We start from the raw sequence: 55596 nt of genomic DNA, 5'->3' as shown, positions 1-55596 counted from the left end.
TGAGGGCCTTGTCCAGGGTGGCCCGCAGGTCGAAATCCACCTTGGCCAGTTCCATCTTGCGGGCTTCGATTTTGGAAAAATCCAGGATATCGTTGATGATGCGCAGCAGGGTTTCCGCCGAGTCGCGCACGGTTTCCAGGAAGTCGCGCTGTTCGTCGGTGAGGTCCGTGTCCAGGGCCAGTTCGGTCATGCCGATGATGCCGTTCATGGGCGAGCGGATTTCGTGGCTCATGTTGGCCAGAAAGGCGCTTTTGTGCTGGCTGGCGCGTTCGGCGGTCTGCTTGGCCGAGCGCAGTTGCCGCTCGGCGCGGACCTTGAACAGGGCGATTTCGATGTTGGAATGCAGCTCGCGTTCTTCAAAGGGCTTGATGAGGTAGCCGAAGGGCTCCGAGAGCTTGGCGCGTTCCAGCGTTTTTTCGTCGGAATAGGCGGTGAGGAAGATGATGGGCGTCCCCTGCCGCGTGTGGATGAGCTCCGCTGCCTGCACCCCGTCCATCTCGCCCCTGAGCTTGATGTCCATGAGGATGAGGTCTGGCGTCAGCTCTGCCGCCTTTTCCACGGCTTCCTCGCCGGTGGAGCAGATGGCCGGAACCTTGTAGCCCAGGCGTTCCAGGGTATTCTTGATGTCCAGGGCGACGATGCGTTCGTCGTCCACAATCATGATTTCCACTTCTGCCATGCCCATTGTCCTCGGTATCCTGTGAAGGTGCCTGAAACGCCGAGATGCATCAAGAGGGCGGCACAACATTGTGGCAGGGGCGCTGCCGTGGCCGCAATGGGTGTGTGGGAAGATATGTCATTGTCATGTCGAAAAAATCTGCTAGAGTTCCCGGCACGCCGTCAGCTCTAAGGGAGCATCTTGTGAAGAAAATGTGCGTCGGTGATCTCAAGGTGGGCATGTTCATTGCCGATTCCGGCCTGTCCTGGCTGGAACACCCGAATTTATACGCCCAGGAAGGCCTGGTGACAAGCCAGGAGCTCGTGGATTCGCTGGTGAAGGAAGGCTATACGGATGTCTTCGTGGATCCGGCCCGCGGCACCTACGTGTTCGAGGACGACGGCCGCACCCCGGAACAGCACATGGCCGACGGCGTGCTGGCCGCCCCGGAACGAGGCGATTGGTCGGAAGCCAAGATCATGCTTGACCGGCACGACGCCTTGCGCGGGGAGATGAACACCGCCAGGCGGCTGTATGCCGAGGCCATGCAGAATGTCCGCATGTTTCTCGACGCTGCCCGTGACGGCTCCATGCCGGAGATCGCCGCCTGCGAAGTCCTGGTGGAGCAGGTGATCGAGTCCCTGTTGCGCAGCGACGATGCCCTCATCTCCCTCACCAAGCTGAAGACCTTCGACGAATACACGTACACGCACAGCATCAATGTCTCGGTGCTCAGCGTGTCCTTCGGCAAGTCCCTGCAATTGCCGAAATCCACGCTGCGGCTCCTTGGGCTGGCCGGCCTGTTTCACGACCTGGGCAAGCAGCGCGTTCCACAGCACGTGCTCAACAAGCCCGGCAAACTGAGTCCGGAAGAGTTCGAGGTCATCAAGTCGCACCCGGAGCGCGGGTACGCATTATGCGCCTCCAGCGGCATCAAGGACGCCGCCGTACTGCGCGGCATCCTCGAACATCACGAAAAATGCAATGGCTGCGGCTATCCGGCCAAGCTGACCGGCGAGGCCGTGCACCTCTTCGGGCGCATCATCAGCGTGGCGGACGTCTATGACGCCCTGACCAGCCGCCGGGTGTACAAAGGCGGCATGCTGCCCAACAAGGCCCTGTCCATCATGTACAACATGCGCGGGGAGGATTTCTTCCCCGGCATGGTGGAGCGGTTCATCAAAACCGTGGGCATTTATCCCGTGGGCAGTCTGGTGCGGCTTTCGGATTTTTCCCACGGCGTGGTGGTGGCGGCCAACCCGTCCCTGCCCCTGCTGCCCCTGGTGAAGGTGGCCTTTGACGAACGCATGCGGCCGCGATCGCAGGTGCTGGTGGATCTGGCGCAGGAAAAGACCCTGCAAGGCCCCCGCGCCCGCAAGATCGTGGATTGCCTGGACCCGCGGGACTACAAACTGGACGTCACCCCCCTGGTGGGGTGAGGACGCGACGCTCGCTAGAGCACGTTGTTTTTGAAAAGAACTCTCGGGGGAACCCTTGTCTGAAGAAATGTTCTTCCGCCCTTCAAAAGCTGGCCCCCTTCCCAAAGACTTTTTNAAAAGGTTTCCTCTCTCGCAATGTTCTTTTTCAAGAGTAAAATGCTCTACGGCGCGCTGCCGGCCTCCTTGGGTTCCACGGGCAGGCCGGCGTCCACCCAGGCGTCCCAGCCGCCCACCAGGGCGTAGACGTGCGGCACGCCGTTTTCCAGCAGCTTCAGGCCCACACGCAGGCTGGTGGATTCATCATAGCAGGTGCAGTACAGGACATAATGCCTGGACTTGTCCAGCGTCTTGGCCCATTCCCCGGCCTGGCGCGGCTCGTGGCGCACCGCTCCCTTGATCTTGGTCTTTTCATGCTCCCAGGACGAGCCGGTGCGGGCATCCAGGATGACGATGGCCGGATCGTCCAGCCGCCCGGCCAGCTCCTCGATGGTCATGCGGCCGATCATTTCCTTGGTGGGCGCCGGCGCGTCCTTGGACGCGGCCAGGGCCGGCACGACCTGGGCCAGCATCAGGGCCAGGGCCAGGGTCAGCCACAGCAGGGTGCGGGGGGAGAGGGATACGCGGTGCAGTGTCATGGCGGCGGTGCTCCTTGGGAAGGCGTGACATCGCGTCGTGCGATGCGCGACCACGGTATACGGAATAATAGTCGTGATTCCAATCCAAATTCGACGGCAGGCGACGATCAATCCACCCCATACCCCTGCAGTTTCTTGTGCAGGGTGACGCGGGAGATGCCCAGCAGCCGGGCAGCCTCGCTTTTGTTGCCGCCGGTCTGGGCCAGGGTCTGCAGGATGGCGGCCTTTTCCACGTCTTCCAGGGGGCGGCCGGCCAGGGACGGCGCCGTGGCGGGCGTGGGCGGCTCGCTGCCCCCCACGCTCGCGCTCGCCTTCGTTGCCATCTGGCGCAGGGCCAGGGGCAGCTCGCGGTCGCTCACGTAGTCCCCGGCCGCCAGCAACACCGCGCGTTCGATGGCATTTTCCAGCTCCCGCACATTGCCGGGCCAGGGATGGCGCACCAGGGCGTCCATGGCCTGGGGGGTGAAGCGCTTCAGCGCCTTGCCGTACTTGGCGGAAAACTTTCCAAGAAAGTGCTGCGACAACAGCGGGATGTCCTCCTGTCGTTCGCGCAGGGGCGGGACGTGGATGTGCAACACATTGAGACGATAGAATAAATCCTGGCGGAACCGCCCGGCGGCCACTTCGGCCTCCAGATTCCGATTCGTGGCGGCGATGATGCGCACATCCGCGGTAATCACGTCGTCGCTGCCCAGGCGCTGCAGTTCTCCCTGCTGGAGGACGCGCAGTAATTTCGCCTGGATGAGTGCGTCCAGCTCGCCGATTTCATCCAGAAACAGCGTGCCGCCGTCGGCCTGGAGGATGCGGCCTTCCCGGCGCTTGTCTGCCCCGGTGAAGGCGCCCTTCTCATGGCCGAAGAGTTCGGATTCCAGCAGCGACGTGGTGAGGGCCGCGCAGTTGAGGGTGGCCAGCGGCCGCCGGGCGCGGGCGGAATTGGCATGCACGGCCCGGGCGATAAGCTCCTTGCCTGTGCCGGATTCGCCAGTCACCAGGGTGGCGGCCTCGCTGCGGGCGGCCACGGCGGCCATGGTCAGGGCTTCCTGCAACGCCGGACTGACGCCGATGAGCTGACCGGGATCGAAGGCATCCGGCAACAAGGCGCGCAGGCTGGCGTTTTCCTCCTTCAGGCGGGTGTGGTCCAGGGCTCGATCCAGGGCCAGGCGCACCAGCTCGAAATCCAGCGGCTTGGTCAGGTAGTCATAGGCGCCGGCCTTGAGGGCCTCCACCGCGGCATCCACGGAGGAATACGCCGTCATGATGAGCACCGGCACGGCCGGGTTGCGCTGCTTGATGCGCGTCAGGGCCTCCACGCCAGACATGCCGGGCATGCGCACATCCATGAGCACGGCGTCAAAGGGGCCTTGCTCCACCAGAGAGACGGCCTCCTCCCCCCGCGTGGCCGGCGTGACGGCATAGCCCCAGCCCTTGAGCAGCAGGCTCAGGGATTCGAGGTGGCCGGGATCGTCATCCACCACCAGAATGCGTGACATGCTCATGCGTACTCCTTTGCAACGCCGGGAAAGCGCAAGGCGGCCACCGCACCCGGACCGGGCACGGCATTGGCCAGCCGGACTTCGCCGTGATGCGCTTCCATGATCTGCTGCACCACCGCCAGCCCCAGCCCGGCGCCCTGGGGCCGGGTGGTGACGTAGGGGGTGAACAGCGTGGGCAGCAAGTCGTCGGGAATGCCGGGGCCGGTATCCCGAACCTCCAGGACCACGGTGTGCGCTGCGCCGGCGGGCTCCAGCCGGGCGGCAAGGGTGAGCACGCGGGGCCGGTCCTCCACGCGGTGCATGGCCTCCATGGCGTTGAGCATGAGATTGAGCAGCGCTTGCAGGAGCTTGTCGGCATCGCCATGGATCGCAGGCAAGTCTGGAGGAATCGCATTGTTGATTGCGATGTGCTGTTGCTCCAAGTCGAATCGTAGCAGGGAGATGCAACGATCGACCACGTCGCCAATCGCAACCTCGCGCAGGGAGGCACCCGAGGGACGGCCCAGCTCCAGGAGTTCGCCCACCACCCGGTTGAGACGATCCACCTCCCGCAGCATGAGGGCGGCCATGCGGTCGCCGTCGCTGTGGGCGGGGAACTGGCCGCTGAAAAAGGTGGCCGCGGCCTTGATGGCCCCCAGGGGATTGCGAATCTCGTGCGCCACGCCGGCGGCCAGGGAACCCACGGCGGCCAGCTTGTCGCGGCGGCGCACGGCGTCCTGCAGGCGTTTCATGTCTGTCAGATCACGCAGGATCACCAAGGCCCCGCCCGGTGCGTCCTGTTCCGGTGTTCCCGGGCCTGGCGGCATGGCCGAGACGGTGAGTTGCACGGGCCTGGGCTCGGCGTCGGGGCGTGTGAGGAGCAGTTCGCGATCCACGGCAAGTCCCTCCTGCAGCACCGGGCGGATGGCCTCAGCCAGTTCAGAGGGCAGGTGGTCGATGGCGGTTCGGGCTCCGGCTTCGGCCCCGGTCTGATCGCAGGCCAGGCCCAGCATGGCGGCAGCGGTGGCGTTGCAGCGGTCGATGCGGCCGGAGGGGTCCACCACCAGGCAGCCGGCAGGCATCTGGGTCAGGGCCTCGGCGGCCAGGGTCTGGGATCGGGCCAGCAGCAGGCGGGATTGCCGGGCATCCCTCGCCCAGAACAGGCTGGCCACCCCGCCGCCTCCCAGCACCAGGAGGGCCAGGGAAAGCAGGGCGGTGTTGCGAAGGTCGTCGCGGCGGGCGGCGTCAAAGGGGGTGATGTCCAGCCCGACGAACAGGGCGTGCCCGGTCGAGGGGTCCGGGCAGGTGCCGTTGTCCACGCTGCACCAGCCGAGGCGGGCACCGGGCGGATGGTCCGCAAGCTGGGCGCGCATGGCCGGGGAGCAGTGGGGAGCCAGGGGGGAATAGGCCCGATAGACGAGAAAGGCCTGCTTGCCGTCCGGCGCTTCCACAATGCGCCATTGTGGCGCGCAGCCGGGAGCCAGGGCGGCCATGTCGGCTTCGTTCCACAATTGTCCGCCGATTTCCTGACTGCCGGAATGCAGCTGCAGCCTGCCGCGGGCGTCGGTGAGGGCCAGAAACAGGACGTTGGGCTGGGCGGCCATCTCTTCCAGGAGGATTTGCAGCCGTTCTTCGGCCGGCATGCCCCGGCGGTGTCCGCGCAGGCCGGTGCGCGCGCCGGCCTCCACGGCCGTGATGATGGCCTCCCCCTTTTCCAGCAACAGGGAAGACATGGCCTGCTTGGCCCGATGGGCGCTCATCCAGGCCATGATGCCCACCACCAGCGCCAGGATGAGCGCCGCCCCGGCCACGGCCCAGGCGGTGGCCGGCAGGCCGGCGGCAAAAGGGGAAGGCGTGGGGGAACGCATGCATGCTCCTGCGAAGAAACGCGACAGTTGTACAGTTACTTATCATGTTCGGACGCAGGTTGCATAGTTACTTTACAGTGGAACCTGTCCCTGGCCGACGTGCCAGGGGTACAGCGAAAAACATGCCAATCATTTCAATGTGCTGCTGCTTTCGGTGCAGGTTGGCCCGGCCTTTGCTGTAGCTTCTGCACGCACCAACGCTCCTCGACAACCGCACACCTCCAAGGAGATTCTCCATGAAATCCCGTCTTTCCATCTTCGCCATGCTCCTGCTGTTGGGTCTGGCCTTTGCCATGCCGGCCCTGGCCATGCAACATCGCGGCGGCCATGGCCAGGGATCTGGCTGCGGCATGATGGCCGGCAACGCCACGGATCCGGAAGCCCTGGCCAAGTTCAAGCAGTTCCAGGATGAGACCACTGCCCTGCGCCGTTCCCTGGCAGCGGACGCCACGGAACTGGAAGCCGTGCTCAGCGCCCAGAATCCCGATACCGCCAAGGCCCGGCTGCTGCGCGAAAAGATTTTCGACACCCACCAGAAGCTCCGTGACGCCGCCGAAAAGGCCGGCATTGCCGGCGGCATGGGCGGCTGCGGCGGCATGATGGGCGGCGGCTGCGGTGGTGGCGGCTGCGGCGGCATGGGCAAAGGCTGTATGTAACGAATCCCACATTTCCCTTCCCCTCCCTCCATACCTGCCACCCTTAGCAAAACGCCCCGTTTGGGGCGTTTTCTTTTTGGGGAAAATCTGTCACCTGAACAAAAAGGATGGGGGAATGTTGCAGCAAAGGAAGGGCAGGATGCGGTGGCTGTGTGTGGTTGGGATATGGTGCATGCTGCTGGCGACGGTGCTGCCGTGCCGGGCGGAGCAGACATTGCTTGTGCGCGCGGACATGTGGATGCCATATAACGGCGAGCCGGACGATGCCCGGCCCGGCTACATGGTGGAGCTCATCCGGGAGATTTTCGAGCCCCAGGGCTACCATATCGACTATGCGCTGACGTCCTGGAGCAGGGCGCTGGAAGAGTGCAAGGGCGGGCGCATCCACGCCATCATCGGCGCGGGCGAGGACCGCAAGCCGGATTTCGTCTTCCCGGACGAGGCCATCGGCTGGTCCGGCTATGCGTGGTTTGTCCGCAGGGGGTTTGCCTGGACCTTCACGGGGGTAGACTCCCTGCGCGGCGTGCGCCTGGGCGTGTGCGACACCTGCACCTATGACGAGGAGCTGGACGCCTACATCGCGGCCCATCGCGGCACCGAGGCCGTGCAGCCTCTGGCCGGGGAGGACATGGTGCAGAAGAACATCGCCAAGCTCCTTGGGGACCGCATCGACGTATTTTATGAAGACCCGCTGGTTGTCCGCTGGGAGTTGCTGCGCCGCGAAGCCATCCACATGGTGCAGCTGGCGACCCTGGCCCCCGAGGACAGGTTCGAGCGCATCTTCATGGGCTTTTCAAAGGCCCTGCCGGAATCCGAGCAGCTGGCCCGTCTGTTTGACGAAGGCCTCCGCCGCCTGCGGACTTCGGGCCGGCTGGCGGCCATCCTGGCGCAGTACAACCTGGAAGACTGGGAGCCGACGCCGCCGCCCGGCGAGGCGTCGGAGTAGCAGCGGCTAGGGCAAGTTATCTTTGAAAGGAGTTCTCGGGGGAAACCCTTTNAACCTTTTGCAAAAAGGTTTCCCCTCTCGCAATGTCCTTTTTCAAACGTAAAATGCCCTACACACCCAGGGCGGCGCGGATCTCAACGTCCTTGTTGCCCAGAATCACCGTGTCCCCGATGCGGATGGTGGGGAAGGACAGGGTGGGGTTGAGGAGCCGCAGTTCACGCATGCGGTCGTTGCGGTCGTCCCCGGTCAGGCGGTCCACATAATGGCAGGTGTAGTCGCCGTCGATGAGTTCGTCCAGCAGTTCCCTGGCCTTGGTGCAGTGTACGCAGGTGGAGAGGGCGTAGATGATGACTGGCGGGTGCATGGGAGCTCCTTGGTGATGGCTGACGGAAGGCTTATGCGGATGCTTCCACGTAATGGCAGCCTTTGCTTTCCTTGTTGCGCAGGGCGCTCATGGCCACGATGGAGGCGGCACAGCTGCCGTGCCAGAGGTCGATGAGGGGTTTGGAGAGCGGGGTGCGCTTGTAGAATTCCACCAGATGCAGCACCAGGGAATTCAGGTCGTCCGCGGCGCGCTTGAGCCGCATTTCCGTGCGCATCAGCCCGGCATAGTTCCACATGGTGTTACGGATGGTGGCCCAGTCCTGGGCGATGAGGGCGGGGTCTTCATCGTGGCGGCCGCCGGGGTGCTGCCAGTCCCGGATGGAGGCAAGCAGTAGTTTTTCCGCATGCTTGCGCCGGTGCAGCTGCTGGGCGATGTGTTCTCCCGCGGTGTGGCCCCACAGCAGGCCTTCCAGCAGGGAGGTGCTGGCCAGACGGTTGGCCCCGTGCACGCCGGTGCAGCTGCATTCGCCCACGGCATACAGCCGTTCCAGGCTGGTGCGGCCGGCCAGATCCACCAGCACACCGCCGCAGTGGTAATGCGCCGCCGGCACCACGGGGATGGGCTCCTTCATGATGGAGATGCCATGCTCCAGGCACTGCTTGTAGATGGTGGGGAAGCGGGTGGGCAGGTCGTGCGGCACGGTGCGGCAGTCCAAAAACACGCATTCCTCATCCGAGCGGTGCAGCTCTTCCACGATGGCGCGGGAGACGATATCGCGCGGGGCCAGCTCCAGGCGCTTGTCGTAGCGGGTCATGAACCGTTCGCCGGCGCTGTTGACCAGGATGGCGCCCTCGCCGCGCATGGCCTCGGTGATGAGGAACCGCCGCTTGCTGCGGTGGTAGAGCGCCGTGGGGTGGAATTGCATGTATTCCACGTTCATCAGGCTGGCGCCGGCCCGTGAGGCCATGGTGATGGCCGAGCCCACGCAGCAATCCGCATTGGTGGTGTGCTGGAAGATGCGCCCGATACCGCCCGTGGCCAGCACGGTGAAGTCTGCCAGGATGGTTTCCACCACGCCGGTGGCGTTGTTGTAGACGTAGGCTCCCAGGCACTCGTTGACGCGCTGGTAGCGGAACTGCAGGGCGCAGGTGTGGTGATGGCTGGTGATGAGGTCCACAGCCGTGCGGCCGCAGAGCAGGCGGATGGAGGTGGAGGCCTGCACGGTCTTGATCAGCCCGTCCATGATGGCCCGGCCGGTGTAGTCTGCGCAATGCAGGACGCGGAACACGGAGTGCCCGCCCTCGCGGGTGAGGTCGAATTCGGCCTCGCCGTCCTGCAGCTCGGGGCCGCCGGTTTTGCGGGCAAAGGGGATGCCGACGCGGTCGATGAGGATGTCTTTCACCGCGGCAGGTCCCTGGCGGGCCAGGAAGCGCACGGCCTTGATGTAGTTGTGGTCCCAGCCGGCCTTGCGGATGTCTTTTTCCAGCAGGGAGGGGGAGTCGTTGGGGCTGGTGTAGACAATGCCGCCCTGGGCATAGGCGGTGTTGCCGTCGTCGGGTTCTTCGCCGGCGGTGAGGACGACGACGTCAAAGCCGGCGTCGGCCAGTTCCAGGGCGCAGGTGAGGCCGGCAATGCCGGAACCGATAACCAGCGCCTGGCAGGAAAGACGGGCAGTTGGCATGAAAGCCCCGCTCAGACGGCGGCCTGCTGCAAGAAGCCGCAGGCGTTGATGGTTTGATGACGCTGCCCGCAGATGACCACGCGGGGGGCCGGGCCGTCCAGGGCCAGTTCATGGCCGGCGATGCAGTCTGCGGCGCGCAGGCGTTCCAGGGCCCGGGTCAGGTCGTCCAGGAAGGCCTTGAGGGAGCGGCGTTCCAGGCCCACCAGTTGCTGCAGGCGGGAGACGTCGGCTTCAAAGCCGGCGGCAAAGATGCCCATGGCGCCATACAGCCATTTGTCCAGGCCCTCGCGGCCCAGGGCATAGCGATCCTGGCGGCGGGCGCCATGTTGGGGGCTGCGGCCCAGGGTCTGCAAAATTTCGTCGTTCACTTCCACCAGACAGCTGGTGGCGTCTTCGTCCAGGAGCAGGCGGTTGAGCAGGCGCGTCATGTAGCGGTAGCCGCCCTTGCGGAATTCCAGGCAGCAGCCGTGCAGGCGGGCCAGGCTTTCGAAGATGCGGGAGCGGTTGCGCTCGTCGTGACGCAGGTGCAGTTCCTTGAGCAACTGCCCGGGGGCGACCATGCAGCCCGTGGCGGCGCGGGGTTGCTGGGCGCAGTAGATGAGGACATCCAGGTCGAACTGATCCAGAGTTTCGCCGGTGTACAGCAGCACCTTGGAGCGGGCCACCGTGGCCAGCGGCAGGGCGGACACCTGGGCGCGTTTGCCCAGGTAGTCCGCCCGGAAGAGGCTGGAGAGCAGAAACAGCGCCGGTTTCTGGAACCGCAGGCTGGGAGCGCTGGCGGCGGAGGTCATGAATTCCGAACCGGCCAGACCCAGAAGCCCATCGCCGGCCAGCGAGGCCAGGGAAGCCAGGGAAGCCAGGGAAGGCATGGGGGCCTGGGCATCATCGTGCGGGGCGATGGAGAACATGGGCGGCTCCAGTGCGTGCGCTGTGGAATGGAATCTACACCATAGATCACTCAGCGTTCAGGGGCAACCGTGCGTTTGACGAAAATCATCGGCGCATTGGGTGCAACGTTCCAGGGCCAGGGAATGGGATCCCGGTCCAGCAGCACCTGCTCCAGATCGGGGGTATGCCGGTCCACAAAATGCTGGAAGGCGTCGGTCTCAATGTAAAAACCGTTGTCCACAAACAGTCCTGCCAGTTCTTTGGCCAGGAAGTTGAACAGCCGCATGCGCACCAGACACTGCCTGCCCGGGGCATCTTCCTGCCGGGCATCATCCTTGAGGCTGATGGTGTCCCGCATTTGTTTGAAGGGGCTGTTGGTGCGCATCATGGCGCCCATGAGGCCGGGCATGGCGCTGGAGAGGGCCACGGTGTCGCCGGCGGTGATGCGGGCAGTGTCGATATCGTCCACGGGGTGGCCGTTGAGGAAGACGGTCTGGACGCGGCGCTGGGTGTAATCACCGCAGACATGCATTTGTTCGCAGAGGAACTCGCGGATGGTGCAGTTGTCCTCGCAGGCCACATAGAAGTGATCCTGGAACAGCTGCTGAAATTGTTCGGGCTGCGTGGTGTGGAAGGACAGGGCAGGCGGGTTGATCGGGATGACGCCAGGGGGGATGGCGGCTGCGCCATCGGACACGTCCTGTAAGGTGGGCAGCATGGGACCTTCCTGCAAAAAAGCCCTGCAGGAGAGGCCAAGCGGCCTCCCCTGCAGGTGGTGTGTAGGCCGGACGGACCTAGAATTCCATGACCTTGTCCAGTTCATCGGCGGGCACGTCGAACACCACGCCGTGAGGAGCCAGGGGCTCGCGGGAGAAGTACCTGGGCAGCCGGTCGTGGGCCTTGGTGAAGCCCGCGGCGGTGTTGAAGTCACGTTCCCAGGTGAGGATTTTCTTGCCAAGATCCACCACGTCGTTGCCGTCCATGCTCAGGCCGTACATGCCGTTGATGGTGTCCACCATGGCATTGAAGGTGTCGCCCTGATCCAGGATGGCGAAGGCCACGAAGAGGCAGAAGCCGGTAGCGTCCAGCGCGGCAGTGGCGATCTGGAGGTTGCGGGAGAGTTCAGCCTGGCCCACGGGGGTCAGGGGGTCAACCTTGCCGCCCACGCCCAGGATGTTGGTGGCCACGGCGTAGCCGGCGGTGTGGTCCGCGCCCTGGGTGGTGGTGGCGTAGGTGACGCCCACGCCCTTGACGGCGCGGGGGTCGTACGCGGGCATGGACTGGCCCTTGACCACGGGGGCGTGCTCAAGACCGTAGCAGCGGGCGGCAGTGGCGGTGCCGGCGCCCACAATGCGGCCCATGGGCGTGCCCTTGCCGGCTTCTTCCACCAGCTTGATGGCGCCTTCGGCATCGCCGAAGGGGATGACGCCAGCTTCCATGAGCACGCCGATGGTGGTGCCCATTTCGATGGTGTCGAAGCCGTAGTTGTCATCCATGAAGTCGAGCTTGGCGATGACGTCCAGGTCGTTGATGCCGCAGTTGCCGCCATGCGCCCAGACGGTTTCGTACTCGGGCTGCTTGGTCAGGTAGTTGCCGTCTTTGTCGTAGTAGGTGCCGGAGCACTGGATGCAGCAGCCGCGGTGGCAGCCGTGGGTGGCAGCGCCGGCGCCGCCGCGCTTTTCTTCAAGCTGGGCCTGGGCTTCGCCGGAGATGTCGGCGTGGTCCTTGTAGCGGCCCTGGGCAAAGTTGTAGGTGGGGTAGCCGCCGGCTTCGTTCAGGATGTTGGTGAGCACGTTGGTGCCGTAGGCAGGCAGGCCCTGGCCGGTAACGGCGTGGCGCTTGAGGCCTTCCAGGAACGCCTTGTTGGCGGTCTTGAACTGCTCGTCGTTGGCGGGCTTGCGCATGGAGGTGCCTTCGGGGTTGACCACGATGCACTTGATGCCCTTGGAGCCCATCACCGCGCCCACGCCGCCACGGCCGGCATGCCGGGTGGGACGGAATTCGGGGTCGGTCACGGCGATGGAGGAGTTGGACATCAGCATTTCACCGGCGGTGCCGATGGAGATGATGGCCACTTTTTCGCCGTACACGGGCTTGAGCTTGTCGCACAGGTCGTAGTTGGGCAGCATCTTGAGGGAGTTGTCTACCTCGATGGTCACGGCGTCCTTGGTGATGACCACCTTGTACACATCGTCGCCCTTGCGCTGGCCTTCGAGGATGATGGCCGCGTAGCCCAGGCGGGCAAGATACTGGGCAGCCTGGCCGCCGGCGTTGGATTCCTTGATGGTCCCGGTGAGGGGGGACTTGCAGCCGATGGAGAGGCGGCCGGAAATGACGGCGGCGCTGCCGCTCATGAGGCCGGGCGCGATGACCAGCTTGTTTTCAGGTCCCAGGGGGTGGCAGTCCGCGGGAACTTCCTTGCTCACCACGCAGGACGTCATGGCGCGGCCACCCAGGCCGGCATATTCGCCCACGGGAAGCGTGGTCAGTTTGGGACCGCCTTCAGCGCCGACATCGATACGAAGAATCTTGTCCATGGTGCCTCCTTTGAGACGCATTGCGAATGTCATGCACACCCAAGGTATGCAATAGGTGACAAATGAGCCTTGATCATAGAACTAGCCGGACAAAATGCAAGCAGTATTTGCGAAATTTCACTATGCTTTTTGAGGCATACATAGTGATGCTTCTCTGTAGTACATCAAACTTGCAGTTTGTCTGGCCTTCGTACCTGTCTTGCGATTCGGCGCCGAATCGAACAAGGTGGTGCAGGGGCGCTGCACCACCATTATCCCAGTCTTACAGCATGGCCTTGAGCTGCCGCAGGTGCAGTCGTTCTTCGTCGATACACTGCTGCACGAATTCCTGCTCCGAGGCAGGCACCAGCTCCCGCATTTCCATGAAGAACAGAAGGGTGTCCTTTTCGAAGGCCATGGCCATGCGGATGGCGGTTTTATCGTCCGTGGCTTCCGCCATGTATTTTTCCGCCAGTCCGCCGGTGAACAGCGCATGCGATTCGATGAGCGCGTTCACGTACATGGCGTATTCCTCAGCATTGCTCCAGGCCGGCAGTTCCACCGCGCCCAGCCGGGCCAGCAAGTCGGAGAAGATGCGCTCGTGCCGCATCTCTTCCTTGGCCAGATGCTCAAAGAGGGCCTTGAGCGTCTCCGTTTTGGCGTTGGAGGCCACGCGACGGTAGAATTCCTGGCCTTTCTTCTCTATTTCCACCGCCGCCTTGGCGATTTCAGATGCACTGAAAAACTGAGCCATGACAACTCCTTAAAGCTCGTTTGGCAGTTCTTTGAGCTGGGCGTAGGTGAACACCGGGCCGTCCACGCACACGTACTTGGTGCCGATGTTGCAACGTCCGCAGATGCCCACCCCGCACTTCATGCGCTTTTCCAGGGTGGTGATGATCTGGTCGTCCTCGAAGCCCAGTTTTTTCAAGGCTTGCAGGGTGAACTTGATCATGATGGGCGGGCCGCAGGTAATGGCCACGCAGTTTTTGGGCGAAGGCGCCATTTCTGTGAGCACGTTGGGGATGAGCCCCACGGTGTGTTCCCAGCCGGGCGCTTCGCGGTCGATGGTCAGCACGGTTTTCATGTCCGCGCGGGTGGTCCACTCGGGCAGTTCGTACTGGAAGGCCATGTCTTGCGGGGAGCGCGCGCCGTACAGCAGGCTGATGTCGCCATAGTCCTTGCGGTTGTCCAGCATGAACAGCATGAGCGTGCGCAGGGGGGCCATGCCGATGCCGCCGCCCACGAACACGATGTTCTTGCCTTTCATGGATTCGTAGGGGAACCAGTTGCCCAGGGGGGCGCGCACGCCGATCTGGTCCCCGGCGTTGATGGTGTGCAGTTTGGCCGTCACCTCACCGGCGCGCATGACGCTGAACTGCAGATAGTCCATGCGCGTGGGCGGCGAATTGATGACGAAGGTGGACTCGCCCACGCCGAAGACGGAGAGCTGCCCCACCTGGCCGGGCTGATACGTGAAGTTCTTCATGCGCTCTTCATTGTTCAGGCGCACGCGAAACGTCTTGATGTTGGGCGTCTCCTGGACGGTTTCGATGACCGTCGCAATTTCCGGGAGATACGGGTTGGGCAGGGTCATGAATCACGCTCCCTTCTTGCTGGCCTTGGCGGCCTTGGTCTTGCCGTGGGCCTTCTGCTTGGCCGAGGCCTTCTCCGCGGGCGCAGGCGTGGCGGCTGCCGGCTTTGCTGCAGGAGCCGGGGCAGGAGCCGGGGCCGCCGCGGGAGCAGGCGTTTCGGCTGCTGCCGCAGGGGCGGCGTCCAGGGCCTTGTGGACGATCTCGCGGATGTTCACGCTCATGGGACACAGCTTGATGCATCGGCCGCAGCCGCAGCAGGCGATGATGGACTCGTGAATGGTGGGATAGTAGCTGAACTTGTGTCCCACGCGGTTCTTGAGCCGGTGCGCCTTGGTGGGCCGGGGGTTGTGCCCGCTGGCTTCCATGGTGAACAGGGAGCTCATGCAGTTGTCCCAGGTGCGCAGGCGCTCGCCCACCATGCCGCTGCGTTCATCGGTGATGTTGAAGCAGTAGCAGGTGGGGCACAGGTACGTGCAGGCTCCGCAGCTGATGCATTTGGCGGAGACTTCTTCCCAGAAGCCCATGTTATCGAACAGGGAGAGCAGGGCCTTGGGCGCGCCGTCCAGGGGACGGGCCTGATCCAGCTCGGCGGCGGCCTGCTGCTTGACGGCTTCGGCGGCCGAGGCCTTGGCCGCGGCGTCGGTCATCAGGCTGGAGCCCAGGAGCTCCTTGCCGCGATCGGACACGGCTTCCACCACATAGCCGCCCTCCACGGGAGTGAAGAGCAGGTCGGAGCCGGCGGGATCGGCCGGGGAGCTGCCTACTTCGTGGCAGAAGCAGGCGTTTTCGGCGCTGGTGCAGACCAGGGTGGCAAACACCGTGGCGGCGCGGCGGGCCTGGTAGTAGGGGTCGTCCACGGTCTTGCCCTGGTAGACGCGGTCGAAGATCAGGAAGCCGCGGGCGTCGCAGGGCCGGCCGCCAAAGACCAGGGTGGCGTCGGGGTGGATGGTTTCCTTGACCACCACGTCCACCTGACCCAGGTTTTCAGGGTGCTTTTTGTATTTGAAGGCCGCCAGGGTTTCGCAGGCCGGGAACACCGTGCCCTTGGGGGGCTGGGTGGCCTGACGGTCGAGGACCAGGGGGCGATCCTTGGCCAGGGGACGGAAGACCACAGCGTCGCCCTCTTTGACGGGGGCAAGGACCTTGCGGGTCTTGGCCTGCTCTTCCAGCCAGGTGGCGAGCTTGTCGGCGGGGAGGAATTTCATGGGATTGGCCATTACCACCCTCTCTCATTGATATTCTCTTCCTCCACCTTGAAGGCCAAAAGCGGCGGCTTGGCGTCGATCTTGGTCCCGGCCTGGTAGTCGAAGAGCTCTTTGATTTCCTTGTTCAGCTTGCGCTTGAGCAACAGCAGCGGGATGTCCACGGGGCAGACGCGCTGGCATTCGCCGCACTCGGTGCAGCGGCCGGCCAGGTGCATGGCGTGGATCATCTGGAAGAAGAATTTTTCAGACACGTCGTCGCGCTGGCTCACCCAGCCGGGTTCACGGCTCTGGGCAATGCAGTGGTCGCGGCAGACGCACATGGGGCAGGCGTTCCGGCAGGCATAGCACCGGATGCAGCGCTCCATTTCCTTTTTCCAGTAGGCCATGCGGTCGTCCATGGACTGCTTTTCGAACTCCGCCAAGTCGTCGTAGTTGTCGGCGGCGCTTTCCTGCAGGGGTTCGCCCACGAACACATCGGAGACAAGCGCATTGTGGTACTGGCAGCGGCCGCATTTGTCTGCAGCCACGGCTTTGAGGGAGAGGGCCACGTCCTGCCCGGCGACCGACAGGGTGAGGGTGTCGCCCGCCACGGCTACGGCCTTGACGCGGCCCATATCCAATCCCTTGGCCTCAAGCGATTTTTTGATCCTGGTCAGATCGGCCACGCCGCTGCAGGGCGCGGCGAAGACCACCACATCGTCCCGGTTGAGCAGTTTTTCCTGCAGCAGCTCAATGATGGACCGGCTGTCGCAGCCTTTGACCACCACGCCCACCTTTTTGCCCTTGTAGGCCGTGAGGTAGGTGGCGGTGTTGTGCACGTTGAGGGGGCCCCAGAGGAGCTTGTCCACGTCCTCGGGGGTTTTCATGAAGATGGGCGTGGCGTGCAGGGCGTCGAAGCCTTGCCCCCAGCCAATGACCATCTCCAGCTCCGGAAGCCGTTCTTTGATGGCGGCCTTGAGTTGTTCAAGATGAGACACGGTCATCCTCCCTTGTTCGGCCTTACACGGCCTGCGCCAGCGCGCCGAGTTTTTCCATGGGGTTGCCGGCAATCTTGGGCGCGGGGCCCAGGGCGTGGATCTCGTTGGTGAAGGTGGTCACCACGTGTTGCCAGCGCTGGCCTTCCGAGGCGGAGACCCAGGTGTAGGAGAAGCGGCGCGGGTCGATGCCCAGGATGGGCATGAACCGGTGCACCACTTCCAGCCGACGCCGGGCGTAGAAGTTGCCTTCCGCGTAGTGGCAGTCGCGCGGGTGGCAGCCGGAAACCAGCACCCCGTCGGCGCCGTTGACCAGCGTCTTCAGGATGAACAGGGGATCGATGCGGCCCGAGCAGGGCACGCGGATAACGCGCAGGTCCGTGGGCTGGGTGAACCGGCCCACGCCGGCCGTGTCCGCGCCGCCGTAGGAGCACCAGTTGCAGAGAAAGCCTACGATTCTGAGTTCCTGGGACATTACTCGACCTCCTCCTTGACGCGCTCCAGCAGCACCGCGTCTGCAGACAATGCCGGCGGACACAGGGCGTTGACTTCCGCCAGGATCTGGTTGTCGGTGAAGTGCGAGAGCTGGATGGCTCCCTGCGGGCAGGTGGACGTGCAGATGCCGCAGCCCTGGCAGACGGTCTCGATGACCTCGGCCTTGGGCTGGCCCCGGAAGTCCACTTCCTTGATGGCCCCGAAGGGGCAGGTCATGATGCACTTGCCGCAGCCCACGCAGCGCTTGATGTCCACGGAGGAGACTTGCGGGTCGCTTTGCAGCGTGTCCTTGGAGAACAGGCCCAGCACCTTGGAGGCGGCGGCGGAACCCTGGCCCACGGAGGAGGGGATGTCCTTGGGGCCCTGGGCGCAGCCGGCCAGGTACACGCCGGCGGTGTTGGTTTCCACCGGGCGCAGCTTGGGATGGCTCTCCATGAAGAAGCCGTATTTATCGTAGGAGATGCGCAGCTTTTCCGCCAGCTGGGGGGAACCGGCGGCGGCTTCTGCGCCCACGGCCAGCACCACCAGGTCGGCGTCGATTTCCACTTGTGCGCCGGCCAGGGTATCTGCCCCGCGGACCACGAGCTTGTCGCCCTTGGGGTAGACCATGGCCACGCGGCCGCGGATGTAGCGCGCGCCGTATTCTTCCATGGTCCGGCGGGTGAACTCGTCATAGAGTTTGCCCGGGGCGCGGATGTCCATGTAGAAGACGTAGCTTTGGGAATCCGGGATGTGGTCCTTGGTCAGGATGGCCTGCTTGGCCGTGTACATGCAGCAGAAGCCGGAGCAGTAGGGCCGGTCCACGCTCTTGTCGCGCGAGCCCACGCACTGGATGAAGACGACGTTCTTGGGCTCCTTGCCGTCGGAGGGGCGCTTGACGTGCCCGCCGGTGGGGCCGGAGGCCGAGAGCAGGCGCTCGTACTGCAGCGAGGTGATGACGTCGGGGTATTTGCCGCCGCCGTACTCGCTGTAGACGGTCCAGTCCATCAGGTCGTAGCCCGTGGCCACCACGATGGCGCCGACGCTTTCGGTGACGATCTCTTCCTGCATGTCGTAGCGGATGGCCTTGGTGGGGCACACCTTGGCGCACACGCCGCACTTGCCCTTGGTGAGCTTGATGCAGGTGCTGGGGTCGATGCTGGCCTTCTTGGGGATGGCCTGGGGGAAGGGAATGTTGATGGCCGTGCAGGTGCCGACATTTTCGTTGAAGCTGTCAGGCGTCTTTTTGGCCGGGCATTTTTCCATGCACAGGCCGCAGCCGGTGCAGGCTTCCCAGTCCACATAGGTGGGCTTTTTCTTGATCTGGACGGTGAAGTTGCCCACGTACCCGCCAATTTCAGCTACTTCGCTGGCGGCATAGAGGGTGATCTTGTCGTGCTGGGCCACGTCCACCATCTTGGGGCCAAGGATGCAGCTGGAGCAGTCCACGGTGGGGAAGGTCTTGTCCAGCTTGGACATTTTCCCGCCGATGGAGGTGGTTTTTTCCACCAGCACCACATCCAGCCCGCCATCGGCGCAGTCCAGGGCCGCCTGGATGCCGGCCACGCCGCCGCCGATGACCAGCACGCGCTTGTTGATCTGGAAGCTTTTGGGGATGAGGGGCTTGTTCTGCACCAGCTTGGCCACGGACATGGCAATGAGATCCGCCGCCTTCTGGGTGTTGGCGGTTTTGTCCTTGCCGATCCAGGAGACGTGCTCCCGGATGTTGGCCATTTCGAACATGTAGGGGTTGAGGCCGGCGCGGGTCAGGGTGCGCATGAACGTGGGGGCGTGCATGCGCGGGGTGCAGGAGGCCACCACCACGCCGTCGAGGTGTTGTTCCTTGATGGCTTCGATGATGCCTTGCTGGCCAGGTTCGGAACAGGCGTACATCGTGTCCGAGGCGAAGGCCACCTCAGGCAGGGCCCGGGACTGCGCGGCCACGGCTTTTACGTCCACAGTGCCGGCGATGTTGGACCCGCAGTGACAGACGAAGACTCCAATTTTCATGACGACTCCTTCGCGTCTGGGCCGATCAGGCCGTGGCCTCGGCCGGTACGGCGACCGGTGCGGTGAGGGCGGGTGCGGGGTCCACGCTCAGCATGTCCAGACCCACTTCCTTTTCGCTCATGCCCAGGGCCAGGCCCAGGAGCTGGGTGAAGTAGAAGACGGGTGTGCGGTGCCGGGTGCGGTTGGCCGAGTTGATCTGGCCCTGCCGCAAGTCCAGGTTCATCTGGCACAGCGGGCAGGCGGTGACCATGGCATTGGCGCCACGATCCGCCGCGGTGTCCAGCAGTTTGCCGGAAAGCTTCATCACGATGTCGTTGCGGGCCACGCCATAGGAGGCGCCGCAGCATTCCACCTTGAGGGGAAACTGCACCACATTCGCGCCGATGGCTTCCATCAGCTCGTCCATGGCCACGGGGTGTTCGTGGTGGTCGAACTGCATGATGTGCGGCGGCCGGTTCATGATGCAGCCGTAGTACGGCGCCAGCTTGAGGCTGGAGAGGGGGCGCACCACGCGGGCCTTGATGGCCGCCGGGCCCACATCCTCATAAATGGCCTGCAGCACGCTCTTGACGGGCAGCACCGTATTGATGGGCCGGTCCAGCAGCTTGTTCACCTCGGCGCGGAAGGCCGGCTCGTGCAGGTGGTGCGCGGCATTCTTGAGGTTGGTCAGGCAGCTGGGGCAGGGAGTGATGACGCCGGCCATGTCGCCCATGCGTTCGGCCTGGGCCAGGTTGCGGCCGGCCAGGGCGGAGGAGAGGCGATGGTCCACGGTGTGCGCGGGCGTGGAGCCGCAGCAGCTCCAGTCCGGAATCTCCTGCACCTCCAGGCCCAGGGCCTTGAGGACGGCGCGGGTGCTCTGCTCATATTCCTTGGACGATCCAAGGCCCGAGCAGCCGGGATAATAGGCGTACACCTTAGCGGGCATGGCTCGCCTCCTGGGTGGATTGCGGGCCGAACTCCTTTTCGAAGCGTTCGAAAATGCGGGCCACTTCGTCCTTGCCTTGGATGTCGTGCGGCCTGAAGTGGAGTTTGCCCTTGGGAAGAATCTTGGGGCCGAGGTCCACATCGGACCAGAAGCGGCCAGTTTTCATCACGTACTCGGCCACGGTGCCCATCTCGAACACGCGGCCGTGCTTGCGCACGGAGGCCAGGAAGCTGTCCCAGAATGTGCGCACAGGCCGCTGTGCCTTGGCAAAACCCTTGCGCCGCGCCATGTGCCGCAAGGTGTCCATGATCTGCGCCACTTCGATGTTGTTGGGGCAGCGGGTGGTGCAGCTCTGGCAGGAGGCGCACAGCCAGATGGAATTGCAGGAGAGCACAGTTTCCTTCTGGCCGGCCTGCAGCAGCCGCATGACCTGACTGACCGGGATGTCGTACACGAAGGTGTACGGACAGCCGGCAGTGCAGTTGCCGCACTGGTAACAGGTGGCGAGCACCTGGCCGGTGGCGGCTTCCACCTCGTGGACGAACTCCGCGTCGTACGATTGGGTGAGATTGACAGTGTTCATGATTCGGAAAACCACCTTGGCGCCGAAAGGGCCTCGCCTTCCGGGTAGAGCATGTAGCATGCGTCGCGCGATCTTGGCCCTGGGCATACTGGCGTTTGTTTTTCCCAGCAGCCAGCAGGTGTCAAGGGGGCGTTTGAGGGGCGGCATGTTGATGCTGGCTGTGGCCCCGGCGAAAATCCCATGTAAAAAGGGGAAGTATCATCTGCAAGGGGGACTTCCATGCGCTGGAACATTCTTGTTAAATTTTTCACATGGGCGTGTTTTTATGTGTCCCGGAGGGGGGCCCGAAGGCCCCCGTCCGGGACATGTGGAGGAGAGACGGCAAGTGCTACAGGGCAGACTCGTAAATGGCAGCAACATCCTTGTCGGTCGGGCAGCGGGGGTTGGTGAAGCCGCAGGCGTCCTTTTGGGCGTTTGCGGTCATGGTGGGGATGTCGGCCGCTTTCACGTCCTTGCCATAACGCTTGCCGAGCTCAATGAGCCCAGCGGGGATGCCGACGTCGGTGGACAGCTTCTTGATGCCGTCCAGAGCGAGTTCGGCGGCAGCGCGAGGAGACAGACCAGCCGTGTTTTCGCCCATGATCTGGGCCATCTTCACGAAGCGATCCATCTTGGCGATGAGGTTGAACTTTTCCACATGGGGCAGCAGGATGGCGTTGCATTCGCCGTGGGGCAGGTCGTAGAAGCCGCCCAGCTGGTGAGCCATGGCGTGCACGTGGCCCAGGGAGGCGTTGTTGAACGCCATGCCGGCCAGGTACTGCGCGAAGCACATGCCTTCGCGGGCTTCGATGTCCTGGCCGTTGGCCACGGCGGGACGCAGGTATTTGAAGATCAGTTCGATGGCCTTTTCGGCGCAGGCGTCAGTCATGGGGTTGGCGATGATGGAAACATAGGCTTCCACGGCGTGGGTCAGGGCGTCCATGCCGGTGGCGGCGGTCAGGGCCGGGGGCATGCCAACCATCAGCATTGGGTCGTCCACGGCGATGCCGGGGGTCACGCGCCAGTCAACGATGGCCATCTTCACTTTGCGGGACAGGTCGGTGATGATGCAGAAGCGGGTCATTTCGGAGGCGGTGCCGGCGGTGGTGTTCACAGCCACATAAGGCATCATGGGCTTGGTGGACTTGTTCACGCCTTCGTAGTCGTGGATTTTGCCGCCGTTGGAGACGACCAGGCCCACGCCCTTGCCGCAGTCGTGAGAGGAACCGCCGCCCAGGGTGATCAGGCTGTCGCAGCCGTTCTTCTTGTAAACTTCCACACCCTTATGGACGTTTTCGTCGGTGGGGTTGGGGATGGTTTCGTCGTACACCACGTATTCCATCTTGGCAGCGTCGAGCAGGTCGGTGACCTGTTTCAGCACGCCAGACTTCACGATGCCTTTGTCGGTCACGAGCAGGGGCTTGGAGCCGCCCAGCTCACGGATCTTGGCGGGGATTTCCTTGGAGGCGCCGATGCCGATGAGGGTCACGCTGGGAATGAAGAAACCATACACTTGTTCGCGAACAGCCATGACATACGCTCCTGATTGGTTTGATGGTATCACCAGAGGGGATGTGCTCCCCTGTACATCGCTCATGTCAGTCGCGGCCTATAAGGCAAGGAGCGTGCCAGAAAATATTGATCGATATTCAAGTTGTATACTCAATCAATATTTTCGAGCCCCGCAAAGACGTGCCACCTTGGCTGTATCGCATGGGGGCAAATTGATCCACATCAAGTCGCAAATGCGCGTTTTGTTGATGTAAATCAATTTGTTGTGGTGGTGTGTCGATGTGACACAGGGAAAAGGGCCAGATGGGTCAGAACAGGCCCAGTCCTGATTTCCTGGAATGTGGGCATGCTGTAAAAAACGTACCCGGCCGGAAAGATGGACAGTTTGTCATCTTTCCGGCCGGGTAGGGGGGGCGGGGGGGAGTGGGCTACTCTTCCAGCCGGTATTTTTCCAGCTTGCGGTACAGCGTCTTGCGACCGATGCCCAGGGCCTGGGCGGCCTTGACCCGGTTGCCGTCATGGAAGGAGAGTACCCGGGCGATGTGGTTGCGCTCCATGGTGTCCAGGGTGAGGGCGCCGGCGGCAGGGGCGTCTGCATTGTCGTCGCAGGCGTGGGATTTTTCCACCAGTTCCCGCGGCAGGGCCCGTTCCGTGATGATGCCGTTTTCCGAGAGGATGATGCTGCGCTCGATGACGTTGCGCAGCTCGCGCACGTTGCCGGGCCAGTCGTACTGCAGCAGGCATTGCATGGCTTTGTCTGCAATGGTGCAGGCCCCGGGCGCGCTGCACAGCCGGCCCAGGAAGTGTTCCACCAGCAGGGGGATGTCTTCCTTGCGTTCGCACAGGGGCGGGATGTGGATGTTGAAGACGTTGATGCGGTGGAACAGCGCCTCGTGAAAGCGGTTGGCCGCCGCCTCCTGGGCCAGGTTGCGGTTGGTGGCGAAGAGGAAGCGGATGTTGGCCTGGCGCTCCTCGTTTTCGCCCATGCGCCGGTAGGTCTTGTCTTCCAGCACGCGCAGCAGGGAGGCCTGCACGTCCATGGGCAGCTCGCCGATTTCGTCCAGGAACAGGGTGCCGCGATGGGCAAAGGCCATCAGCCCGTCCTTGGTCTCGGTGGCGCCGGTGTAGGCGCCTTTCACGTGGCCAAAGAGCTCGCTGCGCACCAGATCGCGCTGGAGCATGGCGCAGTTCTTGATAATCAGGGGATGGCTGGCCCGCTTGCTGCGGGCATGGATGGCATGGGCCACCACATCCTTGCCGGCGCCGGATTCGCCGGTGATGAGCACCGGGGCTTCTGCAGGCGCGACTTTTTCGATGAGAAAGTGCAGGTGCTTGATGCAGGAGGACTTGCCCACCAGCCGGCTGGGCGGCTGGCTGGCCTCCTGGGAATGTTTGAGGGAGCGGTTTTCGCGCTGCAGTTGCACGCGCTGCCAGGCCTTGTCCAGCACCAGATCCAGGCGGTCCAGCTTGAAGGGTTTGGCGATGTAGTCGTACACGCCCAGGCGCATGGCTTCCACGGCGCTGTCGATGGCGCCGTGGCCGGTGATGAGGATGCTTTCCGCATCCGGGGCAATGCCTTTGGCTTCCACGAAGAGATCAAGGCCGTCGCCGTCGGGCAGGCGCACATCCAGCACCAGCACATCGTAGGCGGTTTTCTTCATGCGTTCGCGGGCCTGGCGGGCCGAGGTGGCAGTATGGATGACGCGGTCTTCCCGGGCCAGTTCCTTTTCCAGCAACTTGAGGATGGAGGGCTCGTCGTCCACCACCAGTACATGATACGGGCTAGGCATGACAGTGCTCCTTGGCGTCCACATCCTGCTGCATGAGGGGCAGGGTGACGAAGAAGATGGATCCCTTGCCCGGTTCGCTGACCACGGTGATTTCTCCCTGGTGTTCCTGGACGATGGCGTAGCAGGTGGAAAGCCCGATGCCGATGCCCTTGCCCACTGGTTTGGTGGTGTAGAAGGGATCGAAGAGCTTGTCGCAGTTGCCGGAGGGGATGCCGCAGCCTGTGTCTTCCACGGCCAGCACCACGGCGTCTTCTCCCTTGCGGAAGGTGCGCACGGTGATGCAGCCCTGGCGGCCCGTGGCCTCAATGGCGTCCGTGGCGTTGGTGAGCAGGTTGAGCAGCACCTGTTTGATCTGGCTTTCGTCGCCCTCGATGGCCGGCAGGTCCGGATCCAGGTGTTCCACCACGTTCACCCCGCGTTTTTTGCGCAGGTGATATTGCAGCAGGCGCAGGGTTTCCACCACCACGGCGTTCAGGTGCACCACGCCCTGGCGGTTGGAGAGGGGATGCCCGAAGTTGAGCAGGGCGCGGACAATATCCCGGCAGCGGCGGCACTCCTTGAGGATGGTTTCCGTGTATTCGCGGAAATCCTGGCGCATGCCGGGGTCCATGAGGTGTTCCACGCGGGAAAGCCGGCGCTGGATGCCCTCGGCATAGCCGGAGATGGCCATCAGCGGGTTGTTCACCTCGTGGGCCACGCCCGTGGCCAGCACGCCGATGGTGGCCAGCTTTTCCGCCTGGTAGTATTTGGCCTGGTATTCCTTTTCCATGGTCACATCGCGCTTGAAGATGAGCACCCGGTGCTGGGGCCAGTCCGGGTTCTTCAGGGGCGAGGCCACCATCTCGAACTGCATGGTCCGGCCGTCTATCTTGAAAGAAGCCGTCTCCTTGCACACGCTGTTGGTGGAGAGGGAGCGGAAGGCCGGGCACTCGGGGCAGGGCTCGTCCTCGTTGCGGAAGAGCTCGTAGCAGTAGCGGCCCACGGCGGTCTGCTCGTTGGGGTAGGAAAAGAGATTGGTGAAGACATGGTTTACGGAGATGATGCGCATGTCTTCGGAAAGCACCATCATCACGTCGGTGATGCCGTCCAGGATGGCGGTGATCTCCTGGCGCTGGTTCTCGGATTCCGTGTTGGCGGTTTTGAGCTCTTCCACCTTGCGCTGCACTTCCTGGAAGAAGTCCAGCTTGGTGTGCTCGATGCCGATGAGATCGGCCATGCTGGTGGGACGGGACGCGGGCGTTTTCACCAGGCCTCCTCGCAAATGTCGCGCAAATCTTCCCAGCTGGCGTGGCGCGGGTTGGTCAGTTGGCAGGCGTCCTGGGTGGCTGTCTGGCAGATGGATTCCAGGTACGCCTTGTCCAGCAGCACTTCGCGCAGCGAGGTGATGACGTTGAGCTGCTGGAAGAGTTTTTCCAGGGCATCGATGCCGGCCACGGCCGTGCGCTGGGGCGTGACTTCGTCCCGGCCGAGGATCTGGCTGCCGATGCGGGCCATCTTGTCCATGCAGGACGGCAGGTTGAATCGCATCACCGAGGGCAGCAGGATGGGATGCACCATGCCGTGCAGCACATCGTAAATGCCGCCCAGGGAGTGGGCCAGGGAGTGCAGAATGCCCAGCCCGGCGTTGGAAAAGCTCATGCCTGCCGCCGTGCTGGCGATGGAGAGCTGATGCAGGGCGTGGGGATCCTTGTTCTGGGCGGCAGGCAGGATGTTGGCCATGAACAGCTCGATGGCCCGCAACGCCTGGATTTCCGTGAACGGGGACGACAGGGGCGAAAGGTAGCTCTCCACGGCGTGGGCCAGGGCGTCGATGGCCGAGGCGATGATCAGCCCCTGGCTTTTGGTGAGCAGGATTTCCGGATCGATGACGGAAATGTTGGGCACCATGGTCCGGCTGATGATGCTCATCTTCACCTGGCGTTCCACGTCGGTGATGATGCAGAACTGGGAGATGTCGGACCCGCTGCCGGCTGTGGAGGGGATGAAAATCATGGGGGGCAGGGGCTTTTCCACGCGGTTGGCCCCTTCATAATCGCTGATGCGGCCGCCGTTGCCCACAATGAGCCCGATGCCCTTGGCCGCATCCATGGGGCTGCCGCCGCCCAGGGCAATGATGACGTCCGCCTTCTCGCGCACGTAGATCTCCGCGCCCTCGTGTACCTGATAATCGCGGGGATTGGAGTTTACATTATCATAGAAGATGCAGTCCAGGTGGTCGTCGTCCAGAATCTCCAGCACCCGATCCACCCAGCCCGAGGCGGCGAGTCCCTGGTCGCTGACGAAAAACACGCGCCGCGCGCCGAGCCGCCGGGCGCAGGAACCCAGGTGCGTCAACGAACCGCTGCCGAAGATGATATCGGGTATTGCAAATTTGGTGATGACCATCGAATCATGGCGCTCCTTGCAAGACGCCCGCTGCCGTTCGCGCCTCACGAATACTGTCATAAGGGTGGAAGCCAGCTTGCGCAAGAGGCCGGTACGGGCCACGCCGGGAGGAGGATTCTCCTTGACGCCTGTCCGGGCAATGGAAAGAGTGGCATCTGCCAGCGGCAGGCAGCTCCAAGACGGAGCCCCGCCCGCCCGAGTGCAGGAGTACCCATGCGAGTTGTACAGTTCTTCCGGCGTCGTCACAGCCCCTGCGCCGGCCGCTGCCATCGGGAGGGCCTTCTCCCTGTGGTGCGCGGCAGGTGTTCTGTGGGCGCAGTGCTGCTGCGGCACGTCTGACCGGCTCCCCAGCGCCGGCCTGCGTGGGATGCGGCTGGTGCTGCCTGGATAATCCCTGTGAGGAATCGCATCGCAAATACGGCTACCTGCCGCGCTGCCCGGAACTCGTCTGGGACGCAGCCGCCGGGCGGTACTGGTGCGCCCTCATGCAACACCGCTTCGCGGGTCAGGCCACCAAAGACGCCCTGTTCGCCGGCGAAGGCTGCTGCGCCCGGCACAATCCCTGGCGCACGGCGGTGCGTTGGCGGGGATGAGGGCAGTTCCCGCCAGCCCAGACACGCCAGCCCAGACACGCCAGCCCAGGCACGCCAGCCCAGGCACGCCAGCCCAGGCACGCCAGCCCAGGCACGCCGGGCCAGGTCAGGCGGGCGAGAAATTTCGTCTACACCACTCGCTACGTCCGCGAGGCGCTGAAATCGCATTGCAGCCCGTGTTGCAGCGCGGCAAGCCCCTGCTGCACGGCCTCGCGGAGCTGCCGGATGTCTTCCAGGGTGAAATGTCGTTCCATATCGATGGAACTCACTGTTTTGCGCCGTTTTGAATGCAGGTTGTGCAGGATTCGCAGCAGCCACTCCTCGGGAAGATCCTCCAGGCGCTGCCACACCTTGCCCAGCAATTCAACGGCAAACACCTGGACGCGTCGGTCGAGAAAAAAGCCCGGGAAGTAGATGGGCGAGTCTTCGCTGTCTTCGACCATGCGGTAGTCGTTGGCCAGCTCCAGGGCGGTGGCAGTGCACTCCTCAATGAATTTGAAATCCGAGCCAAACAGCACGGGCAGGGACTGGAACGGGTCCACCCCGTTCACCGTGCCCCTGATGCAGATCAGAAAGTAGCGCATCAGCGGGCGCGGGATGATGCCAGGGGTAAACTCCCGACGCGCCAGCGTATCTTCCTCGCTGCCTTCCGCATGGATCAGGCGTCTTCCCCCTGGCGCCTCAAAGATGAAGTGGACCAGGATGCGGCCAAGGATGTCCCCGCCCTTGTCCTGGGCGTTGAGGAAGTTTTCCAGGGTCTCCTGGACCAGATGCATGCATTCCTGGTTGATCGCAAAACTTTCGGCGCCGAATTCCTTCATGGCCAGCTGGATGCTTTCGAGGACGCGGGCACTGTCCATTCCCTGGGCAACGAGTTGCTTGCGTAGCACGTTAGCAAATGAAAATAACAGCTTACGGCATTCACAATGGGATATCTTGGACAGATTGTGCGTGATGGCCGGGCTTTTGAGAGAAATCTCCTTGTGTGCCATGTCCTCTCCGTCGAGATGATTGCGTGGATGGAACCTGCTCGATCATCAGATACGTCGAAGGGGACATGATATGCAAGTGCCTGCGATGCGTGCCAAAATCTGTCCGTCGGCCAGCCCCGCATCAGGTTCGGGATCTGGGTTCGGCTGCTGGGGCAAGAACGTTGCAAGGGGGAACTCCCTTGCCCGGTGTTTACCCCCTGCCAAGCCTTTGATAGTATTTTGAAATTGCTATAAAAAGTCTTTGGAAAGGGGGTTCGGGGGAAGACTCTTTCTCCAGAAAGGTTTTCCCCCGAGAACTCCTTTCAAAGAGAACCTGCCCTATTCCACCGGCATGAACACCGCCGTGAGCAGTTGTTCCGGCGGCGTGGTGCGCGGGTCGTTCAGGCACTGCTCCATGCACGGGGCCATGCGGAAGGTCAGTCCCTGGGCCGCGGCGCCGGCCATCAGCGCGGCATAGGCCTCGGGCAGCTTGTCGTAGGGGCCCTGGTGCACCCCGGTGGCAAAGCGGCCGCCGGCCAGGGTCTGCAGCACCACGGGCGGCGTTACCGTCGTGCCTTCGGGCACGGTCAGGCAGGCGTCATAGCGCAGCTGGTCCTGTGGCACGACTTCAGGATTGTCATATGAAACACCAAGATACAGCGCATCCGGTCCGGCGGCATTGGCCGGCATGGCCCAGGCCATGAGGGTCATCCAGGCTGTTTCCGCCTGTTGATAGGGGCCCACGTGGCGCACGCTGGCCACCAGGCGTTCGGGAAGTTCCACAACGGTCACGTCCATGGCTCTACTCCTTGTCTTGAGAATGACGTCCCGATGACGAGGATTAGCAAGTTTTCAGAAACTGTGCATGACGGTTTCGCCCCTTGCCTGCCGGGGGAGAACGGGCGTATAGAGCCGTCCTGCCACGTCAACCATTGGAGCATCACCATGGCAACTGCCTCTCGCATCACGATGCTGGGCTGTCTGTGCGCCGCGCTGGCCTGCGGCCTCCTGACACGCCCGGCCGCTGCCCAGGAGTGGGCGCCCTTTGGCATGAGCCAGACCGGGGACGCCATCACCCTGGACCGCCGCAGCATCCTCAAGCAGGGCGGCAACGCCGCCTTCACCATGCGGGTGGACTTCAACACCCCGGCCGATGTCAACGGCAAGGAAGCCCGCAGCCTGACCACGCGCATCGAAATCAATTGCGCCAAAAGCACCTTCCGTCGGGCGGAGGAAAAGTTCCTGGACGCCGCCGGCACCGCTGTTTCCACCACCAGCGGGGCGGACTGGACGGCCATCCCCAGCACCAGCTTCGGGGCTGCCTTGCGGAATTTCTGCAAGTAATGCGCGGGGGAACTCTTTGTCAGACGGAGAGTTCCTCTGCCCGCGCCAATTCCTCCCTTTCCTCTTCCACGCCGCCGGCCGGTTTCCGGGCAGCCCTGCCGCAGGCCGCATCCGCCATGGCCGGCAGCGCTGCCTGCTCGTAGTGCGGCGCGTTGAACGTGCCGCCGCGGCCGTCGCGCTCCAGCGACAGACGCTCGAATTCCGCACCCCAATCCCGCAGGGCCAGCAGGATGGGCATGAGCGTTTTGCCCTGGTCCGTCAGCCAGTATTCCACGCGTGGCGGCACCTCCCTGTACACCTCACGATGCACCAGGCCGTCCGTGGCCAGCTCCTTGAGCTGACGCGACAGCATGCGCTCGGTGACGCCCGGCATGCTCCGCCGCAGGTCGCTGAAGCGTTGCACCCCGCAAATGCCCAGGTGATACAGGATGATGGGCTTCCACTTGCCGCCGATGACGTCCAGGGTCAGCTCGAAAAAGCAGCGATACCGCCGGCCGTTGAGTTCTTTTTCGCAACAGGGCGCAGCCATGCGCGGCCTCCTTACTATACTCTATGATAGTACATGACATTAAAGTGTGTACTTGCGAACAATGCGTGCAATAGGCATAGTCCGGGCACGGATCTTCCGTCAACCATGCATGCACGATTTTCCAAGGAGGAACGCCATGCGCGCTCTCGCCATCAACGGCAGCCCCCGCAAGGGGGGCAACACGGAACTGCTGCTCAAGGCCGTGCTGGTCCCGCTGGAGGCCGCCGGCTGGGAGACCGAGCTTGTCCGCGTGGGCGGCCAGCCCATCCGCGGCTGCATCGCCTGCGGCAAGTGTTTTGAAAATCAGGATAACCGCTGTTCCGTGAAGACGGACATGTTCAACGAGGTCATGGACAAGATGGTGGCCGCGGACGCCCTGATCCTCGGGTCGCCCACCTATTTTACGGATGTGACGGCAGAGCTGAAGGCCGTGCTGGACCGCTCGGGCTTTGTCTCTTTTGCCAACGGCGGGCTGTTCCGGGGCAAGATTGGCGCGGGGGTGGTGGCCGTGCGACGCGGCGGGGGGACGCACGTCTTCGACACCATCAACCATATGTTTCTGATGTCGCAGATGATCGTCCCCGGGTCCACGTACTGGAACCTCGGCTACGGCCTCAACCGCGGCGAGGCGGCCGGCGATGCCGAGGGCCTGCGCAACATGGAGCACCTGGGGCAGGCCATCGCCTGGCTGGGCAAGGCCACGGCGCCGTTCAAGGCGGACTATCCCGTGCCTGCGCCCATGCAGACCGAAGGGTAGTATTGCGCCTGCAAAGTTGGTATTCTTGCACAGTGCACCCCGCAGGGCATGCGCAGGGCGGTCCTGCGGGGTGTGCGCTATGGTCTTGAGTATGGTTGACGACGCAAGGCTGGTCGTGGACCGCACCCGCTACGCCAAATCTGGAGGTGTTCATGGCCAAGGCTGTGCTGGTCAGCGATTTTGATGGCACCATGACCGCCAACGACTTTTACAAACTCGCCGTGCAGCGCCTGCTGCCTTCGGACGCCCTTGCGCCCTGGGAAGAGTACCGCGCCGGCGCCATTACACATTTCACGGCGTTGCAGCGCATCTTCGGCCGGCTGCGCGCCACCCCGGAGGTCTTGCAGGCCCTTGTGCAGGACATGCAGCCAGACCCCGGTCTGGCCCGGGCTGTGGCCGATCTGCGTCAGGCTGGCTGGGAAATCGTGGTCGCGTCCGCCGGCTGCGATTGGTACATCAGGCAGGTGCTTGCACAAGTCGGCGTGGTGCTGGATGTGCATGCCAACCCGGGCGAGCATGTGCTTCCCGAAGGGTCCCTGCGCATGGACGCCCCGGAGGAGTCCCCGTTTTATTGTCTGGAAACCGGGGTGGACAAGGCGGCCATTGTGCGCTTTCATCAGGACCGTGGGGCCAGGGTCGCCTTTGCCGGCGATGGCTTTGCCGATCTGCCTGCCGCCCTGGCGGCTGCCCCTGGTCTGCGTTTTGCCCGTGCCGATCTGGCCGCCATCCTCGACAAGCGCCGCGAAGCCTATCGGCCGTTTGCCGTCTGGTCCGACATCGCCCGCGCCCTGCTTGCCGGGGAGGCCGCATCATGAACCGCGCCACACTCATTTCCGTGCCCGGACTGGTGCGCATCAAGCCCGGCGCGTTGCAACGGCTGGGGCTTTACCTGCAGCGCGGGGGCCATGGCAGGGTGCTCGTGCTGGCCAGCCAGGGATTGCCTGCTGCGGTGCTGCAGGCCGTGGAGACCTCCCTGGAAGCCGAACAGGTGGAAATCGCCGGCTGGGTGGAGGTGCAGGACAATTCCTTTGAAGATGCCGCCCACCATTTTGCCCACCTGCCGCCCAAGGTTGCGGCCATTGTGGGAGTTGGCGGCGGCAAGGCCCTGGACATGGCGAAGTACCTGGCCTTTCTGGCCCGCCTGCCCTATTACGCCGTGCCTACCTCCCTTTCGAACGACGGCTTTTGCAGTCCCCAGGCCAGCCTGACCATGGCCGGAAGGCGTCGTTCCCTGGCAGCAGCCTTGCCGCAGGGAGTGGTCATTGATGTTGATGTCTGCCTTGCGGCTCCCCGGCTGTTCTGGCTTTCCGGCGTCGGCGACCTGGCTTCCAAGCTCACGGCGGTTTTTGACTGGAAGCTGGCCTTCCACAATGTCCGCGAGCCGGTGGATGACCTTGCGGCCCTCCTCTCGGACGCCACGGTGCATCAGTTTCTGGGCAGGCCCCTTTTCGATACCCAGGGAATGACCCTGTTGGGAACCGCCCTCATGCTCAACGGCATTGCCATGGAAATTTGCGGCTCCTCGCGTCCTGCAAGCGGCAGCGAACACCTGGTCTCCCACGCGCTGGATGCCATCAGCACCCGTCCCCGTCTGCACGGGCTGCAGGTCGGCCTGGCGACCTACCTTATGAGCAGGCTGCAAGCGCCGCTGGCCAGAAGTACGGAAGTCCCCGAGATCCTGGAGCAGCTATTCCGGGAAACCGGATTCTGGGACGCCATCCGCGCGGACCCGTTCAACAGGGACGAATGGCTGGAGGCGCTCCGCATGGCGCCGAACATGAAGGAAGGCTTCTTCACCGTGTTGTCCATGCCGGGCTCTTTTGAGCAACTGGCGCGCATCCTTCAGGAAGAGACCGTGCTTGCCGGTTGCTTTGCCTAGGGCACGTTGCTTTTGAAAAGAACTCTCGAGGGAAACCCTTTCTGACGAAAGATTCTTCCGCCCTTCAAGGGCTGGCCTCCTCTCCAAAGATTTTTTATTGTGANGAGAACCTTTTGCAAAAGGTTTCCCCTCTCGCAATGTCCTTTTTCAAAAGTAAAATGCTCTAAAACGCGGCGTCCAACAGCGGCAGGGTCGTTTCCGCGGTGCGGGCCAGGGAGGGGATCAGGCTGGGGAGATTTTCCATCCAGCCCACCATCCCCGCGCCGGCGGTGGTGGCGGCCAGGGGGTTGGCGCTGCGCAGTCGCGCATTGAGCCGGCGCAGCCGGTGCAGCACCCGGCCCTTGAACCCGCACCAGACGTGGGCATCCTGCACCGCCTGGTGCACCGCGCCCCATCTGTACTTGTACGGCTCGCCGCCTTCCATGAAATGATAGTGCGATGCGTGGGGCAGCAGCCCCTCAAGGATATGATACAGATGGTAGGTGCCGGCCTGGCACTCCAGCCCCTCGGGGCTGATGCCGGCGTGCAACGCGAAGTATTGCCGGCCAATCTGCACGCCGTATTCGAAGGAATGCGCTTCGCCATCCAGCAGCAACTTGGAAATGCGCAGCATCCCTTTTTCTGCCAGCCGGTGGCTGAGGAGGTGGTAAAAGTCCCGGACGTCGGCCCGGGCAAATTCGCCGCGCCGGCCCTGGAGATTCCAGCGGCGGGTGTGCACTTCGATGAGGCGGTCCAGGTCGCGGTCGATGTCTTCCCTGGCGATGACCGGGATGAATTCCACGGCGTGAAGCCGGGGCGCCATCTTGAGATTCTTGCGGAACAGCATGCTGCGGAACACGGGATCCATGCCGGCAATCAAGGCATCCATGGTGTCCGGCAGCGGCAGCACCGGGCTGGCCACGCCGGAATGAGTCTCGATCAACGTGCCCGGCCAGGTGCCTTGCTGCCGCAGGGCGGAGTGCAGGCTGGCCTGGGGCAGCATGCGTTCCAGCCGCAGGCGGTCCCAGGGAACAGTGTCATTGAGGGCCAGTAGCAGGGCCTGGGCTGCGCGGGGCGCGGCGTCGGGCGCCAGGAGCATGTCCATGTACATGCCGCCCACGCCCTTGATGCCCAGGAACCGGACCTCTTCATACACCGGCACCGGGCCGAGGCGTCGTCTGGCGTGGCACAGCGGCAGGCCGCCCACGAGCCGGTCGCCTTCCCAGGCTGTGAGGATCATGGGGGAGACGTCTGCCCCGAAGACTTCCATCCAGGCAAGGATCCAGCCGGACAACAACATGGGCGAGGGTTGCGGCGCGGCCAGCACAAGGCGGTCCCAGGCATCGGCCAGGGGTGGAAACTGGGAAACGTCTTGGATACATTGCACGCGCACCATGCCGGCGGCCTCCGGGCACTTGGGGTCGTTTGAGCGGTTGAAGAATAGGGTATCGATGAATTGATGCATCGTAGCACGAATTACCGCATGTGAAAAGCGTGCGTGCGGACAATGTTTTGCAGCGGCCGACGGCCGACTGCACCGGGAGGCGGCATGCAGACGATTTCGTGGAATGAATTCGAGCTGGTGGAGTTGCGCACAGGCACCGTGCTGGATGTGCAGGAATTTCCGCAGGCGCGGACGCCGGCATACATCATCACCGTGGATTTTGGCGATGAGATCGGCGTCAAGAAAACCAGCGCCCGGGTCACGCATCTGTATTCCCGGGAGTCCCTGGTGGGTCGGCAGGTCCTCGGGGTGGTGAATTTTCCGCCCAGGCAGATAGGCCCGGTGCGCTCGGAATTCCTGCTCACCGGCTTTGTGCAGGGGGACGGCAGCGTGGTGCTGGCCGTGCCCGAACGCCCCGTGGCCAACGGGCTCAAGCTGGCGTGATGCGCGCCGGGCGGGCGCATGGTCTCTTTGAAAAAAGATCCGTCGAAAATGTTGCAACGAGAGGGAACGCGGGCAGTTCCCGCTATGCAGGCGGGGCTTCGTCCGGGGGTGGTTGCTGCAGTCCCAGCATGCTCCGCACATCCCAGGGGCCGGGCCAGACGGGCACGGAGACGAATTCCCGGCCCTCCCAGGCCACGGCATGGGCGTGCAGCAGCAGGCCCGGGGCCGGGGCGCGGTCGCCGTATTTGCGGTCGCCCACGATGGCATGCTTGCGGGAAGAAAGCTGCACGCGCAGTTGATGCGTGCGGCCGGTGTGCAGGGTCAGCAGCAGCAGGGACGCGTCCGGCCGAATCTTCACCGGCTCGGCCGTGGCCAGGGCTTCCTTGCCGCGGCCGGCGTGGATGCGCTGGGAATTGCCTTCCCACAGTTTTTCCAGCCGGTCGGAAAGCACGGTTTCTTCGGCAAAGGGCCAGCGACCGCGCACCCAGGCCAGATAGGTCTTGTGGATGGCGCGGGTCTCGAAGGCCTCCAGCAGCCGGGCCAGCCCGTGATAGGTCTTGCCCACCATCACGATGCCTGCTGTATCCCGGTCGATGCGATGGGCCGCCGCGGGCACGAAGGGCGCATGGGCGTAGGCCTTGGCCAGCCGGGTGGAGACGGCATCGCCATGGCCGGTGCCGGGCTGCACCGGCAGGCCGGCGGGCTTGTCGATGACGAGCAGCTCCTCGTTCTCGAAGAGCACGGGCAGGTCCAGCGTGGCGGATTCGACCACGGCGGCTTCGTCCGGCAGCTCCTCATCCACGGCGAACGGCGGGATGCGCAGCACCTGGCCGACCTTGAGCCGCTGATAGGGCGTGGCGCGTTTGCCATCCACCCGCAGCTCGCCGGAACGCATCCAGCGCATCACCAGACTGGTGGGAACGCCGCGCCGCAGCCGGCGCTTGAGAAAGTTGAAGAGCTTCTGGCCGGCCTCGGCCTCGGTGACAGTCCACTGCTGAACGGGAAATTGTGGCATGATGGGAGGGTGCCCGGCCGCCTGAAAAAGGCGGAAGACGGCCGGGCGCAAACGCAGGGTGGGCGGGCCGTTACTGGGCCACGCGGAAGACGCCGTCCTTGACGGTGAGCATGAGCATGGAGGCTTCGTCCAGCCCGTTGTGATCCTCGGGGGTCATGGAGAAGACGCCGGAAACGCCCACCACGCCCTTGAGCTGTTCCAGGGCATCGCGCAGGGCGGCCCGGTCCACGGCGCCGGCCTTCTCCAGGCCGGCCTTGAGGAGCAGCAGGGCGTCCAGGGCGTAGCCGGAGTGGGTGTTGATGGGGAATTCCTTGTCATAGCCGTTGGCGGTGTAGTCGGCCAGGAACTGCTTGATGACGGGGCGCTGCGGGTCGTCCTCGGCCAGGGCATCCGGAGCCATGAGCTTGGTGCCGGGCATGAGCGCGCCTTCGGACGCTGCGCCGGCCAGCTCGATGAACTTGGGATCCGGCTGGCCGTGGCACTGGACCACCAGACCGGTATAATTGGGCAGGGCCTTGAAATTCTTCTGGGCAATGGCCCCGGACGGCCCGATGACCCACACCACCACGGCGTCAGGCTTGCCCACGGTGAGCTTGAAGGCCTGGGCGGAATAGTCGCTGTCCTTGGGGTCCAGGGTTTCCTTGGCCACCACGGTCAGGCCGTAGTGGGCGGCCTGGGCTTCCAGGTGCATCATGCCGTCCTGGCCGAACCCGTCCTGGGCCGTGAGGATGCCCACGGTCTTCAGTCCCTTTTCGTGCAGCAGGGCATAAATTTTCTTCACCGCGGTCTCGGTGCGCTGGGGCACCTTGAAGGTCCACAGGAACGGCCCGTACTTGCCGCCGGCGATGATGGCGTCGCCACCCACGGTCATGATGGACGGGATCTGCTGGGCCTCGGTGTACTGCTTGATGGCCATGCCGCCGCCGGTGGTGGTGGGGCCGATGATGGCCAGCACGCCATCCTTTTCCACCAGTTGCCGGGCTTTCTGCAGGGCGACGTTGGGGTCGGATTCGGTGTCGTAGATGACCATTTCCAGGGGCCGGCCCAGGATGCCGCCGGCAGCGTTGATCTGCTTGACGGTCATTTCCGCCACCAGCTTGCTGGCGGTGCCCACGAAGGCGGACTTGCCGGAGCTGGCGAACAGGCCGCCCACCTTGATGGGATCGGCAGCGAACAACTGCGCGGGGAATACAAGAGCCGCCAGCAAAGCAAGCGGCGCGATGCGACGAATGAGTCTGCCCATGGCCGTATCTCCTTGGAGGGGTGAATCCAGAAGCCCTATCACAGGCCGCTTCGGAAGGCTAGGCAAGGGGAGGGGAGGACTTGCGCAGCAGCCGGCCCAGCAGCTCGCCGGGGGATCGTCCCCGCAGGGCCGGGCCGATGAGCAGCGCGCCGGCCAGCAGCAGCCCCTGGACCAGCGAGCGCGCATCTCCCAGGAATTCCAGCCGGCTCAACAGCGTCTCCAGCACCACCACGGCCACCAGCGGCGAGAACAGTCGTCCCTGTCCGCCGATGACCAGATACAGCAGCGTCTTGAGGGAGAGGCCCAGGTCGAATTGTCGCGGGCTGATGAAGCCGGAGTAGTGGGCGTACAGGCTCCCGGCCAGGCACGACAGCGCCGCGCCGATGGCGAAGGCCTGGGCCCGGATGGCCGGCCGGTTGATGCCGCAGGAGGCCGCGGCCAATGGATCCTCCCGACAGGCCAGCAGCGCCCGGCCGGGGCGGGACGTCTCCAGGGCGGCGTACACATAGGACGCCAGCAGCAGCAGGCCGGAAAACGCGGCGAAGTAGAAGAGGTCGCCGGAAAGGGTGATCCCGCCGGGCAGGGTCAGGGGCACGGCGGAGAGCATGCCCTCGGCGCCGCCGGTGACGCGGGGAAACGCCAGCACCACGTTGATGAAGATGCTGTGCACCCCCACCGTGGCCATGGCCAGAAATCCAGAATGCAGCTGCTCCAGCGGGCGGGACACCGCCGCCCCCACCGCGGCCGTGCACAGGGCCGCGGCCGGCAGGATCCAGACGCTGCCGCCGGGATAATACTGATGCAGCATGACCGTGAGATAGGCCCCCATGCCACAGAATGCCCCCTGGGCCATGCAGACCTGCCCGCCCAGGCCAAGGCAGAAGTTCAGGGCCAGCACGTTCAGGCACAGCAGCAGGTGCTGGTTGACGGCCAGCAGCTCATAGGAGGGAGCCAGCAGCCCCACCATGGCAAGGGCGCTGAAGAACCCCAGAAAGCTCCAGCCGCGCCCATGGGAAAAGACGCTGGCCGGGCGCAGGCTATCGGGCATGGGCATGCTTTTCTCCCAACGGCATGACCACCAGCAGCACGATGAGCAGCAGGAACGTCAGCGCTTCCTTGAGTTCGTTGTTGAAGGTCAGCACCAGGCCGGCTTCCAGCACGCCCAGGAAGATCCCGCCCAGGAACACACGTCCCAGGGAGGAGTAGCCGCCCACAGTGGCGGCCACAAAGCCTTTGAGGCCGATGGCAAAGCCCATGTCGTGCCGCAGCATGGTCTGCGGTCCCACGCACAGGGCCGCCAGCGCCGCCAGCGCTCCGGACAGGGCAAAACAGATGGCGTAGGTGCGCACGGGGTTGACGCCCTGCAGCGTGGCCGCCAGCGGATGCATGGAGACGGCCCGCACCGCCGTGCCCGTGCGGGTGTGGCGCAGAAAGAGATGCAGCAGCCCGCCAGCCGTGAGGGCCAGCACCATGGCCGTGACGGTATCTTGCGAAAAATACAGGAGGCCCAGACGCAGATCCGGCAGGGGCGCCATGCGCGGCAGCACGTGCGGCTGCTTGCCCCAGGCCAGGATGGCCAGCCCCTGCCAGATGAGGCTGGCGGCCACGGTGAGCATGAGCTGACGCAGGGGGTGGGCGCGCATGGTCAGGCCCAGGGTGGTGGCGTACAGGAACAGGCCCAGCAGGAACCCCCAGGCGCAGGCGGCCAGGATGCCCAGCGCCCAATGCAGGTGCAGCGCCTGGACCAGGGAGAGGATGCCCAGCCCGGAGAGCAGGAGCAGCTCGCCCTGGGCGAAGTTGATGAGCCGCGAGGCATTGTAAATGAGGCAGAAGCCCAGGGCCATGAGGCCGTAGACTGCGCCCAACGCCAGGCCCGAAGTGACTGCTTGCGCAAGGTAGAGGCTGAACATGTCCCGCAGGGATTAGACGGCGCGGCGCAAGGCGTCAAGGTCCGCGCCGTCTAGAGCACGTTGTTTTTGAAAAGAACTCTCGGGGGAAAACCTTTCTAAAGAAAGGTTCTTCCGCCCTTCAANAAAAGGTTTCCCCTCTCGCAGTGTCCTTTTTCAAAATTAAAATGCTCTATTTCCGGTCGTTTCTGTCGTGGGGGTGGGCAAAAAAAAGCGCCCCCGAAGGGGCGCTGTGTATGGCGGGTTATTCCTGATGCAGTCGGCTGGCGGGTTCGTCTGTAAATTCCTGACCGACGGTCGAGTCGGTCTGGGACAGATCCAGGGGGTACACCAGCACGATGGACTTGCGGTTGCTGATGCCCAAGGCGCCGGGGTGGGTGTTCACCAGGACGTAGAGATCGGTGATGCCGTCGTTGTTGATGTCCGTCACGCCGTAGTCCACCACCGAGCCCTTGATGCTGCGCGTCTTCCACACCAGGTTCAGGCCCACGCCGTCCCAGTACAGGGAATGAATTTCGCCCTGGGGGAAGTAGCGGTAGCGCTGGAAGAACTGCGCGGCCATGGAGATGGGCCGGTTCACCAGCAGCTCGTGGCGGTCGTCGCCATCGATGTTGAAGGACACCATGCGCATGGGGATGTAGTATTTGTCGCGCATGAGCACTTCGTCTTCAAACCCTTCGGGCATCATGTCTTCGAACATGCCCACAAAGGAACCGAAGTAGGGCTTGTCGGTGCGCGCCTGGCGTTCGCCGGTGTCGGTGAAGACGAGGATGTAATCTTCCTTGTCCACCACCAGCATCTTGTAGCCGTCAGGCTGGGGCAGGTACCCCAGATTGAAGACGTTGGCCTGATCCGGGGCGAAGAGCCGCGGGCCGAGATCAAAGCCGTTGGCCGAAGGGATGGCTTCGTAAATGCCCTTTTCGAAGAGCTTCTGGCGGCCCTGCTTTTGGGCGTAGAGCTTGGTTTCGAAGCGGGGCGGGGTGTTGATGGCGTTAAGGAAGAATTTGATGTTGTCTTTGAGCAGGGTGAGCTTTTGGCCGTCGAAGCTGAGCACGTAGCTGCGGGGCTCGTATTTCTCGTACTTGTCGTGGTTGCCGGCGGTGGTGACGCGCACGGCGCTGACGATGATTTCCTTGCGGCCGTCGCGGTTGGTGTCCACCGCGCTGACGTGCAGGTTCTGCAGGCTCACGGGGGCCTGATGCACGGCCACCTGGCGCAGGGTCATGTCCGTGTCGAAGCGGTAGACGTAGACGCGGGTGTCGTCGATGATGGCGCAGTCGCGCTGGCCGTCGCCGTTGAGGTCGTCGGCGATCATGCCCACGGAGGCGAAGGGCAGGCTCTGGGAGCGCATGCGGCCTTCGGACTGGGAGTCCCCGGCGTAGCGGAACTGGGGGTTGAGGAAAAACTGCTTGCTTTGGTCGGCCTCGTTGTGCACCAGGGCCGGGTTCATGGCGTTGACCTTTTCGGTCTTGCCCGGACCGCCGCCACTGCCACCGCCCGCGGTGCTGGGGGCCTTTGCCGGCGCTGCCGCGGTGCGGCCGAAGGCTTCGGCGCTGAGCTTGCGGGAAATGTTTTCCAGCGAGGGGATGAGATTGTCCAGCTTTACGGTGCCGCTCTGGGGCCAGCTGCCGCCCTTGGTATCCTGCACGCGCAGGTCTATGCTGGCGTCGTTGCCCATCACGGTCACACTGCCCCAGATGAGCACGTCGGCCCGCAGTCTGGTCAGCAGTTCACGGCCCTTTTCGGGGGAGAGGTCCTTGGCCGGGGGCAGATCGGCCGGCAGTTGCGCCAGGGGCCGGGCATTGTCCTTCCAGTACAACCTGGAGGAAAGCATGTCTTGCAGCCCTTTGGAAAGATACTGGTATTCCTGGGGGCCGTTCACGGAGAAGGGCAGCACGGCGTAGGTTTTTTCCGCGGCCTGCACGGCGGGGGCAAACACGGCGCCGCACATCATCAGGACGAAAAGCCCTGCCAGACGCTGAAGCAGTCGCATAGAGACTCCTTGCGAAGACGAATCAAAGCGAGAAAGGGTTGTTGCACACGAATACGAAGCAGCCGGACTATGAAGGCGCAATAGTCCATCCGCGCCCCGGCGTCCAGAGGCAAACCCGCCGCGCAGATTACGATGTGGCAAGGATGACCGCTTGAAACGTGAAGAATTGACAAGACGCCGGCAGGCGATCATGCCACGGAGAACCATGAAACATCGCACCCAACCCGACACAGACGCCCCGGGCCGCACCTTCCGCTTTGTGGGACCGGCCCAGGAGCGCGCGGCCGTGGCCGAACTCCTGGCTGCCGAAGGCCTGGCCTGGGAATCCTTGCCCCTGCATCCCGTGGCCGCCCGCGCCCTGACCGAGCCCATCCCCCTGGGCCGCACCCTGGCCGCGCGCTTTGGAAGAATTTACATCCAGGATGCCTCCTCCATGCTGCCGCCGGTGGTGCTGGCGCCGCCTCCCGGGGCCATGGTGCTGGACATGTGCTCCAGCCCCGGCTCCAAGACCGGCCTGCTCTCCGAACTGGTGGGGCCGGCCGGCTGCGTGGTGGCCAACGAGCCCAACCCCGAGCGTCTGGCCACCCTGCGCCGCACCCTGCTGGAGACCCAGCGGCTCAATGTGGTCACCTGCCGCCACGAAGGCCAATCGCTGCCCCTGGCCGAGGGCTTCTTCACCCATATCCAGTGCGACCCGCCCTGCAGCGGCTGGGGCACGGTGGAGAAGCATCCCAAGGTGGCCGCCTTGTGGAGGGGCGACAAGGTGGCTCCCCTGGTGGGCCTGCAGCGCCTGCTGCTGCGGGAGGCCGCCCGGCTGCTGGCTCCCGGCGGCCGGCTGGTCTATTCCACCTGCACCACCAATGTGGAGGAGAACGAGCGCCAGGTGGCCTGGGCGCTGGAGCAGTTGCCGCTGGAACTGGTCCCCGTGGACCCGCCGCCAGGCTTTGTCTTCAAGACGCCCGAGGCGCCCTTCGGCCCGCGGGACTGCCTGCTGGTGGATGGCGAGGAGAGCCGCGCCCAGGGCTTCTTCCTGGCCTGTTTCACCAAACCGGGCGAGATGGCGACCGTGTCGCATTGCCCGTCGCCCCCGCCAGGGCAGCCGGTGGATGCCGACATCCTGCGCGCCGCCGGGGCTGATCCGGACGCCTGGGACGGCGAGGTGTATGATTTTTCCGGCAGTTGTCACTTCCTGCCCCGCCTGGCCTTGGAGCGATTGGCCGCGGCCCTGCGCTGGCAGGGCGTGCCCGTGGGCCGCTTGACCGCCAAGGGGTTGACGATGCATCCTCGCGCCTGGGGTCTCATCCCCCGGTTGCAGGATCCGCACGGGCAGCCCATGCCGCCGCGGGTGCAGGCGGCTTCCCTGGCCGAGCTGACCGGCCTGTTCGAGGGCCGGGCCATGCAGATGCCCGAGACCCCCGCCGGCAAGGACAAGACACGCGCCGCCGGGTTGTGGTACGGAGATTTGGCCCTTGGGTGGCTGCACGGCAAGGGCTCCCGGGCGCTGTGGACCGGCCGCTAGGGCATTTTAATTTTGAAAAAGGACACTGCGAGAGGGGAAACCTNGGGGTTCGGGGGAAGAACCTTTCTTCAGAAAGGTTTTCCCCCGAGAAATCTTTTCAAAGATAACATGCCCTGACCGTCGTTTCGTTCCCGTTGTTTCTCATCTCATTTTTGCAAGGACAGACTTCATGATTGGTGTGATGCGCAGGCTCAAGCGATTTTTTAATAGCCCCAGCAGGCGGGCGTTCGTTCTTACCCTGGATCACGGCGCCAGCGACGGCATGCTTCCCGGCCTGATGCACATGACCCGGCTGCTGGAGGAGATCGGCACCCGCCCGGTGCAGGGCGTGGTGCTCAACCGCGGCATGGCCCGGGCCTACGCCACCAAGGTGGCTTCGGACGTGCAGGTGGTGGTCCAGCTTTCCGCCGGCACCAAGCACGGCCTGCCCACGTACATGAAAAGCCTGGTCTGCAGCCCGGGCGAGGCCCTGCGGGTGGGGGCGGACGCCGTATGCATCCACCTGAACATCGGCAACGACCTCGAAGACCGCATGCTGGCGGACTTCGGCTCGGCCTGCGAGGATGCCCACCAGCTCGGCCTGCCGGTGATGGCCGTCATCTATCCCCGCGGCGGGCAGATTGTGAACGAGCGCGACCCCAGCCTCATCGGCCACGCCATCCGCATGGGCGGCGAGCTGGGCGCGGACCTCGTCTGCACGCCCCTGCCCCTGGATCCGCGCTCCTTTGCCGATGCCGTGGAGGCCTGCCCGGCACCGGTGCTGGTGGCTGGCGGGCCGGCGCGTCAGGACTTTGAGCAGTTTCTGGTGGAGCTGAACGTGGCCCTGGAGTGCGGTGTCATGGGCGCCTGCGTGGGCCGGAACATCTTCCAGCATCCGGATCCCATCCGCGCCCTGGAGATGGTGGCCGCCGTGGTCCACGGGCCGGACGCCATCGGCTGCTGAGGGGGTTCGAGCATGTGATGCTTGAGGAAGGTCTTTGCGAGAGGAGAAACCTTTTGCAAAGGCCTTCCCTCTCGCGCTCTCCCCTTCCAAAACTTTGAAAGTGACCTTGAATCACAATAAAAAGTCTTTGGAAAGGGGGTTCGGGGGAAGAACCTTTCTTCAGAAAGGTGTTCCCCCGACANAACCTTTCTACAGAAAGGTTCTTCCCCCGAGAACTCCTCTCAAAGATAACCTGCGCTACCCCTCTTCCCGCACCTTGCGAATGGCCTGATTGTAGGCGGCGAAGACGTCCTCGCGGTTGATGAGCCCCAGGATCTCCGCACCATTGCCAATGGGCGTCACGGGGATCTGGCTCACATTGTGGCCCACGAAGGCCAGCAGGGCGGTGTACAGATCGTCCTCGGGGGTCAGGGTCGGCACGGGCCGCGTGGGCAGATCGCGCACCAGCACCAGATCGAACAGCGCCTCTTCGAAGAGCACGCGCCGCACGTCATCCATGGTCAGCAGGCCCTTGATGCTGCCGGCCTGATTGCGCACGGGAAAGCAGAACTGGTTGGTGTGGCAGATGATGTTCGTCAGGGCCTTGAGGGTCACGTCTTCTTCCAGCACCACCACCGGGCCGGGGGAGTAGTGGTCCTCCACCCGCAGCTGCTCCAGAATGTTGATGGTGGCGTCGGTGCGATGGGCCGGGGACTCGAACTTGTTGGCCACCTGGTTCTCGTACAGATGCACCTTGCGGTTGAACACCAGACACAGGGCCGAGGAGAGCATCAGCGGCGCCAGCAGGCCATAGCCCTGGGTCAGCTCGCAGACCATCAGAATGGGGCCGATGGGGGACTTGGCCACCCCGGCGAAGAACGCCGCCATGCCCACCAGCACGAAGGCCCCGGGCTGCGTCACCGTGGCCGGAAACAGCGCGTGCGCCGTGAAGCCCACCACGCCGCCGCTCATGCCGCCCACAAACAGCGCCGGGGCGAACATCCCGCCGCTCATGCCGGAACCCAGGGTGAAGGACGTGGCGATGATTTTGAGGACGATCACCGCCAGCATGGCCGTGACGGCCATGTTGCCCAGGATGGCTTCCTCCACCCAGCCGAAGCCGCCGGAGAGCACCTGCGGGAACTGCACGCCCATCAGCCCGGCCAGCAACCCACCCAGGGCCGCCGTGGCGGGCAGGCCGATCTTGTCGATCAATTTGTTGAAAACATTATATTTAAGATACCGGAACGTCCGCACGTACAGCCAGCCAGTGGCCGCGCAGAAGGCCGCCAGGAGCAGATAAAACGGCAGCTCCAGGAAGTTGGTGAACTGAAACCGCGGGATGGCGAACAAAGGATCTGTCCCGTAAATCAGGGCAAACACCGTGTATGCGGCCACTGACGACAGCACTGCAGGCAGCACGGCCTCGGCCTCGAAATCCTCGGCGTAGATCACCTCGATGGCCGTGAGCGCGCCGCCCATGGGCGCACGGAAGATGGCCCCCAGGCCGCCGGCCGCACCGGTGAGCAGCAGGATGCGCCGTTCCTTGGGCGTGAGCTTGAGCCGCACGGCAATCCAGGACCCCAGCCCGGCCCCCAGCTGGGAGATGGGCCCCTCCCGGCCAGCGCTGCCCCCTGTGGCCAGGGTCAGGATGCTGGTGGCTCCCTTGATGAGGGGCGCCAGCGGCCGGATGATGCCACCCTGCTGGTGGAAGGCCTTGATCATGCCGTCGGTGCCGTCGGTGCCGCCGTGCATGGTCTCGGGGATGTAGCGCTGCACCAGCCAGCCGGTGACAAGGCCGGTCAGGCAGGTCATGGCCGGCACCAGCCAGGGGCGGTACACGTCCCCCGGCGGACCATGGAACAGGGCCTCGCCGTCTGCCGGGGGCAGGGGCATGCCGGCCCACTCAATAAGAAAAAGATGGTGGAGATATTCCACCAGAAAAAAGAACGATGCCGCCACCAGCCCGGCCAGCGCCCCCACGCCGATGCCCAGGATGAGCCAGCGCACCGAGCTGATGCGTCGGTACGTCCGCGTCAGGGCGCGCCAATGCCGCAGCCAGCGTCGTAATTGCACACGCAGGTACATGGGCGCGCCTAGGCCGGAGCCCAGCAGTTGGCTTCAGGTTCGGCCAGGATACGGCGGGCCAGGGCCACATCGTCGGTGATGCGGGCCACCAGGGCATCCAGGTTGGGAAATTTCTGTTCCGGCCGGATGAACTGCACAAAGTGGATGTGCACTTCCTTGCCGTACAGGTCGGCGTCGAAGTCCATGAGGTGCACTTCCACGCTCACATCGGTGTTGCCAAAGGTGGGGTTGACGCCGATGTTGGCCACGCCGGCCAGGGCCGTGCCGCCGGGCTCGTCGAGCCGGTTGGACCAGTTGCCGTTGACGTTCACCCACACGGCGTACACGCCGTTGTGCGGCCGCACCTCGTTTTCCAGCTTCAGGTTGGCTGTGGGAAAGCCCAGCAGCCGGCCGCCGCGGTTATGGCCGTGAATCACCGTGCCGCGGACGGCGTAGTAGCGTCCCAGCAGGCAGCGCGCCTCCCAGACCTCGCCGGCCTTGATGAGGTCGCGGATACGGGTGGAGCTGACCACGGCATCGTGAATCATCACCGGCGGCATGCGCTCGCAGTGGAAGCCGTACTGCTGGCCCAGGGCCTGGATGACCTCGAAGTTGCCCTTGCGGCCCTTGCCGAAGGACCAGTCGTAGCCCACCACCAACTCTTTGCAGTTGAGCCAGTCAACCAGATAGGTCCTGACGAACTGCTCGGGCTCCATGGCAGCCATGGCCTTGGTGAATTCCAGCAGCATGGTCATGTCCACGCCCATGGCCTCGATGAGGTCCAGCTTCTGTTCGCGCACGGTGATGAAGGGCGGCGTGTGCGGCCCCACCAGCACCTGCAGGGGGTGCGGACAGAAGGTGGCCACCACGGATGCCAGGCCGCGGGCCCTGGCCTTGGCCAGGACGCGGGCAATGAGGGTCTGATGGCCCTTGTGCACGCCATCGAAGTTGCCGATAGTGACGCATGTTCCGGCGGAGAGATCCAGGGTGATTTCCTGGCGGGTGCGGGCGATGAGCATGGTGTGATCGGGGGTGCGCGGAAAGACGGAAGTGGGAGGGCGGGGCCGGACCCGGCGCCGCAGCCTGAAGCCGGATTTCTGGCTACCCTAAAATATCGTGGCCGGCAAGGTTGGGGACACGGCGGAGATATCAGCGACAGCCTGCAGACAGGTCGGGCAGGGGTGGGGTGTCTGTGGCATACAAGGCGTGCCCGTTTCGGCCGCGGGTTTTGACCCAATACAAGGCTTCGTCGGAGCGGCGCAGCAGCGTGTCAATGTCTTCGCCGTGATCGGGATACAGCGCCACGCCCACACTGGCCGAAATGGCGACCGCGCATCCATCCACCTCCACCGGCATATTGAGGGCCTGCACCACCTTGGCCGCCGCATGGTCGGCATCTCCGGGCGAGGTGAGGTCTCCCAGCAAGAGCACGAATTCGTCGCCTCCAAAGCGGGAGGCCGTATCTTCCGTGCGGATCACGGCGGCCAGGCGGCGGGCGGCCTCCTTCAGCACGGCATCGCCGGCATGATGGCCAAGCCTGTCATTGATGTCTTTGAAGGAATCCAGGTCCAGGGACATGACAGCGAGCTTGCCGCCATGGCGCGCAGTCCGAGCCCGGCACTGGGCGAATCGATCATACAGCAACATGCGGTTGGGCAGGCCGGTCAGGGCATCGTGGGTGGCCAGAATCTCAAGTTCCCGCTTGGCGTTGCTCAGCTCAGTGACGTCTGCCACACTGGTCAGGATGCAGTCTGTATTGCCAAGGCGCAGGGTGTCTGCATACAGCAAGCCTGTCTTGGGTTCACCGCCCGTGGTCTTGAACTGCACCTCCTGCCCGGCAATGCCCTCGCCGCGGACAAGAGGCTCCAGCATCCGCGCCCGGGCTTCGGGAGAGTCGAGCAGCTTCAGCTCCAGTGTGGTCTTTCCCAGCAACGCCTGGGACGTGGTGCCCAGCATGCGGGCGAAGCTCTGGTTGACCTCCAGAACGCGGCCGTCCTTGGCACGGGTCAGCATCAGACCGTACGGGGCCAGGTGAAAGGTTTTGGAGAAGGTTTGCTCCTGCCGCGTGACATCCAGGAGCAGTCTTCTGTTGACCATGAGCACCAGACTCAGGGTCAGACAGACGCCGAGCACGGTGTAGGCCACGGTGCTCACCACATCCACCACATTGGTGTCGCGGACGGCGTGCAAAAACGGCAGGGGCAGCGTGTGCAACCCAAGCCGCAGCAGGCCGGCGGTCAGGTACCCGCACACGACCAGACCGGCCACCCGGGTGGCCGGGCGCAGTTCCGGGGGTGTTCGGACCAGCAACAGCCAGGCGATATGCCCATCAATGACCAGCGACGCCAACGCCATGGACAGCTGCTGGCCATGGCCTGCCGCGCCGGCAACGCCGAAATACGCCAGGGCAACCAGGCATGCGGCCAATACGCCGAACAGGCCCTGCCGCTGCGCACGCGGGGCCGGGCACTCCAGAAAACGCTCCAGCCCCACAAGCAGCAACAGGCCGCCCCCGGTCAGGCACACGCCCGCGGCAAGAGCGAGCCCGGCGGAAAGCGGGGTGTGCCCGAGGAGCAGCACGCCCAACCCGACCGCCTGCAAGGCAATGGAGGCCAGCCAGCATGTGATGCCGGCGTAGCGCTGCCGATTCTGCAGCCAGATGACGGTGATGCCCAGGACGCTGACGCTGCAGATGACCAGATTCATCACCAACAACGTGGTCAAATCAAGGGACATTTGAACACTCATATGCCGTGCGGCCCCAAGGGTCCTGCACGGGTTTTGAAGCCGGCGGAATTGGCGGGCATGGCGCCCCCCGCTGCCTGCTGAAGTGGCACAGCTTGCTGTGGCCTGACAAGACCGGCGAAGGTCCAGAGACGATTGGACAGAAATTTTGAAAAAAATGCGAGTTCCGCAAAAAAGTGCTTGCCAAGCACCCGGGGGTTGGATAGAAGCGTCTCTCCAGTGCCGAAGTGGTGGAATTGGTAGACACGCTAGGTTCAGGGTCTAGTGGTCGCAAGGCCGTGGGAGTTCGACTCTCCCCTTCGGCACCACCCAAGTCGATGCAGCGCTCCCGCCCTGAACGGGAGCGCTTTTTTTTGCCCGTTCGCCGGGCGCACAAATTCTCCAGAAAAATCAGTGTATTGATCGAGTTTCTGCGCAGGAGGGGGCTTCTCTCTTCAGGCGCGGCACGGCATTGCGCGCCCGCGCGGCGCGTGGCCTACTCGAATTGCAGCAGGGTCGAGGCCACACCCGCCGGCAGTTCGATCTCAAAGCGCGTGCCCGGCGCAATGGGCCGGGTGGTCACCTTGAGCGTGCCCTTGAGCTGGCCGGTGAGCAGCCGGACGATGACGAAGCCCAGGGAGTCGGTCTGCATCACGTCCATGCCTTCGGGCAGGCCTATGCCGTCGTCAGTCACGGTCAGCAGGGCCGTGCCCACGTCGCTGGGCAGGAAGGAGAGCAGCACCGTGCCGTGATCGCGCCCGGCAAAGGCGTGGGTCATGGCGTTGGTGACGAGCTCGTTGATGATGAGCCCGCAGGGGATGGCCTTTTCGATGGTCAGGCCCACGGCGCAATGCGTGACCTTGACCTCCAGCGTGCGGCCCCGCACGCGGTACACCTGGGCCAGATGGGTGGCCAGATCTTCCATGTATTCGCAGAAGTTCACGGTGGCCAGGTCGTCGGAGCCGTACAGCCGTTCGTGCACCGAGGCGATGGTCCGGATGCGGTTCTGGCTTTCCTTGAGCAGGGCCACGTCGTCCGGGTCCTTGAAATAATGGGACTGGACGGACAAGAAGCTGGAGACCACCTGCAAATTGTTCTTTACCCGGTGGTGCACTTCGCGCAGCAGGAGTTCCTTCTCCTTGAGGGAGGCCTTGAGCCTGTGTTCTGCGGCCATGCGCTCGGAGATGTCGCGGGCGATGGCCACGCCGTAGGGTCTGCCCTCGAAGGTGTGCAGCCGGAAGTGCACTTCCACAGGGGTGGGGGGGGTGCCGGTACCGCAGAGCCTGCACACGGTGGCAATCTCTTCCCGGGGCATGGCCAGCAGCAGCCCGCCTTCGTCCGGCTCCATGAGTTCGCCCAGGCGGGCGCCCAGCAGCGCATGGCGGCTGCGGCCGGTCATGGCGGCTGCGGAGTTGTTGCAGTCGATGATAGCCAGGGCCGTGGGCTCCAGCAGAAAGATGGCGTCCTGCACCTGATCCAGCAGGGAGCGGAACCGCTCCAGGGCGTGCAGATGCGCCGCAAGGTGCGGATCGCGCGCGTCTGTGCATGTGGGCGCAGCGAGCGAATCTGAGGCGTTCGGCACGGTGGTTCCTCCCGCAGGCAACGGGCTGGAGCCGGCTGCGGCGCAGACCGCACCCCGGAGGATACCCGTTGCTGTTGGGGTACTTTCCTAGTCCAGATGCCGGCCGAAGGCAAACAGTTCTGCCCCGTGCTGGGTGGGCTTTCGGAATTATGATTAAATATCATCGTGTTGCGCTGCCTTGACAGGTCCTGCTCCAGTGACTAGGTACATCATTCCTGGTCAAAATCCGCCCAACCCCGCCAAGCATGGAGACGGAGCGTGCCCATGGGCTATCGTGTGCTTGTTGATCTGGACAAATGCGTGGGCGACGGCGACTGTGCCGACGTGTGCCCGGTGGGCGTCTTTGTGCTGCAGGACGACCACGCCGTGGCCGTGCATCCGGAAGAGTGCCTGGGCTGCGAATCCTGCGTGGAGGTGTGCGAGTCCGGGGCCATCGTCATCGAGGAACCATAAGGAACAGGGTCATATTGATGGATTTCACGCCGTTTTTCGCAAAATACGAAGCACTGGTGGCAGAGGCGGACGCCGCATTCCGGGCCGTGGCGGCGCGTGAACCCCAGGCCGTGCAGTGCGCCGAAGGATGTTCGGACTGCTGCCATGCACTGTTCGATCTGACCCTTATTGAGGCGATCTACCTGAATTTCCAATTCAACCGCCTGTATCAGGGCGCCCCCCGAGCCAAAATCCTGACCCGCGCCGACAAGGCGGACCGGGAAAACCATCTCTTCAAGCGCAAAATTTTCAAGGCCTCGGAAGACGGTGTTCCGGCGGTGGAGATTCTGAACGAAGTGGCCCGCCAGCGCATCCGCTGTCCGCTGCTCAACGAGGAAGACCGGTGCGATCTGTACGCCTTCCGCCCCGTCACCTGCCGGATATACGGTGCGCCCGTGGCCATTGCCGGCGAGGCGTCCAGCTGCGGCAAGTCCGGTTTCCAGAAGGGTGGCAGCTATCCCACCATCAATATGGACCGCCTGCAGAATCGCCTGCTGATGCTCAGTCAGGAGATGGTGGACGCCATGCACACCAAGCATATGCGCCTGGCCGAGATGCTGGCGCCCGTGTCCATGGTGCTCATGAACACCTATGACCGCGAATACCTGGGGCTCAAGGAGAAAGGCTGCGGCGACAGCGGCGACTCCTTTACCTGGACCCTTGGTTCCAGCCAGCGTGGCGCTGCCGCGGCCGACGCCTTCGGCGCCGCTCCCCTCAGGCAGGACAAGGAGGAAGCAGATGGCCAAGGCTGAAGTGGTCCGGCTTTCTCCGGAAGAAGAGCTTGAGCAGAAGCAGGCCATCTATGACAAGATGAGCCCGCGCCGGCGCAAGTGGATCGACAAGATCGGCTTCGACAAGTGGGACCCTTTCCAGATCCCCAAGGATCCCATCGACATCCGCAAGGACATCACCAACCGCACCCCCCAGGAGCTGGCCACCGCGTTCCTGCGCTCCCGGCAGGACCATGAAACCTATGGCGAGCAGTACGCCTCCGGCGCGCTGGAAATGGCCGTGGGCCTCCTGCGGCGCGATCCGCGCTACCTGGGCATGTTCTACTACTCCCACTGGTACCAGGCGCTCCTGGACAAGGAAGGCAAGACCTATGACGACTGATTCCAAGGCCCTCGAAGGCTACATCGCCGAGCAGAAAAACCGCCTGAGCGCCAACCCCCAGTGCGGGGTGACGCATTACAACCTGGGCGTGGCCCTGCTCTCCCGCGGGGACTTTCTGGAAGCCGAACGCGCGTTTCGCGACGCCGTGACCCATTCCCCCACCCTGGTGGAAGCCTACGTCCAGCTGGGCGGTCTGGCGTTGCAAAGCGGCGACCTGGAAGGCTGCCTCAACTACAACAAAATGGCTGCCGAAGGCCGGCCCATGTTTGCCACGCCCCAAGGCAACATCGGCTTTGTGTACATGCAGATGGGCGAACCCTCCAAGGCCGCCCGGGCCCTGGAACGCGCCGTGAAGCTGGACCCGAACTTCATCCAGGCCCTGGCCACCCTGGGCAATGCCTACATGATGGAAGGCGACCTGGAACGCGCGGAAAAGGTCCTGCGTCAGGCCCTGGACAAGGAACCCATGTTCGGCCCGGCCTGGAACAATCTGGCCCTGGTGTTGCTGGAACGCGGCGAGCACGCCAACGCGCTGGAATGCATCGATAAAGCCGTAGCCACCGGCTATGATGTCCGCCCCGAGCTGCTGGAAGAAGTGGCTCCCTACCGCAGTCAGGCGCAGCCGGCGTAATCCATGGCCGGCCGTCGCCTCAAGGCCGAGCTGAAAACGCTCCTGCAGCAGGACGACTGGTTCGAGCGGCTGCACGCCCGGCTGGACGCCTCGGCTGCTCCCGAAGGGGAGCGGCTGGCGCCAGCCGCGGTGTTGGGGTCGCTCTTTTCGTTCCTGCTGCTGGATGGCGTGGTCCGCTGGCGGGCGGCCACCGCGGTGGGCATGGCCGTGGCCGTGCTGTGCGGCACGCCCCGCAAGGGCGAGGCCTCGGGCGGCGTCTCCGGCAAGGTGGAGGCCGGCCGCGACATCCTGCGCCGGCTCATGTGGAATCTGAACGAGGAAAGCGGCAACGTGGCCTGGGGCGCGCCCGAGGCCATGGCCGAGTGCCTGGCCCAGCATCCCTGGCTGGCCGAGGAATATCACAACATCCTTATTTCCTACATCGATAACACCATCCACCACGGCCTGTGGCTGGATTTGCCCCTGCTGCGTCGCGGGGCGGTGTGGGGCGTTTCCCGCCTGTGCTGCGCCCGGCCGGACCTCATGGCCCGCGCCGGCCGGCCCCTGATGGCGGCCCTGCAGGACTGCGAAGATCCCGAAATCCCCGGCCTGGCTGCCTGGGGCCTGGGGTGCCTGCGTTGGCAGGAGGCCCGGCCTGCGCTGACGGCGCTGGCGTCCAGCCCTGTTCCGGTCACCTGGTATCACGACGGCGAGATCGTTCAGACCACCGTGGGGACCCTGGCCGGTCAGGCCCTGGCCGCCCTGGGCGATGCATGAAAAAGGACGTTGCGAGAGGAGAAACCGTTCTTTAGAGCACGTTGTTTTTGAAAAGAGCTCCTGGGGGAACCCCTTTCTNAACCTTTTGCAAAAAGGTTCTCCCCTCTCGCAATGTCCTTTTGCAAAAGTAACATGCGCTAACACGCGTGGGGTCAGCAATTCGGCTTGGTCAGCCAGCCTTCCCAGGCCGGCAGCGACACGTGCGGCAGGATCTTGGATTCCATGGTCTCGCCCGGGGCGGCGCTCTGGAACAGCTTGTATTTTTCCTCGTGGTTCAGCGCAAAGCCGTGCACCAGCTGTCCCATGACGTCCACGATCCAGTATTCCCGAACCTTCAGGGCCTCGTACAGGGCCAGCCGGCGGGTGGTGTCCCGCAGCAGGGTATCTGGCGTCTGCACCTCCACCACCAGCACCGGCAGCCTGGGCTCGTGTTCGCAGATGACGGCCAGATCCGGCTGCACGCCGCCATGTTCAGAGGCGTCCAGCAGGGTGCATACGGCATCGTTGGCCAGGATGACACTGGGGCCGACGCAAGGGCTGGCCAGCACCCGGCAGGGCGACCCGGCCAGGGCGAACGTCAAAGCCCCGGCCAGGGCCATGCGGACGTGCTCGTGTTGCCGCGCGGTAGACTCCGGGGCATCCGGCTCAACGGTGGGCATGTGTTCCCCCTTTGACATTCCCGACCCCATACCACGGCATGGCGCCGGAGGAAATGGCCTCACCAGATGATGCCACCGCGGCGAAACCGTTCGCGGTAAATGCGGCGCGTTTCCTCAAGGACCAGCTTGAGGTACTCGATGTTTTTGCGGATGGCCTCCTCGTAGGGATCCGCATCCAGCCCGTGGCGCACGCGGAAATGGCTGCGCATGAGGCGGTGCATGCTGCCCAGTTCCTCGGCGAGCCTGCGCTTGACGATGTTTTCGTAGAAGCCCTCGGTTTTTTCCAGCAGCATGAGTTCGGAATCGAAGCCGGCCACACCGGCCTCCTCAAACTCTCGATAAAGAAGGAAGAGTTTTTCCAGGTAGGCGCGGTCGGCCATCTGGGCGTAGAGGTCGGCCACGCCGAGCATGCGGCCCAGGGCGGCCAGTTCCTCGGTGCGGAAGGGAATCTCGGCCACGGCCTTGTCCATGATGGTGCAGGCGATGATGTGCGCGCCGTCCCGGGCATCCTCCTCGGGCAGGTTGTGGGCGGCGGCATACTCTGCCAGCATGCGGATGGAGCGGGCCTCGTGCCCCACGGTGTATTTGGCGCCGGTGCCTTCAGTGTCGTCCTCGGTCTGGATGAGTCCGGCATCGTGAAACAGGGCGCAGGTCATGAGCAGCCCCACGCCGCGGGCGGAAAGGGCCAGGCCCTCGGCCTGTGCGCCATGGGCCAGCCGGATGGCTGCCAACAGCACCGCCGAGGTGTGCTCCAGGTTGTGATATTTGGTGTTGCTGGCCCGATAGCCCGGATATTCGCCGTGAAACAGGCGGACAACATCCCGGTAGATCTGCGCCGTCTGGGGCAGCATCTCGGGCATGGCCATGGCGTCCAGCAGCAGCTGCACTTCCGCAAGCACCGCCGCGGGGTCTTCAGCATCCACCAGGGTATGCAATTTGGAACAGCGTCCTTCCACGCAGTCGGCTCCTCGGCGCACGGGTGTCTTGCCAGGGACGGTTCTTCCCCTGCCGGTGTAAAAGGAACCGCCGGCGTTGACAAGCCATGACTTTATATCATGCCCCTTGCCCCACGCTGGCAAAAACCGTACATATCTCATGGCAGAACAGATGCATCCCTCGCACCGCATGGAGTGTTTGCCATGAACCGGCACTTTCTCGTCACCGTCAGCGACGATCCCCAGGCCATGCACGCCATCCGCTTTCTTGGGCATTTCTTTCATCGCAAGGACGGCCTGGAGTGCACGCTGTTCTATGTGGCCCCACGCGACCACGACAGCCCCACGGCCATGATCAAGCCCGATGCCCGGGAACTGGCCAAGGGCACCGCCGCCCTGGAGGCCGCCCGGGACAAGCTCCACCATATGGGCTGGCCCGCGGAGCATCTGCACATCAAGACCATGACCCAGCGCCAGTCCAGAGCCATGGAGATTGTGGACGAGGCCAGCCGCGGCCGTTACGACGCCGTGGTGCTCGGCCGCCGGGGCATCACCAGCTTCGAGGCCTTCATGGGGTCCTCCATCAGCCACGAGATCCTGGAGGAACGCATTTCCTTTCCCCTGTGGCTGTGCCGCATGCCCGAGGCCTCGCGCACGGGCGTGCTGTGCTGCGTGGACGGTTCCGAGCAGTCCTTGCGCATCGTGGACCATGCCGGCTTTGTGCTTGCCGGCCATCACGAGCATCCCATCACCCTGTGCTGCGTGGAAAACGGCCAGCGCCCGGAGGTGGAAACCCTCTTCGCACGGTGCAGGGAAATTCTGGAGCAACACGGCGTGCCGGCGCACATGATTCACGACAAGCGACTGCAAGGCGATTCCCCCGCCCGGGCCCTGCGCGCGGAACTGCAGGCCGGCGGCTACGCCGTCATCGCCATGGGCCGCACCGGCGCCGGCGGCGGCGCCCTGCGCAAACTGTTCTTCGGCTCCGTGTCCAGCGATCTCATCCAGACCGCGCCCCCGGCCACAGTCTGGATCTCCCGCTAACCCTCCACCCGGCCCATGCCCAGCGAACCAGCCATGCGTCCGCCCACCCTGCCCTCCCACTCCCGCCTGTCTGGCCTGCTGTGTGCCCTCAGCCTGGCCGCCCTGCTGCTGCTGCCCGGTTGCGCCCGCTTTCAAAAAGTGGACGTGGAACGCGAATTCAAGAATTTCATCACGCTCTACAGGGAGATGAACACCTTCACCGAAGCGGTGTTCCTCATGGAGCACAGCAAGGTGCTCAATCACGAACTTTCCGAATTCCTGCAGCAGAAACTGTACGAAACAAAACTGCAGCTGGAAACGGTCATCGACATCATCTTTTTTTACAAATACTCGGACTTCAGGAACTACGAAAACTATCTCGTCGTCTACCGCTACGTGAACCAGCGCCTGGATACGGTCCTGCATAGCTTCACTGCGCAGGAAAAATTCATCGCCGCCGTGGGAGAAGACCACAAACACTCGCCCCACATGGCCCGGTACTCTCGGGAATACCGGCTGTATCTGGCCCGCGTCATCACCCAGATCAACGAGCTCAAGG

At 63.9% G+C, this 55596-nt stretch carries 54 protein-coding genes and 1 tRNA gene (2 of these 55 cut by a window edge); 19 read left to right on the top strand and 36 right to left on the bottom strand.

Annotated features, from left to right (window positions below; translation table 11 throughout):
- Positions 1–679, bottom strand: partial view of a hybrid sensor histidine kinase/response regulator gene (locus DGI_RS05095; protein WP_034607441.1) — the beginning only. 914 nt of this gene lie to the left of the window's left edge; the window shows 679 of its 1593 coding nt (coding positions 1–679); it begins with the start codon at positions 677–679; the stop codon falls past the left edge of the window.
- A 191-nt stretch (positions 680–870) separates the two neighbouring features.
- On the opposite strand from DGI_RS05095, the gene DGI_RS05090 reads away from it, so the two are divergent.
- A complete protein-coding gene (locus DGI_RS05090; RefSeq protein WP_034607439.1) occupies positions 871–2097 on the top strand; it encodes an HD-GYP domain-containing protein in 1227 nt (408 codons plus the stop codon).
- Positions 2098–2258: 161 nt separating this feature from the next.
- Here DGI_RS05090 and DGI_RS05085 read toward each other — a convergent pair whose 3' ends face one another.
- The 3 genes from DGI_RS05085 to DGI_RS05075 all read right to left on the bottom strand — a co-directional run bounded on the left by DGI_RS05085 (position 2259) and on the right by DGI_RS05075 (position 6072).
- Positions 2259–2732, bottom strand: coding sequence for a rhodanese-related (seleno)protein (locus tag DGI_RS05085; protein ID WP_027193059.1), 474 nt, complete (start codon positions 2730–2732; stop codon positions 2259–2261).
- Positions 2733–2839: 107 nt separating this feature from the next.
- Positions 2840–4228, bottom strand: coding sequence for a sigma-54-dependent transcriptional regulator (locus DGI_RS05080; protein ID WP_021759691.1), 1389 nt, complete (start codon positions 4226–4228; stop codon positions 2840–2842).
- Positions 4225–6072, bottom strand: a complete 1848-nt coding sequence (locus DGI_RS05075) for an ATP-binding protein (RefSeq protein ID WP_021759689.1) — start codon at positions 6070–6072, stop codon at positions 4225–4227. Before DGI_RS05075 ends, DGI_RS05080 begins: the two co-directional genes overlap by 4 nt.
- 236 nt (positions 6073–6308) lie before the next feature.
- Between DGI_RS05075 and DGI_RS16945 the strand changes: the two genes are divergently transcribed.
- Positions 6309–6728 carry a putative zinc-resistance associated protein gene (locus DGI_RS16945; RefSeq protein ID WP_021759687.1) on the top strand — a complete coding sequence of 140 codons (420 nt, stop codon included), beginning with the start codon at positions 6309–6311 and terminating at the stop codon, positions 6726–6728.
- Between the two features lie 139 nt (positions 6729–6867).
- Positions 6868–7674 carry a substrate-binding periplasmic protein gene (locus DGI_RS05065; RefSeq protein WP_158407289.1) on the top strand — a complete coding sequence of 269 codons (807 nt, stop codon included), beginning with the start codon at positions 6868–6870 and terminating at the stop codon, positions 7672–7674.
- 109 nt (positions 7675–7783) lie between these two features.
- Here the strand turns inward: DGI_RS05065 and DGI_RS05060 are convergent, their stop codons facing one another.
- From DGI_RS05060 to DGI_RS04980, 17 genes are all read right to left on the bottom strand, one after another.
- Positions 7784–8038, bottom strand: a complete 255-nt coding sequence (locus DGI_RS05060; RefSeq protein ID WP_021759683.1) for a glutaredoxin family protein — start codon at positions 8036–8038, stop codon at positions 7784–7786.
- Positions 8039–8069: 31 nt separating this feature from the next.
- On the bottom strand, positions 8070–9680 hold the full coding sequence (gene nadB / locus DGI_RS05055) for an L-aspartate oxidase (RefSeq protein WP_021759681.1): 1611 nt from the start codon (positions 9678–9680) through the stop codon (positions 8070–8072).
- An 11-nt stretch (positions 9681–9691) separates the two neighbouring features.
- A complete protein-coding gene (locus DGI_RS05050) occupies positions 9692–10588 on the bottom strand; it encodes a hypothetical protein (protein WP_027193058.1) in 897 nt (298 codons plus the stop codon).
- Positions 10589–10638: 50 nt separating this feature from the next.
- Positions 10639–11286: a hypothetical protein gene (locus tag DGI_RS16940; RefSeq protein ID WP_051286465.1), complete on the bottom strand. Its 648-nt coding sequence runs from the start codon at positions 11284–11286 to the stop codon at positions 10639–10641.
- A gap of 76 nt (positions 11287–11362) precedes the next feature.
- Entirely contained in the window at positions 11363–13105 is a 1743-nt protein-coding gene (locus DGI_RS05040) for an aldehyde ferredoxin oxidoreductase C-terminal domain-containing protein (protein WP_021759675.1), read from the bottom strand.
- A gap of 262 nt (positions 13106–13367) precedes the next feature.
- Positions 13368–13838, bottom strand: a complete 471-nt coding sequence (locus tag DGI_RS05035) for a ferritin-like domain-containing protein (protein WP_021759673.1) — start codon at positions 13836–13838, stop codon at positions 13368–13370.
- Between the two features lie 9 nt (positions 13839–13847).
- A complete protein-coding gene (locus tag DGI_RS05030; RefSeq protein WP_021759671.1) occupies positions 13848–14681 on the bottom strand; it encodes an FAD/NAD(P)-binding protein in 834 nt (277 codons plus the stop codon).
- Between the two features lie 3 nt (positions 14682–14684).
- Positions 14685–15884 (bottom strand): 4Fe-4S dicluster domain-containing protein, encoded by a 1200-nt coding sequence (locus DGI_RS05025; RefSeq protein WP_407656289.1) that lies wholly within the window; start codon positions 15882–15884, stop codon positions 14685–14687.
- An 11-nt stretch (positions 15885–15895) separates the two neighbouring features.
- On the bottom strand, positions 15896–16861 hold the full coding sequence (locus tag DGI_RS05020) for a 4Fe-4S dicluster domain-containing protein (RefSeq protein WP_021759668.1): 966 nt from the start codon (positions 16859–16861) through the stop codon (positions 15896–15898).
- A gap of 22 nt (positions 16862–16883) precedes the next feature.
- Positions 16884–17333 carry a hydrogenase iron-sulfur subunit gene (locus DGI_RS05015; protein WP_021759666.1) on the bottom strand — a complete coding sequence of 150 codons (450 nt, stop codon included), beginning with the start codon at positions 17331–17333 and terminating at the stop codon, positions 16884–16886.
- Positions 17333–19342, bottom strand: a complete 2010-nt coding sequence (locus tag DGI_RS05010) for a CoB--CoM heterodisulfide reductase iron-sulfur subunit A family protein (protein WP_021759664.1) — start codon at positions 19340–19342, stop codon at positions 17333–17335. The genes DGI_RS05015 and DGI_RS05010 overlap by 1 nt, the downstream gene beginning before the upstream one ends.
- A 25-nt stretch (positions 19343–19367) precedes the next feature.
- Complete coding sequence (locus tag DGI_RS05005; protein ID WP_021759662.1) at positions 19368–20267, bottom strand: CoB--CoM heterodisulfide reductase iron-sulfur subunit B family protein; 900 nt, start codon at positions 20265–20267, stop codon at positions 19368–19370.
- A complete protein-coding gene (locus DGI_RS05000; protein WP_021759661.1) occupies positions 20257–20850 on the bottom strand; it encodes a 4Fe-4S dicluster domain-containing protein in 594 nt (197 codons plus the stop codon). Before DGI_RS05000 ends, DGI_RS05005 begins: the two co-directional genes overlap by 11 nt.
- A gap of 328 nt (positions 20851–21178) precedes the next feature.
- Positions 21179–22360, bottom strand: coding sequence for an iron-containing alcohol dehydrogenase (locus DGI_RS04995; protein WP_021759659.1), 1182 nt, complete (start codon positions 22358–22360; stop codon positions 21179–21181).
- 409 nt (positions 22361–22769) lie between these two features.
- Complete coding sequence (locus DGI_RS04990; RefSeq protein WP_021759657.1) at positions 22770–24131, bottom strand: sigma-54-dependent transcriptional regulator; 1362 nt, start codon at positions 24129–24131, stop codon at positions 22770–22772.
- Positions 24124–25347: a two-component system sensor histidine kinase NtrB gene (locus DGI_RS04985; RefSeq protein WP_034607424.1), complete on the bottom strand. Its 1224-nt coding sequence runs from the start codon at positions 25345–25347 to the stop codon at positions 24124–24126. Before DGI_RS04985 ends, DGI_RS04990 begins: the two co-directional genes overlap by 8 nt.
- A gap of 26 nt (positions 25348–25373) precedes the next feature.
- Positions 25374–26516: an iron-containing alcohol dehydrogenase gene (locus DGI_RS04980; RefSeq protein ID WP_021759655.1), complete on the bottom strand. Its 1143-nt coding sequence runs from the start codon at positions 26514–26516 to the stop codon at positions 25374–25376.
- Positions 26517–26818: 302 nt separating this feature from the next.
- On the opposite strand from DGI_RS04980, the gene DGI_RS04975 reads away from it, so the two are divergent.
- Positions 26819–27109, top strand: coding sequence for a hypothetical protein (locus DGI_RS04975; protein WP_235619933.1), 291 nt, complete (start codon positions 26819–26821; stop codon positions 27107–27109).
- A gap of 140 nt (positions 27110–27249) precedes the next feature.
- Here the strand turns inward: DGI_RS04975 and DGI_RS04970 are convergent, their stop codons facing one another.
- Complete coding sequence (locus tag DGI_RS04970) at positions 27250–27969, bottom strand: hypothetical protein (protein ID WP_027193055.1); 720 nt, start codon at positions 27967–27969, stop codon at positions 27250–27252.
- 450 nt (positions 27970–28419) lie between these two features.
- Complete coding sequence (locus tag DGI_RS04965; RefSeq protein WP_021759652.1) at positions 28420–28878, bottom strand: AraC family transcriptional regulator; 459 nt, start codon at positions 28876–28878, stop codon at positions 28420–28422.
- 147 nt (positions 28879–29025) lie between these two features.
- Between DGI_RS04965 and DGI_RS04960 the strand changes: the two genes are divergently transcribed.
- Positions 29026–29424, top strand: coding sequence for a surface-adhesin E family protein (locus tag DGI_RS04960; protein ID WP_144284121.1), 399 nt, complete (start codon positions 29026–29028; stop codon positions 29422–29424).
- Positions 29425–29443: 19 nt separating this feature from the next.
- Here the strand turns inward: DGI_RS04960 and DGI_RS04955 are convergent, their stop codons facing one another.
- On the bottom strand, positions 29444–29953 hold the full coding sequence (locus DGI_RS04955; RefSeq protein ID WP_081696819.1) for a winged helix-turn-helix transcriptional regulator: 510 nt from the start codon (positions 29951–29953) through the stop codon (positions 29444–29446).
- Positions 29954–30089: 136 nt separating this feature from the next.
- Here DGI_RS04955 and DGI_RS04950 point away from each other — a divergent pair, with 136 nt between their 5' ends.
- The 3 genes from DGI_RS04950 (at position 30090) to DGI_RS04940 (ending at position 32589) form a co-directional block, all read left to right on the top strand.
- Positions 30090–30710 (top strand): flavodoxin family protein, encoded by a 621-nt coding sequence (locus DGI_RS04950; RefSeq protein ID WP_021759649.1) that lies wholly within the window; start codon positions 30090–30092, stop codon positions 30708–30710.
- Positions 30711–30862: 152 nt separating this feature from the next.
- Positions 30863–31525: an HAD-IB family phosphatase gene (locus tag DGI_RS04945; protein ID WP_021759648.1), complete on the top strand. Its 663-nt coding sequence runs from the start codon at positions 30863–30865 to the stop codon at positions 31523–31525.
- Positions 31522–32589, top strand: coding sequence for an iron-containing alcohol dehydrogenase family protein (locus tag DGI_RS04940; protein WP_021759647.1), 1068 nt, complete (start codon positions 31522–31524; stop codon positions 32587–32589). The genes DGI_RS04945 and DGI_RS04940 overlap by 4 nt, the downstream gene beginning before the upstream one ends.
- Before the next feature lie 163 nt (positions 32590–32752).
- Here the strand turns inward: DGI_RS04940 and DGI_RS04935 are convergent, their stop codons facing one another.
- On the bottom strand, positions 32753–33964 hold the full coding sequence (locus DGI_RS04935; RefSeq protein WP_027193053.1) for a GNAT family N-acetyltransferase: 1212 nt from the start codon (positions 33962–33964) through the stop codon (positions 32753–32755).
- A gap of 153 nt (positions 33965–34117) precedes the next feature.
- Here DGI_RS04935 and DGI_RS04930 point away from each other — a divergent pair, with 153 nt between their 5' ends.
- Entirely contained in the window at positions 34118–34456 is a 339-nt protein-coding gene (locus tag DGI_RS04930) for a tRNA-binding protein (protein WP_027193052.1), read from the top strand.
- A gap of 82 nt (positions 34457–34538) precedes the next feature.
- On the opposite strand, the gene DGI_RS04925 is transcribed toward DGI_RS04930, so the two are convergent.
- The 5 genes from DGI_RS04925 to DGI_RS04905 all read right to left on the bottom strand — a co-directional run bounded on the left by DGI_RS04925 (position 34539) and on the right by DGI_RS04905 (position 40614).
- The gene (locus DGI_RS04925; protein ID WP_021759644.1) at positions 34539–35471 is read right to left on the bottom strand and encodes an RluA family pseudouridine synthase; all 933 of its coding nucleotides are present in this window, start codon (positions 35469–35471) and stop codon (positions 34539–34541) included.
- A 70-nt stretch (positions 35472–35541) separates the two neighbouring features.
- Positions 35542–36714, bottom strand: coding sequence for an ABC transporter substrate-binding protein (locus tag DGI_RS04920; protein ID WP_021759643.1), 1173 nt, complete (start codon positions 36712–36714; stop codon positions 35542–35544).
- Positions 36715–36772: 58 nt separating this feature from the next.
- Positions 36773–37768, bottom strand: a complete 996-nt coding sequence (locus tag DGI_RS04915; protein WP_081696817.1) for a branched-chain amino acid ABC transporter permease — start codon at positions 37766–37768, stop codon at positions 36773–36775.
- Complete coding sequence (locus DGI_RS04910) at positions 37752–38624, bottom strand: branched-chain amino acid ABC transporter permease (protein ID WP_021759641.1); 873 nt, start codon at positions 38622–38624, stop codon at positions 37752–37754. The genes DGI_RS04915 and DGI_RS04910 overlap by 17 nt, the downstream gene beginning before the upstream one ends.
- Before the next feature lie 241 nt (positions 38625–38865).
- A complete protein-coding gene (locus tag DGI_RS04905) occupies positions 38866–40614 on the bottom strand; it encodes an FG-GAP repeat domain-containing protein (protein ID WP_021759640.1) in 1749 nt (582 codons plus the stop codon).
- A gap of 205 nt (positions 40615–40819) precedes the next feature.
- Between DGI_RS04905 and DGI_RS04900 the strand changes: the two genes are divergently transcribed.
- A complete protein-coding gene (locus DGI_RS04900; protein ID WP_021759639.1) occupies positions 40820–42133 on the top strand; it encodes an NOL1/NOP2/SUN domain family protein in 1314 nt (437 codons plus the stop codon).
- A gap of 169 nt (positions 42134–42302) precedes the next feature.
- Entirely contained in the window at positions 42303–43076 is a 774-nt protein-coding gene (locus DGI_RS04895) for a class I fructose-bisphosphate aldolase (protein ID WP_021759638.1), read from the top strand.
- 237 nt (positions 43077–43313) lie between these two features.
- On the opposite strand, the gene DGI_RS04890 is transcribed toward DGI_RS04895, so the two are convergent.
- The 3 genes from DGI_RS04890 to DGI_RS04880 all read right to left on the bottom strand — a co-directional run bounded on the left by DGI_RS04890 (position 43314) and on the right by DGI_RS04880 (position 47858).
- Positions 43314–45143, bottom strand: coding sequence for a chloride channel protein (locus tag DGI_RS04890; RefSeq protein WP_051286590.1), 1830 nt, complete (start codon positions 45141–45143; stop codon positions 43314–43316).
- Between the two features lie 8 nt (positions 45144–45151).
- Complete coding sequence (locus tag DGI_RS04885; RefSeq protein ID WP_021759636.1) at positions 45152–46141, bottom strand: bifunctional riboflavin kinase/FAD synthetase; 990 nt, start codon at positions 46139–46141, stop codon at positions 45152–45154.
- A gap of 130 nt (positions 46142–46271) precedes the next feature.
- Positions 46272–47858, bottom strand: coding sequence for a sensor domain-containing diguanylate cyclase (locus DGI_RS04880; protein WP_021759635.1), 1587 nt, complete (start codon positions 47856–47858; stop codon positions 46272–46274).
- A gap of 230 nt (positions 47859–48088) precedes the next feature.
- Between DGI_RS04880 and DGI_RS04875 the strand changes: the two genes are divergently transcribed.
- Positions 48089–48175: transfer RNA gene (locus DGI_RS04875), tRNA-Leu, on the top strand.
- A 167-nt stretch (positions 48176–48342) separates the two neighbouring features.
- Here DGI_RS04875 and DGI_RS16935 read toward each other — a convergent pair.
- Positions 48343–49428 carry a sensor histidine kinase gene (locus DGI_RS16935; RefSeq protein WP_051286588.1) on the bottom strand — a complete coding sequence of 362 codons (1086 nt, stop codon included), beginning with the start codon at positions 49426–49428 and terminating at the stop codon, positions 48343–48345.
- A gap of 264 nt (positions 49429–49692) precedes the next feature.
- On the opposite strand from DGI_RS16935, the gene DGI_RS04865 reads away from it, so the two are divergent.
- From DGI_RS04865 to DGI_RS04845, 5 genes are read left to right on the top strand one after another with little or no spacing between them, the layout of a single operon-like run.
- The gene (locus DGI_RS04865) at positions 49693–49881 is read left to right on the top strand and encodes a ferredoxin (protein ID WP_021759633.1); all 189 of its coding nucleotides are present in this window, start codon (positions 49693–49695) and stop codon (positions 49879–49881) included.
- A gap of 17 nt (positions 49882–49898) precedes the next feature.
- Positions 49899–50672 (top strand): YkgJ family cysteine cluster protein, encoded by a 774-nt coding sequence (locus tag DGI_RS04860; protein ID WP_202961834.1) that lies wholly within the window; start codon positions 49899–49901, stop codon positions 50670–50672.
- Positions 50659–51033 (top strand): hypothetical protein, encoded by a 375-nt coding sequence (locus DGI_RS04855; RefSeq protein ID WP_021759631.1) that lies wholly within the window; start codon positions 50659–50661, stop codon positions 51031–51033. The genes DGI_RS04860 and DGI_RS04855 overlap by 14 nt, the downstream gene beginning before the upstream one ends.
- Positions 51023–51664, top strand: a complete 642-nt coding sequence (locus tag DGI_RS04850; protein WP_021759630.1) for a tetratricopeptide repeat protein — start codon at positions 51023–51025, stop codon at positions 51662–51664. The genes DGI_RS04855 and DGI_RS04850 overlap by 11 nt, the downstream gene beginning before the upstream one ends.
- Positions 51665–51667: 3 nt before the next feature.
- Complete coding sequence (locus DGI_RS04845; protein WP_021759629.1) at positions 51668–52420, top strand: DVU0298 family protein; 753 nt, start codon at positions 51668–51670, stop codon at positions 52418–52420.
- A gap of 152 nt (positions 52421–52572) precedes the next feature.
- Here the strand turns inward: DGI_RS04845 and DGI_RS04840 are convergent, their stop codons facing one another.
- Positions 52573–53079 carry a Uma2 family endonuclease gene (locus DGI_RS04840; RefSeq protein WP_027193243.1) on the bottom strand — a complete coding sequence of 169 codons (507 nt, stop codon included), beginning with the start codon at positions 53077–53079 and terminating at the stop codon, positions 52573–52575.
- Positions 53080–53138: 59 nt separating this feature from the next.
- Positions 53139–54035, bottom strand: a complete 897-nt coding sequence (locus DGI_RS04835) for an HD domain-containing protein (protein WP_021759627.1) — start codon at positions 54033–54035, stop codon at positions 53139–53141.
- A gap of 183 nt (positions 54036–54218) precedes the next feature.
- Here DGI_RS04835 and DGI_RS04830 point away from each other — a divergent pair, with 183 nt between their 5' ends.
- Together DGI_RS04830 and DGI_RS04825 are read left to right on the top strand one after the other, a co-directional pair.
- Complete coding sequence (locus DGI_RS04830) at positions 54219–55058, top strand: universal stress protein (protein WP_021759626.1); 840 nt, start codon at positions 54219–54221, stop codon at positions 55056–55058.
- A gap of 33 nt (positions 55059–55091) precedes the next feature.
- Positions 55092–55596, top strand: partial view of a hypothetical protein gene (locus tag DGI_RS04825; protein ID WP_021759625.1) — the 5' portion only. Its footprint extends 14 nt past the window's final position; the window shows 505 of its 519 coding nt (coding positions 1–505); its start codon is at positions 55092–55094; its stop codon lies beyond the right edge, outside the window.

Source organism: Megalodesulfovibrio gigas DSM 1382 = ATCC 19364, assembly GCF_000468495.1.
GTDB lineage: Bacteria > Desulfobacterota > Desulfovibrionia > Desulfovibrionales > Desulfovibrionaceae > Megalodesulfovibrio > Megalodesulfovibrio gigas.
Note: the sequence above shows the minus strand (reverse complement) of the source record. Positions and strands in the feature narration are given on the sequence as shown.

What these genes read in the sequence shown, in the direction of transcription:
- DGI_RS05090 (WP_034607439.1), top strand. Translation starts at nt 871, where the DNA reads ATGTGCGTCGGTGATCTCAAGGTGGGCATGTTCATTGCCGATTCCGGC.
- DGI_RS05085 (WP_027193059.1), bottom strand. Translation starts at nt 2,732, where the DNA reads ATGACACTGCACCGCGTATCCCTCTCCCCCCGCACCCTGCTGTGGCTG.
- DGI_RS05080 (WP_021759691.1), bottom strand. Translation starts at nt 4,228, where the DNA reads ATGAGCATGTCACGCATTCTGGTGGTGGATGACGATCCCGGCCACCTC.
- DGI_RS05075 (WP_021759689.1), bottom strand. Translation starts at nt 6,072, where the DNA reads ATGCGTTCCCCCACGCCTTCCCCTTTTGCCGCCGGCCTGCCGGCCACC.
- DGI_RS16945 (WP_021759687.1), top strand. Translation starts at nt 6,309, where the DNA reads ATGAAATCCCGTCTTTCCATCTTCGCCATGCTCCTGCTGTTGGGTCTG.
- DGI_RS05065 (WP_158407289.1), top strand. Translation starts at nt 6,868, where the DNA reads ATGCGGTGGCTGTGTGTGGTTGGGATATGGTGCATGCTGCTGGCGACG.
- DGI_RS05060 (WP_021759683.1), bottom strand. Translation starts at nt 8,038, where the DNA reads ATGCACCCGCCAGTCATCATCTACGCCCTCTCCACCTGCGTACACTGC.
- nadB (WP_021759681.1), bottom strand. Translation starts at nt 9,680, where the DNA reads ATGCCAACTGCCCGTCTTTCCTGCCAGGCGCTGGTTATCGGTTCCGGC.
- DGI_RS05050 (WP_027193058.1), bottom strand. Translation starts at nt 10,588, where the DNA reads ATGTTCTCCATCGCCCCGCACGATGATGCCCAGGCCCCCATGCCTTCC.
- DGI_RS16940 (WP_051286465.1), bottom strand. Translation starts at nt 11,286, where the DNA reads ATGCTGCCCACCTTACAGGACGTGTCCGATGGCGCAGCCGCCATCCCC.
- DGI_RS05040 (WP_021759675.1), bottom strand. Translation starts at nt 13,105, where the DNA reads ATGGACAAGATTCTTCGTATCGATGTCGGCGCTGAAGGCGGTCCCAAA.
- DGI_RS05035 (WP_021759673.1), bottom strand. Translation starts at nt 13,838, where the DNA reads ATGGCTCAGTTTTTCAGTGCATCTGAAATCGCCAAGGCGGCGGTGGAA.
- DGI_RS05030 (WP_021759671.1), bottom strand. Translation starts at nt 14,681, where the DNA reads ATGACCCTGCCCAACCCGTATCTCCCGGAAATTGCGACGGTCATCGAA.
- DGI_RS05025 (WP_407656289.1), bottom strand. Translation starts at nt 15,884, where the DNA reads ATGAAATTCCTCCCCGCCGACAAGCTCGCCACCTGGCTGGAAGAGCAG.
- DGI_RS05015 (WP_021759666.1), bottom strand. Translation starts at nt 17,333, where the DNA reads ATGTCCCAGGAACTCAGAATCGTAGGCTTTCTCTGCAACTGGTGCTCC.
- DGI_RS05010 (WP_021759664.1), bottom strand. Translation starts at nt 19,342, where the DNA reads ATGAAAATTGGAGTCTTCGTCTGTCACTGCGGGTCCAACATCGCCGGC.
- DGI_RS05005 (WP_021759662.1), bottom strand. Translation starts at nt 20,267, where the DNA reads ATGCCCGCTAAGGTGTACGCCTATTATCCCGGCTGCTCGGGCCTTGGA.
- DGI_RS05000 (WP_021759661.1), bottom strand. Translation starts at nt 20,850, where the DNA reads ATGAACACTGTCAATCTCACCCAATCGTACGACGCGGAGTTCGTCCAC.
- DGI_RS04995 (WP_021759659.1), bottom strand. Translation starts at nt 22,360, where the DNA reads ATGGCTGTTCGCGAACAAGTGTATGGTTTCTTCATTCCCAGCGTGACC.
- DGI_RS04990 (WP_021759657.1), bottom strand. Translation starts at nt 24,131, where the DNA reads ATGCCTAGCCCGTATCATGTACTGGTGGTGGACGACGAGCCCTCCATC.
- DGI_RS04985 (WP_034607424.1), bottom strand. Translation starts at nt 25,347, where the DNA reads ATGGCCGATCTCATCGGCATCGAGCACACCAAGCTGGACTTCTTCCAG.
- DGI_RS04980 (WP_021759655.1), bottom strand. Translation starts at nt 26,516, where the DNA reads ATGGTCATCACCAAATTTGCAATACCCGATATCATCTTCGGCAGCGGT.
- DGI_RS04970 (WP_027193055.1), bottom strand. Translation starts at nt 27,969, where the DNA reads ATGGACAGTGCCCGCGTCCTCGAAAGCATCCAGCTGGCCATGAAGGAA.
- DGI_RS04965 (WP_021759652.1), bottom strand. Translation starts at nt 28,878, where the DNA reads ATGGACGTGACCGTTGTGGAACTTCCCGAACGCCTGGTGGCCAGCGTG.
- DGI_RS04960 (WP_144284121.1), top strand. Translation starts at nt 29,026, where the DNA reads ATGGCAACTGCCTCTCGCATCACGATGCTGGGCTGTCTGTGCGCCGCG.
- DGI_RS04955 (WP_081696819.1), bottom strand. Translation starts at nt 29,953, where the DNA reads ATGGCTGCGCCCTGTTGCGAAAAAGAACTCAACGGCCGGCGGTATCGC.
- DGI_RS04950 (WP_021759649.1), top strand. Translation starts at nt 30,090, where the DNA reads ATGCGCGCTCTCGCCATCAACGGCAGCCCCCGCAAGGGGGGCAACACG.
- DGI_RS04945 (WP_021759648.1), top strand. Translation starts at nt 30,863, where the DNA reads ATGGCCAAGGCTGTGCTGGTCAGCGATTTTGATGGCACCATGACCGCC.
- DGI_RS04940 (WP_021759647.1), top strand. Translation starts at nt 31,522, where the DNA reads ATGAACCGCGCCACACTCATTTCCGTGCCCGGACTGGTGCGCATCAAG.
- DGI_RS04935 (WP_027193053.1), bottom strand. Translation starts at nt 33,964, where the DNA reads ATGGTGCGCGTGCAATGTATCCAAGACGTTTCCCAGTTTCCACCCCTG.
- DGI_RS04930 (WP_027193052.1), top strand. Translation starts at nt 34,118, where the DNA reads ATGCAGACGATTTCGTGGAATGAATTCGAGCTGGTGGAGTTGCGCACA.
- DGI_RS04925 (WP_021759644.1), bottom strand. Translation starts at nt 35,471, where the DNA reads ATGCCACAATTTCCCGTTCAGCAGTGGACTGTCACCGAGGCCGAGGCC.
- DGI_RS04920 (WP_021759643.1), bottom strand. Translation starts at nt 36,714, where the DNA reads ATGGGCAGACTCATTCGTCGCATCGCGCCGCTTGCTTTGCTGGCGGCT.
- DGI_RS04915 (WP_081696817.1), bottom strand. Translation starts at nt 37,768, where the DNA reads ATGCCCATGCCCGATAGCCTGCGCCCGGCCAGCGTCTTTTCCCATGGG.
- DGI_RS04910 (WP_021759641.1), bottom strand. Translation starts at nt 38,624, where the DNA reads ATGTTCAGCCTCTACCTTGCGCAAGCAGTCACTTCGGGCCTGGCGTTG.
- DGI_RS04905 (WP_021759640.1), bottom strand. Translation starts at nt 40,614, where the DNA reads ATGCGACTGCTTCAGCGTCTGGCAGGGCTTTTCGTCCTGATGATGTGC.
- DGI_RS04900 (WP_021759639.1), top strand. Translation starts at nt 40,820, where the DNA reads ATGAAACATCGCACCCAACCCGACACAGACGCCCCGGGCCGCACCTTC.
- DGI_RS04895 (WP_021759638.1), top strand. Translation starts at nt 42,303, where the DNA reads ATGATTGGTGTGATGCGCAGGCTCAAGCGATTTTTTAATAGCCCCAGC.
- DGI_RS04890 (WP_051286590.1), bottom strand. Translation starts at nt 45,143, where the DNA reads ATGTACCTGCGTGTGCAATTACGACGCTGGCTGCGGCATTGGCGCGCC.
- DGI_RS04885 (WP_021759636.1), bottom strand. Translation starts at nt 46,141, where the DNA reads ATGCTCATCGCCCGCACCCGCCAGGAAATCACCCTGGATCTCTCCGCC.
- DGI_RS04880 (WP_021759635.1), bottom strand. Translation starts at nt 47,858, where the DNA reads ATGTCCCTTGATTTGACCACGTTGTTGGTGATGAATCTGGTCATCTGC.
- DGI_RS04865 (WP_021759633.1), top strand. Translation starts at nt 49,693, where the DNA reads ATGGGCTATCGTGTGCTTGTTGATCTGGACAAATGCGTGGGCGACGGC.
- DGI_RS04860 (WP_202961834.1), top strand. Translation starts at nt 49,899, where the DNA reads ATGGATTTCACGCCGTTTTTCGCAAAATACGAAGCACTGGTGGCAGAG.
- DGI_RS04855 (WP_021759631.1), top strand. Translation starts at nt 50,659, where the DNA reads ATGGCCAAGGCTGAAGTGGTCCGGCTTTCTCCGGAAGAAGAGCTTGAG.
- DGI_RS04850 (WP_021759630.1), top strand. Translation starts at nt 51,023, where the DNA reads ATGACGACTGATTCCAAGGCCCTCGAAGGCTACATCGCCGAGCAGAAA.
- DGI_RS04845 (WP_021759629.1), top strand. Translation starts at nt 51,668, where the DNA reads ATGGCCGGCCGTCGCCTCAAGGCCGAGCTGAAAACGCTCCTGCAGCAG.
- DGI_RS04840 (WP_027193243.1), bottom strand. Translation starts at nt 53,079, where the DNA reads ATGCCCACCGTTGAGCCGGATGCCCCGGAGTCTACCGCGCGGCAACAC.
- DGI_RS04830 (WP_021759626.1), top strand. Translation starts at nt 54,219, where the DNA reads ATGAACCGGCACTTTCTCGTCACCGTCAGCGACGATCCCCAGGCCATG.